Below are 54,321 nucleotides of genomic sequence, written 5' to 3'. Positions count from 1 at the left end.
TGTGGGCGCTGGTGTCAGCGCGCTCGCCAATCCTTTCCCGGCCTCAGCCGCGGTCGTATTCGCCGCAGCGAGCTGCTGTGGCAGCCCGGCCTCAATTTCCTGCATAAGCTTGGAATTCTCTGGAACGTCGAAGAACATGGCGTAACCGGGGGTTATGTTCTGGAACCCTCCAGCGGCCTGGACGGCCTTCATGAAGCGCTCCTGACCGATTTCACGCATGGAGGCCACGTCCGGCACCTCCTCAACAAACACGTCGAACGCGCCGGTCTTGATGTCGTACTTCATCACCGGCTTACCGGTTTTCTTGTCGATCTCCGGTTTGCCGTCAGCACCGATCACGGGCTGGTTCAGCACCAAGTCCTTCATCTCGTTCTTGTCATCGAGCACCCAGAAGGCGACTTGATCGGTGAAGACCGACTGGATCAAATAGAGCAGCTTCTCCGCCCACCGCTTTTTCGCAGCTAGGGCGTTGTCGATGATGGAAGCGGTGTTGCGGGAGGTTCCAACCTGCCGGCGCTGGATCGCAATCCCGCTGTCCGCGTTGGTCTCCATCCCCATGGATTCGTCGAACACGCCAAGCGTGGCCTGAATATCCTGGTCGTCAGCAACCAATCCCGCTTGGTGTTGAGCAATGGCTTGTTCGTGCCGATTGATTTCTAGCTTCTTGCCCGCCTTGACGATCAACACCCCGTCCGGGCGGGCAGCCTCACTCCGCACCTTGTCGGCGTCGGCGGCGTCGGCCTCCATGATGACCTGGTGGGCAGTGCGCAACCACCCGAGACGGGTCTTCGTCTTGTTGAAGGAGCGCTGAGAATCTTTGGCATGGCGGACGAGGCCATAAGGGCAGCCGCTGACGCGCTCACGGAAGCAGACCGTAGGAGTGAGGCTGATGAGACCCTTAGCCGGGTTGAGCTGGTAAGTTTCCTCTTCGTCCAAGTGGGAGAGTAGCTGGTCGCCGGTGAAGTACACCACAGAGACCTTGAAACCCTGCCTTTTGGTCACATCCTCCTTGGACCGCGCCATCCCGTCCGCTTCAGTTTTACTGAAAGTGGTGACGAGCCGGTTGTCCTTGGTGACCACCTCGTAGTATTCGGCGGGCGTCCGCATGAAGTGCTCAACGATGCAAATTTCGTCGGTTTGCTGGTCGTAGTAGCAACCCGATTGAGTGAGGCGGAATGCGCCGGCCTTGTGGGCTTCGGTCAATCCAGAGACCGTCCACTGTGGCGAAGCGTTGTCGATGATGTCCGTGGCGTCGGGGAAATCCTCTTTCGCTTCATCGCGTGGCATCCAGTAGAAGCGGGAGACCTGACGCTGGTTGGTCATCCCCTTGCTCATGTCGCGGAAGTCGGGAACGACGAAGAGCGGGTTTTCCGCCTCCTCCCCAATCACACCATCGACCACATCGAAACGGTGCCACCCGAGACCACACTTGCGTGAATCATCGGCGACCGCGGACAGAATATGGGTGGAGTTGTTCTTGTCCTGGATAAACATGGCGAGCGCGGAAAGCGCTTCAGCCGTTTGCTTTTCTTGCTTGTCGTGGGACCGGGCGCGGTAGTTAACTTTGGTGCGGGTTTGGACTTCCTGACCTTGCAGGTTGTTCAGCCGCGCGAAGAGCCGGTTGATGACCATGGGCTCAACCCCGTACTCATCCCGAATTTTCTTTTCTTCTTCGTCAGTGAATTGGTACCCGTCAACGAAACGGAAATCCTCGACCATGTTTGCGTAGAACTGTTGGAAGACCGGGTGCTTAACCGCGGCCTCAAACTGGGCTATCGCCGTTTCGAGGATTTCCTGCTTCGGGTCGTTTGGTTCGTCCAGCGCCCGTTACTTCTTCGCCTTCACGACGGTGAAGCCATCGCGCTCGATGCTCTTGCCCTTGAGGGTCAGCACTTCGACAGTGTGGTTCTTCTTCACCTTCTTGGTCGGGACGAGAGAGAGACCACCCTGGCCGAGTTCGGCTTGGGCGAAGATCACATCCTCTGCGCTATCTTCTTGATTATCTTCGCCTTGGTTCACATCCTTGGCGGCTTCACTCGCCGGTGTGGCGACCTTCTTTGTTGCCTTAGGCATTGTTTTAGCTTTCGTTGTGCCGAATCATAAGGCCGAAAGTTTTTGCTTGGCAAGCAACATCATGCAGCGGCGACGCCGCGACGCGATGGGATGACTGAGGAGCGAAGCTTCGTGGTGGCGATGCCGAGACCACTGACAACGCCGTACCGCGTGGCGTCCATCAAGTGGTCATTCTCCTTTTTCGGCACGCCCTTTTCATCACGGGCGTACATGCGGAATTCATAGAGCCAGTTACTACACGTGTTGAACACCTTGAACTTCCCCGACTGCATCCGATCGAGCATGACCTGGATGCCTGCTTCCCGGCTGTTGTCCGCCTTCGTGAGGTTCAGGCCTTGCCGGTCGTATTCCTCAAGCAGGCTTTCACCATCCTTGATGTTTGCGGATTGCCCGGACGGATCACAGACCCCTGGTATCCAGTCAGCGCCCAGGGCAAAGAGGTTGACCGTGTGAGATTTGGGAGTGGCCTGCGCCTGGTAGTATTCGCCGGTGACGTACACCACGTCGTTATCGGTGTCGTGGGCGAGGAAGGCGGCGGCGGTCGGCTTGGTCCACCCAAAGTCCATCCCGAACACGCGCGGCCAGTGATCGGGAATCTTGATCGGGTCGATGACGAAGCGGCTCTCCGCAACAGGATACACCATCCCGCTGCCCAGTGATGGCTTACCCAATCGGCGGGCTTCCAGCTCATGTGCCGGCGTCCGCTTAATCAGCAGCTCTCGCTCTTCGTCGGAAAGGTGCGGGTTGTCTTCCCATCCCGCCTGGACAAACACCCGGCCGTCGGGTCGGACGAGGCCGGGCTTTGCCCCTTCGTTGATGAACAGCTGTACGACCTGGGTAACGCCGGAGAGTGGCGTCATGGTGATTAGCACAATGCCGGGCGACTTATCTCCCACGGCAGTGGTGCGGAGCATGCACTCGCTGTAAACATCCAGCGGTGGCTCTTCATCGAGGTGGACAACGTCCTTGTGCGTCCCCTGGAATTTCTTCCGACCCTGGTCGTAGCTCTTCAACCCCAGCTCAGACACACCACCCAAGCGGTAACGGACAAACACGGTATCAACTGCATCAGCAACCCCGGATCGGGATGTGACCCGTTGAATCAGGCTGGAGTGGATCAGGCCACCTTCGAGCGAGTGCCGATCGCCGATGTAGGTCTTCTGGAGAATGTCGCGGGTGGATTCAGAGGTGTCCGACGCCGCCCATGCCTGGACGGGGTGATTGAACCGCACCCCCTCCCACCAGTCCGGATAATAGCCCGTCAGATGGAAGGTGACCTCAGCTGCACCACAAAGGGTTTTGCCTACGCGGTTGCCGGCGAGGAAGAGGCGTTCGCGGCTGACGGCGCCGAGGCGGTGGAATTCGAGTTGCTTATCGTGGCCGTCGTAGAACAAGAGCCGGCGTTTGAACTCAGCCAGCCATTCCTCAGCGTTCTCCGCAATCCCGCGTGCAGAATAATCGACCTACCCCACTTTCACCTTGGCCAGTGTTTGCCCGATGGCCTTGACCATCTCATTGGACGCCTCATCGAGCTTGAAGACAGTCTCGGTTTGGACGGGACCGCCTTCCGGTCCGCTGATAGGTTGAACCGCCTTCCCTTCCAGCTGCTCGAACATCCTCTCAAGGGAGCGCTCACTCCCGTCCAGGCCCAGCGACACCCATTTTGCCACCAGTTCCTCACCGATTGTCATATCCCGCGGCGCGGCATCGGGATTAAGCGGGTCGGTCCTGCTCTTCCGCTTGATCTCGATCGCCTCCTTGAGGATCGTTCGCAGCGAACGGGAGCCAGGCGGACGACCGTCTGGATTCCCCGACTTCCCCTTCGTAAACGGCTTAGCCCCCTTCGGCGTTTCTCCTTTCTTGAACGTCAACTTCTGATAGCTTTCTGTTGAGTTCGCAATTATGCACACAGCTACTTCTGTTTCGGCAAGTGATTTGGAGCCTCCAGTGGCCAAACCAGTACCCGCCTTCACGTCTACTGAAGATTTTTTCTTTAAGACGCCGCTCTATAGTGTGCAGCAGATTGACTACAATGCCGCGATGAAGGTCTTCAGGAAGTCTTTCAGGGTTGACGGGTATTGCCCCTATTGCCGTCAGCAAAGTACGTTTGTCCACCGGCCAACAAGTCAAGATAGCCTGCCCTCCACCGATGAGAAGCCCCACTTTACAGGTCAGGTTGCGTTGGCCTGTGCACGTAGTGAACTTGCGCATATCATCGTCTTCCACTGCCGAATGGCCAGTGGATTGCTTCAGAAAGTGGGCCAGTATCCTTCCTTCGCCGATATCGCGCTGGACGAGAGTAAAAACTACTCAAAGCTTCTATCGTCGGAGGACGAGGCGGAATTTCACCGAGCCATTGGCCTTGCTGCTCACAATGTCGGAATTGGCTCCTACGTCTATTTGCGGCGCATCTTTGAACGTTTGATCGTCAACCGCTTCGAAGAATTCAAAGCAGCCGAGGGTTGGAGCGATGGTGACTTTTACGGCGTGCGGATGGATGACAAGGTCAGCTTGCTTAAGGACCACCTGCCTCCGTTCCTGGTCAGGAATGCCAGAATCTATTCAATCCTCAGCCTGGGCATACATGAGCTGCGGGAGGACCAATGTCTGGCCTTCTTCAACGTGCTCAGGCAATCGCTCGTCGTTATCCTAGAGGAGGACAAGAAAAAGAAGGAAGACCTCGAACGACAAAAGCAGTTGGAGAAGGAAATCGCAGCTTTCACGAAGCCGGACAAAGAGTTGCCCGCGCCCACCCTCGCGAGTCTGGGAGATTCCAAATATATCACGAAGAACGAGTAGAGGTTAAACGCTCCAAACCTCTTAATCCCTGCATCCGACATCGGCGATCGGTACCGGCTCATCCCAGCGGTTATCCCCCACCCAGCCGTCCACCTCGACAAAGGCGTGCCCTACCCCGCTCTTCAGGGTGCAGCTGCGGATGACCGGCTTCTCTCCAGCCTTCACCAGCTCGACAAACTTGGTCCAGGTGAACGCGGCGCAGTTACCGCTGTCGCCTTCCTTTAGGTACCGGAAATCCTTCGCCTCATAGAACTCATAAAAGGCGCGGTCATTGACCTCCCGATTTATGCGAACCAGTGCCGCCGGCGGATCTGCAAAAACTGGGCCGGCGAGCAGGAGAGCGGCGAGGATGAGGCGCATCAGGCCGCTCTTTGCACCGTTTTCAAGTGAAGCTTGACGCTATGGTGGGTCGCCATCGCGGCATCCAATGCGTACATCTTGAACCGGCCACCCTTGGGATGATTGATGCGCGGCCACATATCTCGGCTCGCATAAGTCATTACATTTATGTACGTCCAACCAGTCAGCTCCTGAATGCGAGCTGCGGTAACGTAGACCTTCCCCTCAAATTCGAGCATGTGCTCAAACTCAGGATCTCCGGGCTTTATCCGAACTGGCGTCCGGACACCGAAGGCAACCTGAGGGGCATCGAAGTCTCCACCCAATCCGGCACGGATCGTCTTCGACATATGGTAAGCAAACCACGCTTCAGTGGCGCCGGGCGGAAGCTTAGCCCTTGGATCAGCTTCCACCCGATGAGACACAACGACGCCCATTATCGCTGCATCCCGTAAATTTCAGCGAGATTCGCCCGGCGCTCCCGTACCTCAGCACGCGAACTCTTGAACTCGGTCCAGATGTCGATTTCCCACGGCCAGACATTCTTCCATCGGTGGCTGTGAATCTCATGAATGGTGAAGCAGAACGGCCAGATGCCAACCTTGCGCTTCCTAACCACATAGAGGTGCTCGTGGTCCCAACGGTTGGTGTAACTGGCTACTGCATACTTCATCCCCTTAGCTTTCTTTCTTATTGATTTTAAAGAATTTCGCGTGCTGCGGAAACTCTGTGACGAACTTGATGGCCAGATAGGTGACTGCGAAATTAGCAATCTTGAACTCCAAACCCCCTTCAACATCGGTGTGCAGGCGGAGGTATTCGGCGATGCCCTTTGCGCCATAGTGCTTGCGCCCCTGCCCGATCAGCTTGAGGGCGACACGTTTGAATTCGGCGTAGACCTGAGGATGGCTCTCCACCCAACGTGGTCCAGCGACAGACACAGGCTCCTTGGCTTTGCGAGAGCCTGTGTTGCGATGGACACGCAGATGAACATCAGTCGGACCTAAGGGTAGCTGAGGCCAGTCAAGCGCGGGTTGGAGTGGGGCCAAGACTAGCCCTCGATTTCACCGGTTGCTTTGTCGGCGACCGTTCCGTCGTCCAGTGTCACCTTGCAGCTATCCTGAATAACCTGGATGCAGTTGGTGGATATGAAGACCCCGCGAGTGGGAATAGTGATGTCCCCGGCCGCCTTGGAGTAATTCAGCTCAATGGAGTTGTAATCGTCCTTTTTGGCGTTTGCGGAAACTGCGGTCGCGTTGATTGCAGCGCCGCGATTAATCTCTTGCCCAATGCCAGACAGGGCTTCCTCGATCACCCCCCGCATACTGGCTTCTACGATCCCCACGATGTTTTTGGTGCGCTTGTCTTTTTCAAGCTTACCAAGGTAGCGATCCCGGGCAGACGATACGGCGCGATGGATGAACTCCTGTAGCGCGTTGGCTTGCGCTTCTGTCAGCTCCAGCTGCACAGTCATGAACGACTGGTTGACCATCTCCTGCTTCATCAGCGCGGCGATGTCTTCTGTGATGTCCTTAAAGCGTTCGAGGCCTACAACTTCCTCAAAGACACGCTGGGTGGCTTCCTCGGCAACTTTGTTGGTTTGGACTTGGGCAATATTTGCTACAGCCGGTTCAGCGTTAGCGATGATGGTTTTGTTTCCCACATTTTTCTCTCCCTTAGCCTGCGACCGCAACGGCGCAGATTGCACTGAAAGCCATCCAGCCAACTTGGCCGCAGGCGCCTACGAATAGAATTTGTTTTATCGTCATGGGTTGTTTCTCCTGTTGTGAGTGAATCGTCTCACAGCCAAAAGAATCTCGTCAAGAACTTTGTAAGAATATTTTCCTACATTTTTCTTGCTGTATACGACTTTCTGAATCATCGTTCTCCGACAACAGGAGAAACCAATGTGCAAGAACTCAAAACCACAGGAGAAGACGGCGGCGTAATCGCAGCCCTTATTAAGGTGCAGGAGAAGCTTGAGCCTCTTCGCGCCAACGCCAAGAGCCACCACGGCGGCTTTGCAAACCTTCACCAGGTGATGCAGACCCTCCAGCCTCACCTCACAGCCAATAGGCTCGCCGTGGTTCAAGTGCCGGCCAGCAGTGCGAGCGGATCTTGCACTGTCCTTACCCGCATCATCCACGCGGATAAGAGCGAGATCACCAGCACCATTACAATTCCGATGCAACGGGCAAACGACCCGCAGGCTTATGGCGCTGCCATGACCTATGCCCGTCGCTACGCCCTACTCTGCATGTTTGCAATGGTGACAGAGGACGACGATGCAGCTTCCGCTTCGATAAGCCTGGAAAAGCTTCTCCGTGAAATGTCGGCCACTGTAAACATCGAGGAGCTAAACAAGATCAAAGGCGAGCATTTTGACAAAGGGCTCCTCACCGACAAATTCTGGAACCGCACGTACAACGTCATCTTCGAGATGAAGTACCGCGCTCTTGAAAATATGAACCAAGAGAAAGCAGCCTAGTGGCTCGTATCAAGACCAACTTCTCCCTTCAACCAGAGACCGAGTGGGAGATGAAGCGCCTCATGCGCATGCTCAACTTCACCAAACCTTCGGAGATGCTGGAGTTCGCTGTCCACTACATGGGCGCAATCTGCCGTAAGTCGGTTGATCACTCCATCACAGATGCCTCTATCCGTCGCCAAGCTGAGGCGAAGATCGAACGTAAGCGGAAGAAGAGCGAGTGATTGGCTTCTACATCATCAGCAACGAGCATAAGCGACGGGAGGCTATGCAAGCCGTCGCTCAGTGCACGTCTGCCAAGGTGATGCAGGTTGAGATCAAGGAATACAAGAAGAGCCGAAGCACGAGCCAGAACCGGCTTTATTGGATGTGGCTTAACGTCATCGGTGACTTCAACGGCAATACTGCCGACGAGTTACACGAGGAGATGAAGGTTCGGTTCCTGGGGGTCCAGCATATCGAGGTTGCCGGCACTCACCTCATCATCCCGAAAAGCACGACCAAGCTCAACACCACGGAATTTACAAGGTTCCTCGAAGCGATCGAGGCCCTGGCCATGGAGCTGGGTGTCGCCCTCCCCATTCCTGACGACTACGACACAGCGTTGGGAATTAAACGTGCCGCGTAGCAAAGCTGCAATGGTGGAAGAATTGGAGCGGCTGGCCGCATCCAACATTGCAACGGCTGACCAGCTGGAGAGCAACGGCGCCGATCGTAGCTTCACCAAGGAGCTACGCGACCGGGCGGCTCACTGGTGGGATATGGCCGAGAGACTAAAATCAGCGAAACGTCGCAAGCGTGGTAAGGCGTAACATTCTCACTCACGTCCGCGCCTTGGGCGTCAGCTTGCCCAGGTTCAATGAGAAATACCTCGCCCGCATCCGGGATATGAGCTGCATTGAGTGCAGCCGCTGGAAACCTTCAGAGGCTTCACATCCCCTTGGCGCAATCTGGGGGTCTGGCGGACAACTCAAGGCGCCGGACGAAACCGCTATCCCTCATTGCCGTCCCTGCCACCTGAAGTACCACAAAATGGAGAGGAGCTGGGAGGAACGACTAGAGCATCACCTGCAGCTTCTGCGGAAGACCCGCCGTCTGCTTGGCCTTCCTTGGTTCGCATAACGTAGAGCGGGAGTTTCCGCATCTTCAGCGCGACGAAGGCCAGTAACTCATCTTTCAGGCTCGCGGGCACTCGCACAACAGCGGTAACTTCCCCATACTTCCCCGTACCCACCGGACGACCAGCACCTTCACGGGCTCCGCCGCGCCTTGCCAGGTAACGAGCTTGAATGTTTTGCATCCTAGAATCGTGAGCCGGTGGCCGCAGGCCGTCAAGTCGTCTTACTTGCGGCCCTTCGTATAATTGCAAGCCCATTCGGCAACTGCGCCAATGTGTCTTCGACAGTCTTGACTTGAAACTGTTCCGGCGCCCCAGCTGAGAATTCGGCACCTTTCACAGCCAGTGTAGCTTCGGCTTCGAGCTGAGAAATATCTTCGCCTGACAAGATAGCGGCCGCCTTCATTCGTTCGGCCATGAAGAAAATGAGCACTTCGTAAGCCATTTCCTTAGCGGTGGTCTCATTATCCATACAAGGCTCCTTATGACTTCTTGCCAGGCGTTAGCCCCTTGAATGAGCTTTGCCGGAGTAAACCTTCCGAGGTGATATCCCGGTATTCTATATCTGCGACGAACACCGGGTCCACCCAGGTGGCCTTGGGCTTCTTGACCTGTTTGGTGAGCTTCGATTTCGGGCTGACCACAGTATCGAGCTGTTTCCTGATTTGGCTGGAGACAGTCCGGGACCAGCCGGTACCGACCTTGCCCATGTAGACCAGGTCTTTGCCTTCCCTCTTCCCGAGGTAGAGCGCGGCGACCCCCGTGGGATCTTTGACGAACCCAATGACCGGGAATTTCCCCTTCTGTACCGACTTGATCTTGAGCCAGCCTTCGTTGCGGTCCGATCGATACGGCGCTTGGGCGTTCTTGGAGATGATGCCTTCCCATCCCAACTTGGCGGCATGCTCAAACATCTCCTGCCCGTCGCCGGTCAGATGCTCGGAGTAGAGCACTGGTAGATCAATGTCGTTCTCGCCGATCAGATCAGACAGAGCTTGCTTGCGCTCAATCTGGGGGAGCTTGCGGAGGTCCCCGTCTCGCCACAGGAGATCGAAGGCGTAATAGACGAGCCGATCCTGTTTGCCCGCGGCGAGCTCGGCCTGGAGTTCGGAGAAGTTGGTCCGGCCTTCATGGATGACGACCACTTCGCCGTCGATGATGGCCTGTCCGGGGAGGTCGAGGGCGCCGGCAATGACAGAAAAGCGTTTGGTCCAGTCCAGACCGTTGCGGGTGTAGACCTTCTTCTTCCCGGCGTTGACGTGGATCTGAATTCGGTACCCGTCGTATTTGATTTCGTGAAGCCATTGCTCACCCTTGGGAGCCTTGCTCTTCAAGGTGGCGAGCTGGGGTTTAATGAACCCCGGCATCTCTAACTTCTTACGCACAAACGCTACTCACAAAAAACACCCCGCCGCGCCCGCTTAGGGGAAAGCGGACCGACAGGGCAAGGTAACCACTCGGGAGTTACGAGTCTCTAACGCTGGAAGAAAGTCGCGGTTCCATAATGCCGTCTACGATCAGAACCGGCGTCGGTTTCAAAATTTCCGCAGAATTTCTACATCTTTCCAAAGACTTCCAAGGAACGAAGTTTCCCCACCCACCGTTGTCGAAGCATCAACAAACCCAACGGAGGATTCCAGTGAAGAAAATTCTTATCGCGACTGCCATGACCCTGATGTGCGGCTCTGCCTTTGCCCAGAACACCGGAGCGCCCGCAGCGGCTCAGTCGGACATGAACAAGCCCGGCATGAACAATTCCACGAACAGCGGCACGAACTCGGGAATGAACTCCGGCACCACCGGGGCCGGCATGCAGAAGGACGGCATGTCCAAGGATGGCATGCAGAGGGACAACATGAACCAGGGCGGCGCGTCGAAAGACGGCATGGGTCAGCAGAACAAGGGCGGGACCTCTAAGTAGGCCGCATTGCCCCAACTCTCGGCTTACCAGGCCGCGTCGCTACTCAATGGCGGCGCGGTCGTCTTTTTCAACCGATACTTTGAGGCTTGTTAAGAAAATAATTTCGGTTGCCCAAGGCCGATTCCGCATACTGATCGATCGAGACAATGATCGCCTGGACGTGCTGGTAGCACCACCCTTCCAGGCAGGCCCGATGACGCACTTCTGCGAGGGCGGTTATCCAGGGCGGGTTATCCTTGGCGTTGGGGTCGTACCATTTCAACTCTACCACCGCCGACCACCCAGGACTTTGCCCTTTACCGGACCCGGCTCAGCCTTCTTCAGCTTGTCCCGCTGCTCACACATCCCGTCGATTTTCGCGTGCATCCGCTGCAGCAGCAGTTCGGCCGAGGCCGTGGATATGCCGGCCCGCTGAAGCTGGAGGATTTCCTTGCGCTGCCGGTTTACCTGCACGCGCATACCTTCAATTTCAGCTCTGAGATGATCTAGGTCGGGCATAGTTCCGCTCTGCGAAAGGAGACCCCATCAGAACGAAACAGGAACAGCGAGTCAACGGGGAATTTTAATGGTCCCAGCCATCGCTTCCGGGAACTGCGGTCCGACAAACTGGCAGTCCTCACAGCCGCAAGTCGGGTCGTGGAACATTGCCGTGATGATGATGCTATCCCACAGGTGAAAGCCCCAGTACTGCATGTTCAAGTTCTCGGGCTTGAATCGGTCGAAGAAGTAAGAGAACACCTTGGGATAGGCACCGTGGATGACTTCCCGTCCGCTCTCCGCGTACATTTTAAAGAACTCCTCCGGTGGTTCATACCGGGCTGTTATCCAGTAACGCATCCCCCACTCCTCCGGCAGTATCACTCCCGAATGGTGGTAGTGCAGTCCGCGGATAATCTTCCAAAGCACCCGAAAGAACCTGGCGTGGTCAATCAGCTTGGCGACCCGGGTTGCGGGAAGGTGGACGCCTTTCACGACGTGTTTGAACTCATCCATCACCATGTTGACTAGGGCTACATTTTTTCCGGCATCCATCTTTCTCCGCACCCGAACGTGCTGGGCGTCGCCGGCTGCGCTTCCCTTCGTCATAGGCAGCAACGTGTGGACGAAGTATTCCTCATCCAATTGGTAGGATAAGTTGCATCCGGGGTGCGCCGGAATGGTCAGCAGGTCCAAACCCTTCGTCTCGGGGAAGAATAGCTTCGGTGGTACATGGTCAGCCGAGGTCGGACCTTGGAGCGGTTTGCCGCAGAGGTAACAAGTCTTCGCCCTCAGCTGTTTTACCTTGGCCTGCCCCACGCGATTCCCTCACGAGTTGTTTGATATGCTCCGATGATTGCCCGTATTCAGCAAGGAGCTTTTTGAGGAGTTGGGTATCGGTCACGCCGAGAGCCCCATTTGCTTGCGCCGTTCCGCCAGCGCCATAGCAGCGCGCCGCTCACTCTGTCTGCGCATCTCGTCAATACGGCGCTGGGCTGCTGCCATATCCTCCGACTTCATCACCGCGGCGCCGGTCCCGTCCTTCCAGCGGTCCTGATTCAGCCAGGTCACGAGCTGGGGTGCGTATGGCGTGTCTTCCTTCTCGACACCGACGCGGGCTTTGACCCCAGCCAGGATATCGGCCGGCGAAGATCCGCGCTTGAGCGCAGCCGTATAAGCCTTGAGTGCTGGTTGCCGAGGGTTCGGTGCAGTGCCCCTGCTCCACTTCGCTTTCCAGATTTCTTCAAACCCGTCCGGCTCCCCCTTGGGGGTTGGGGGGGTATGTTTTCTTGTATCGATATCTACCCTTGTATCGTTATGGAGGACATTTTTGTCCGGGCAGATTTGTCCGGCCAGATTTGTCCGGGCAAGAAAGATACGGCGCTGACCGTGCTGATTGCAGGCGAGATCGACAGTGACGAACCCCGCGACCACCAGCTCCTTCAGCCAGCGGCGCACAGTTCGCTCATCAGCATCATAGAGCTGGCCGAAGTACCCGTTGGAAGCCCAGCAGTACCCTTCTTTCTCGCAGAGAGCCGTCACTTCGCCGTAGAAGAGCTTTGCTTGGGCAGAGATCGGCGCGTAGCGGACGAAGGCGGGGATAACCGCGTAGAATGTAGGGCGCTCCATCAGGCGTCCACCTCGCAAATGAGCATCTTGCCCTTGAATGGAAGCCCGTACTGGTCTGCAACCCAACAGACGAATACGGACCAACTGAAGAAGCCTTCCGCTTTCGCGAAGAGGTCTAAGGCTTCTGCGTCGGCTGTGAACGAGCAGATACCCCAGCTTCCGTCGCCATACCTGGTATCTATAGGCAAATACCAGAGAGGCTGTTTATGACCATGCAGAAGTTCAGCCTTCCAACTGCCCTGCCGGCATAGGACCGAAACTGATTTATCTTGGATTTCGATATCGGAAATCCCGATGCAGCGACCGGTTCCAAGCTGATGGACCGGAAAATCATCTTCATCGATTTCAATGAATCTCAGCTCATCCCCGAGCTTGATCGGATTGTCTACTTTTCTGATCGATTGAAAGTATTTTCCGGGAACCACCTTCTCCGCGAGTCCGGTGTAAAACTTAAGGGCATCCATGCACCTGCTTTCTGTTGTTTGACGATGCACCGGCAGAAAACGTCGGGCGGCAAGGGTGCATGCTCACCGCCTTGAATGAATCATGCGGAGGGAAGTCGTATACAGCAAGCGGCTTGTTTATTTTGTCGCTGCTCGTCTCAGAGCAACGATGCCGCGGATCACGCCTAAGGCAGGCACGCTGTACATGAGGCCATTCACCAGCCAACTAATTACCAAGCCAGCGGTAGTAGAGCCGCCTAACATTCCCCAGAAAACAAATGCGGCGGCGTTACCGGGAAGCTGCCAATTCAAAAAGTAGAACCCAGTGTACGGGTCAAGGACAATGAATATCCCCGAGATGATAAGCCCGATCACGAGTGCGATGACGAAACTTGTCTTGATGGACTGAGACGCTTTGGGCATCACAACAGAACTCCAAGGAGCATCCGACATACCCTTGGTCGGGACCGAGGTCGGTTTGGTTCAACCCGCTTAGGCGGGCTTTTTCATTTGATGAATACAATTTCATCCCGCACGATTCCGCCTCACCTAAATTCATCTTCACCTTTTCACCATCGTAGCGATTCCACCCATGGAGCAGCGACGAGAGGGATCTGCGCGTGAATGGGCTCAAAGAAACGCGCCGTATCTTGATGACTTGCAATGTTGCGATGGTGAAAATTTCACGGAGGCGCTTATGCCAGACGATGCCAGGCCCTGCCCTTGCGGTAGTGGTCTCACTTCACGCTGGAGAAACGACGCACGCGGAATCCCGCTCGCGAGAGTGTGCCCCAAGTGCGAAGAGCAGAAGCTCTCAGGCTACCGGCCTGAGGTGCTGACGGACGGCAATTACGACGCCGACGAACCTATCGATGACTGACGATGTTCAGACATTGGTATCGCTGCGACGTAGGCCACCAGCACAATCAGTGGCGAACTGAAGGCCCCGAGCCCGTCAATACGCCCTGCACTCTGTGCGGGTTGCTCTACTTCCCCTGGGCAAGCGAGGACATGACGACCGCTAAATTCATGGCGGACAACGGCATAGATCCTAATGCCCCGCAAAGCCCCGATGTGTCCCGTGCGCGAAAGCCCACGGCAGACGACAATCAGCTCTCATTGTTTGGAGATTAGAATGAACCGCATCACTTTTGCGCGGATAACCGACCGCGCGAGCTACACTCACTTTGTGGAGGCGGACGGGACAATCATTGCCCTTCAGTCGATCCACATCGGACGAGAGACCAAAGTAGGCGTTGTCTTCGGCCAGGAATTCCCGACCGACGACCAGCGCCAGGCTATCGCTCACCTCGCAAACCTCGCAACGGGCATCGACCCCACAGTTGAGATTGTCTTCAGCGAAGGCACTTCGCCTTTTCCCGGTGCAATCCCGGCGAACCATCCGTTCGCTGAGTACTGCACATCGTGAACATCGAATTATGATGGCCGTCCACACGTGGGCGGCTTTTTCTTTGCCTTTGTTGCGGCGCAATCCCGTCCGAATCTTTTCGGCGGAGGCCCCAATGCGCTACAGCATCATGCTCGCTCACGAAATCAGTGTACGACTACCGGGGGGTGGGCCGGACATCACGATTAAAAAAGGCGGGAAGGTTGTGCGCCACAAGCCCACCATGGTGCCGGTCAGTATTGAAGTAGAGGCGCCAGGGCTAGAGGCCGACCACTGGCAGATACTCGCTCTCTATAAACTGGTTAAAGGCTACAGGGGCCTTTCGCTGAGTGGCGGCGCGGCGCGTGTTTTGGACAGCCCTCTCATGGCGCTGAAGTGTCTTGAACGCGAACTGACCGAGCCCCAGCCTAAGTGACCTTGAAGGCTTCAAGCGGTTTGCCGGTCTCTGCCATCTCAGCCTTTAGCCAGGATGCCAACGCCCCACGGCCTCCCCAGACGAGATTCGGATTGGTCAACGATCTGTATTTTGGCTTACCGGCAGGTTTAGGCTTCGTCTTCATCGGCCTATCTGTGAGTGAGCCGAGTTCAGATCGAAGCTCCTGCCGCCGCCGTTCCTTCCCTGTGTTGTGAATCGCGGTCAGCTCATCAAGCAGCAGATCCTGCTCAATAAGATTCATGCTTGAAAAAGCAGCAGCCCATTCCGCGTTTATAGAGCTTTGCGGTTTTGCCATGAGGTTTGCCTCAGCGTGATTGTGCTGGACAGCCGTAGCGGGTTTGAGTGAGACTCGCACCGTGCATTTCGATGCATTACGGGGCGCTCTTCTTTCGTTGCAGATTTTTGAGCCCCCGTATTTTTGCGATTATTGTTGCGGTATACAACTTTAAGACTCAGGATGATCTGGCAACGAAAGATCATCACATGAGCAATATTGGTTACAACTACTCCGAATTGGCCCGCGTCGCCCCACAGTGCGATGACCGCATCCTCCGCTTTGATGTTTACCGCAAGCGTACCGGCTTTGATGGCCAGCGCTTCGACGAGTGCATTATTAGCTTCGATGAAGAAGACCAAGCAATCGCCTTCGTTGGCAACACCGAAACCCACTATGGCGCTGACCTTTGTGTGCGGGAAGTTGACGTGCGCACCGACGATGAAGTGTGCATTCTCGCAGCGGAGTGGGATGAAGACCATTCGCGGTATATGAACTAAGGGGAGGCAAGGATGTGGAAACTTTTGCCCTCGTCTCCCGCGCTACCGTTGAGGAAATCGTAGGTTACCGCAACCAAGCCCTTTCTTTGTATGAGGAGGCTTGGGGAGCGATTGAAACTGCGGACCAGAAGATAAAAGCCGCCGCATTGATGGCCGCCCGCTGCAACCCCTCAGAGCGGCACTTCACAAGCTCCCATCACCAAGAAATCAAGGACTTCTACGCTGCGGTTTGCCTGCCCGATCGCGAGCGCTATTCCCGCGTCGCCCGCCGCCTCATCGACACTCAGGTGTGGGCTTACATGGTCGAGCGCACCGACCTCGAAAGGCTGATGGACAAGGAAGCCAAGGACCAGCTCCGGCAACAGATGGCCTACATCCCGGAGCAGGTTGACCGCCATTCCGGCGAGATCATCAACGAAGACGAAATGGCAAAGGGTCTGCCGCCGGCAACCGTTGAGAATATCCACTCCACGCTGCAAATGTTTATCGCGGAATCCAACATGATTTTCCGTCGTGGAATCGCCAATGCTTTTTCGAAGCTGGACCGGCGCTTCAAGAGCCACGACGGCTTCAAGGTGGGCGGCCGTATTATCCTCACCAATGCTTTCAGCGCATATGGAGGTTGGTCTTACACGTCGCATCACCGGGATACGCTAATTGACATTGAACGTACTTTTTCGATGCTCGACGGAAATCTGACCGGCTCCTACACCTCGGCAATCGGCGCCATTGAACAGTCCCGGCGCGGTTACCAACCCCACCAGTCTGAGACCGAAACCTCCTATTTTCGGATAAGGGGCTTCAAAAACGGCAACGCACACCTTTGGTTTTTGCGGGATGATTTGGTGGAGAAGGTCAACCGCCTCCTTGCTGAGTACTACGGCGAAGTCATCGGCGACAAACAGCCGACCGAAGAAGACCCACTGGGCGTCTTCAAACTTACGCCTGCCAAGAACTTCGGGTTCTACCCCACCCCTCCCGAGGCCTGCGACTTTGCCCTGAAGGACCTGCACATCGCATCAGGCATGCGCGTGCTGGAGCCATCTGCGGGCACGGGCCATTTGGCAGGCCGATGCCTGGCTGGTTTGGTGGACTGTGTGGAGATTCAGCCCGACTTGGCAAAGGGCTTGGACCGACTTGGAGTTTTCAAGAGGGTTTACTGCCAAGACTTCTTGACCCTCTCACCAGACAACACCGGGCTTTATGATCGCGTGGTGATGAACCCGCCCTTTGACCGCGAGCGGGATATTGACCACGTCATGCACGCGCTCAAATTCTTGAAGCCGGATGGCTTCTTGATCGCCATTATGTCCGCCGGCACAGATTTCCGCGGTACGAAGAAGGCCCAAGCATTCCGGACGATGATGCAGCAAATGCACGCGACCTATCGCGACCTCCCCGCCGGCTCGTTCTCTTCGGTTGGCACATACGTCAACACCATTGCAATGCAGGTCTGGAAAGACGGCCGCGAGCAAAGGTGGAACGGCGGACGGAAATTTGGGCAAGAAGACTAGCCGCCAGGTACAGCAGCAGGCGCGCGGCGCAGCATGAGGTCCCGGGCAAACTCGTAAACTCGATCGGCAATCGGCTCTAATGCGTCTGCCGTTGCCTTTATTTCGTGACCCTCAAGCTTTCTGCCCTTGCGGCCCGAGAACAGGGCGGGCTCCAGTACCACAAGCGAGGCGGCCGGCTGGTCTGAATCGGACGGTATCTGGAAGCTCATTCTTTGGTGCGCAATGAGATTGCGGATACCCTTGTGGGTGCTGATGGTGCCGGAGATGGGGCGCCACACGGTCTTCTCCGCCTCTGTGCATTCCTTTTCAACCATAAGGTCAATGAGCTTGAGCTTTAGTGCGAAGTTGTTCTTCACTTCCTCAAAAGTCGCCACAGCCTTGGTGTAGAGGTCTGCTCCCACCAGAACGCCGAAGAGGAAAGTCAGGTCGGATTCGATATTCGAGAAGCTGATTACCGTTCGCCCCGCCTCGCGAAAAATCTGCTCCTGCTGAACAAGCGTTGGGTGCAGGCCTCGAAAGGCTTCTCCAAGCGCAGACAGATCTTCATTTGCCATGCCAGTCCCCACTCGCAGTTTCCCTTGTAAACAGCGCAGAGCAAACTAGACTCCGGCCATGAAGCTCGCAATCGCCCTCATCTGCCTCACCATCCCGATCGTCGGGAATGCCTGGGAGCTTACCTACAGCCCACCTCGTTGGCCGGTGCTGGTTATTGGTACGGCCCTCTTCTTGGTGGCCATGGTCCTCCTGATGGTGCTGCACGAGCAGCGGAGGCCCAGGTTTTACTAAACGCCCCGCCTTCGGCGCTATCCCCACCCCCACCGCCCTGGGGGCGTTAAAGGGGTGCGCGGACAGACACGGGCTTGCGGAGAGATTGTGGGACGGGCGCCTACACCATCCCCAAATAGCCGAGGAGAATGGAATTCTCTAATTCGCAGGTACTGGCTCGCAACTGGCTCGGACCTTGTGAATTCCAATGCCCTTTAGTGCCCTTTGGTGTGTTGCCCGGTTCAGCTAAGCCCTTGAACGGACTCGCATCACGCCACCGCATGGTGGTTTTGTAAACCGAAGGTCGGGAGTTCAATCCTCTCAACCGGCACCAGCCCGCAGTGACCAGCCAACCGCCACGGCGCTATCATCTGAAGCATGCATCTGATGGTGTCCCGGCGCCCGCATCACGTCCGGTTCACGTCGACGTGTTCGACCGGGTCCGGATTTTCTCAGCGACGCGTTCGAACCGGTTTCGATCTGACACCGTCGAACTTCCGTGCGAGCCATTCCGGTTTCGCCGAACCCATGGAATGGAGAATTCAAATGTCGATGCAATCAAGATTATCTGCGGCTGCTTTGGGCACGCTCGTTGCGCTGAGCGCGCTGGCGACGGTGCCGGCTTCCGCTGGCCCCCGGATCTGCGATCAATCGGTATCGCGCCAGGCGTGTGGTGATCACATGGCGTATGTGGCAACGCTTTCGCGCAAGGCCGACTCGACGATCAATTACATGAACCGCCTCGATCCGCGCTTCAACCAATCGATGCTGGATGCCGGCGGTGGTGGCGGCGGCGGCGGTGGTGGCGGCGGCGGCGGCCGCTAAGTCACACTGGCTTGCCGATCGAACAGGACGCCGTCGGGATGACCCGGCGGCGTTCCAGTCGGCGCGTGACGCATTCGACCGGCAACCCCTTTCAATGGTCGCATTGCGCTGATTTTGCATCGCGCCCGTTAACCGAATCCGTTTACAAAGCGTAAACAAGCCGGTGACAGCCTTGGGGCGGAGGTTGCCATGCAAATCTACCCCGTGCCCGTTGCCGTCACCCAGGCCAGAGTTCAGCTGCTCGCCGAACAAGCCGCAAAAGCGCCGCCGCGGATCATCAACGACGCCGTGCTGGACGTCTTCGCCGCCAAGAACCAGGCCGAGCGCGACGCGATCGTCGACATCAAGGCCTGACCGCCGCGAGCAAGAATTTTACCGCGTCGGCATGGCCGCAGCGTCGCTTGGCTGCGCGCGGCATCAGAATAAACACACCAACGTGACCTGAAACGTGACCTGGCTCACAGCTTTTACCATCCGTTGACCTAGACTGCAGCACGTCGGGAACGAAGCAATTAGCTTCAAATTATCTCGCCGGAGGGTGAGGTCATGCGCAAGATTGATTACCTGCAACAGCAAGCCGCCCGCGCCGAACGGCTGGCGAAGGACGTGCTGGACAAACTGACGGTCGAACGCCTTCAGTCATTTGCCGCCGAATGCCGGATGCAGGCAAAGACGCTCGACGACAACCGGACCGAAGCCGCCTGAGCGGCAACGTTGGTAACTCACGCCATGCCGGCCCGTCAGCTATCGAGACGAATCTGATAGCGCTCCGCGATCGCCATCAACTGGCCCCAGGTGGCGTCGTCGATTTTGATACCATTGGCGATGCGCTCGGCCTTGGCGATTTGCTCGGGCTCACCGGCGATCAGGACCGGCAGATCGCGATCGGCAGGTTCGGCCGATTTCACCCAGGCAATCATGGCGTCGATCTCGGCGAGCATGCTGTCGCGTGTGGAAAGCCTCGCCGGATCGATCACGACGCTCAGCATGCCGTTGATGATGCCGCGCTCCGGCGGCGTCGCCGTGGTGACACTGGGCGAACCCACAATGGCCCCGGCCAGAAGTTCGCACACCAGCGCCAGGCCGGACCCCTTGTGCTCACCGAACGGTAACACCACGCCGCGCGGCTCGGTGTACATGACGGAGGGATCGGTGGTGGGCTGGCCGGCATGGTCGAGCAACGCGCCATCCAGCATCGGCTTGCCGGCATTGTGCGCGACCCTGACCTTTCCCAGCGCCACGCGGCTGGTGGCGAAATCGAGCAGGATCGGCTCGTTGGTGTCAGTGCCGGGGATGGCGACGCAGACCGGATTGGTCAGGAACCTGCCCTCCCGGCCGCGGAACGGGGCGACCCCCGGGTTACCCGAAGCGACGTTGACGAAGTGCAGCCCCACCATTCCCGCGCGGGCGGCGATCTCGCCATAGGTCCCGACGCGCCCGATATGGTGCGCATTGCGCAACCCGTTCACCGCCACGCCATGTTGCCGCGCCGCCCCGATCGCCCATTCGACCGCCTGACGGGCGACCACCTGGCCGTAGCCGGCACGGGCATCCCATACCGAGATGGTGCCGGTGTCCGACACGATCTCGGGTGTCTGGTTGACCTTCAGCGTGCCATTGTCCAGGTCGCGCACATAGGCGACCAGCATGCCGACGCCATGGCTGTCGTGACCGCGCAGGTTGGCCTCGACCAGATGCTCGGCAACGATGGTGGCCTCTGCCGGCGAACTGCCACCAAACGTGACGATGCGGTTGGCAAGCTTGAGCAGCTTCACGTGATCGATAATCATGTTTCACTCCGTTTTGTGACGCGCCGATGTTGGAAGCTCGGCTTGTCGCGTGAGGCAGGGGTTTGCGGTGGAATGGGCAATTGCAACGAACGATCAGCGGCTTCCGATCTTCTCCAGCACCGGCAGCAGGTGCTTCAAAAACTCCGCCGGGTTCTCGCTCATCGGGAAATGGCCGAGGCCCTTCATGATGCTGACCTCGCAGCCTGGAATGCTGCCGGCGACGGCAAGCGTTTCCTCCGGCGTGCAGGAATAGTCATATTCGCCCGACAGCAGGAACAGCGGGCATTTTCGCGTGTCGATCTGCGCGACCCGGCCGCGGATATCGCCGTCGAGCTTGTAGAAATAGAGATCGCCCTTGAACACGCCAGGGCCGCCCTGCATGTAATGCCAGAGCGTTTCCCAGCGTTCGCTGTCGGGCGCGTCGGGGCCCACCAGGCCGGAGACGATGGCGGCGGCGACTTCGCCGCCATGGACGTCGGGCCGGTGCAGGAAGTTCAGGTCGTAATAGGGATCGACATGTGCGCCGGCCTGCAAACCGATGATCGCGCGGAAGCGTTCGGGGTGTTCGAGTGCCAGATGCAGCGCGATGCGGCCGCCGATCGAGCATCCGATCGCGATCGGACGATCGAGTTCGAGCGCGGTCATGATCTCGAGAATCATGGTGGTGTATTGCGCCGAGGTCAGCTGGTATTCCTCGTTGTGCCAGCCCGCCGGCGGCGACGACTTGCCGTGCCAGGGCATGTCGAAGGCGATGACGCGGTGGCGGGCCGTGACGCGTTCGTCGTTCATCAGGGCGCGGTATTGCCTTCCGTCGGAGCCCGCGGTGTGCAGGCACAACAGCGGCGTGCCCTCGCCGGCCTCCTCGACATAGATGCGATGCGGCCGTCCGAACAGTTCGAGATGCATGTAGCGGCCGATGACTGGCTCGAAGGTCGCGCTCATGCCGCCGCTCCGCCGCTGCGCAGTTTCGCCAGCGCTTCCTTGAAGTAGCGAAGATTGGCCATGAAGATCTGAACGTTGCCTTCGGCCTTCAGGGCCCGCCGCTTGATCAGCGCCATCAAATCGTTGGAGCCGGGCGGCGGCCGGCTCGACCAGAATTTTTGCCACTCTTCTTCCGCCGCGCGCAGCGCAAAGGACGACGACGGCATCACGAAGGGGCCTCGCATAACGGACACCACCCTGCCCTCGAAGATCTGGATCAGCCAGGCGGTCGGGCCGACTTCCAGGAGGAAGCTGGTGGTGAGAAACCGCCCGCGCCGGACCAGCGCTTCATCCTCATTGACCCGCGCCTTGAGCGTCTCGATCATCCCCAAGCCTCTCCCAATCCCGCGACATCCGGCGCGCTGCCGCGCCCGGCCGATTGCCTCGTTTGATCAGGAAATTGGCCGCGCCGTCAATCGGTTACAGCCAGGCACATACCAGCACCAAATTGGCCGCGGAGGCCGCCAGCAGCGCGACGGTGAGCGTGACATGCACGCGTTCGCAGGAGGTTTGCAGGGTCATCTTCATGGCCCGCAACACATCCGGCGATTCTACCCTGGGAGTCTCGCCCGATATTTTCGCAGGGATTCAGGACTCGTTTACGACTCAGGGACTCCCGCCCGAAATGGCCGATTCACCCCGAACCGGGCCGCGGCTTCCCGGTCGCGGGTGCCCCCAAGGCCACGCCAAAGCCCTGCCTTACCCCCGGTGTGCGAAGGGTCGACTACCCGACCAGGATTCATGGGTTCATCGTCCGCCGCGGGGCGGCGCGCCATTTACAGGCCTGAAAGGGCCTCGACCGATGGCGTAGCCACCGTCAGCGAGGCCTGGTCACCGGTCCATGCCACGCAAACCTTCTTGCGGTGCAGGCCCCTGATGGCGCCGGTCACCTTGAGGACCGTACCCGCCGCGCAGGAAGGGGCCTGCACGTAGGCGACCTCATAGGGAGCAAGCACAAGGGGTTCGGATTTCAGGACGGTTTGGGCGACGCAAGGCGCCGAAACGGTCGATAAAGCAAGTCCTAACAGGAAAGCACGCATGTTCGTTGTCCACCAACCGGCTAAACCATAATAGCCTATCGCGCGGCCAAGTTCTGCCGCCGGCAATATTTATTTTTTGGGCTGACGGCGCCAACGCCATCGCTGCATCGCCGGGAGTTCTAGATGAGATTTCTAAACAAAAAGGCCGGCGCAAGGCCGGCCCTTCTCGTTTCAGTGCGAAACCTGCTCAGTATTTGGCGACGACCGGGCCACCCCAGCCGAAACGATAGTTCAGGCCGACCTTGACGGTGTGGTCGTCGTTGCGAAACCGGGCGCCGACGACGTCGGCCGGGCCGGCGGTGATCGTCGTGTTGCCGAAGTTGTAATACTGGTACTCGGCCTTGGCGGACCAGTTCGGCGCGAACATGTATTCCAGGCCGGCCCCGACGGTGTAGCCGTCCTTGCGGTTGCCGCTGGTGGCGAAGGGCTGCGGTACGCCGCCAATGCTGACGCCGATATTGTTGGTGTCGCGCCAGGCGTAACCGCCCTTGCCGTAGAGCAGGGCCGGACCCCAGGCATAACCGAGCCGGCCGGTGACCGAGCCGAGCTGGTCATTGGCGCTGCCGGTGACCAGCGTGCCGGCCGGGAACAGCACGCCATTGTTGTTGTTGCCGCCGCCGAGCCAGCTGTACTGGGCTTCGGCGCCGAGCACCCAGCTCGGGTGGAACTGGTAGTCGAAGCCGCCCTGAACGCCGCCCATGAAGCGGACGTCGCTGCTCTGCAGGCTGTTGTCGCCCGCAAAGGCGCCGCCGACATGGCCGCCGATGTAGAAGCCGGTCCAGTTGTAGACCACCGCGGGGGCGGTGTAGGCCGGAGCCTTGGAATAGGTGCGCGCCGGGATGTCAGCCGCCGCCGCGGGAGCGGCAAAGGCGATCAAGGTGGCTGCGCCGAGCAAGAACTTCTTCATGACTGTTCCCCGTTATTGTCGCGATCGACAACAATCAAACAACGTGGCCTCAATTAGGTTGCTTCGCGGCAATGCCGGAGCCGCGATGGTTCTTAACTGTGACGGCACGGCAACAAGTCCCTTTGGTTCCAGGGCAATTCCAGTTTATTCGCGCACCGCCCCGCTCCGCAGCTATAGGCTGCGTCTCCCGAAGTCAGGTTCAGGTTCAATGCTCGCTGAAATGTGATCGAAAGTCCCGGGAGCGAAATCCCGGGCAAAGCCGGCAAGCCTGCCGGCTGACGCTACCGCGTCATCTTCCCGAGGTCCGGAAACGGCGCATAAACCACGCCGGCGCAGGGCTCTGCGGCGTTCTCGATGACGCGGTCGAGCCGGCCGTCGACAAACAGCACGGCGCGTTCGCGCGCCTCCTGATAGGCACCACCGGAATCCCGTGCGGCGAAGCGCAGGCAGCTGACATAGCGCAGCCGGCCGCCGACGGTGCGCTGCACCGGCTCCGCCAGGACCGCGTCGCGCACGCCGACGGGATTGTTGAGCCAGGTCTTCAGGAACGCCAGGATTTCGGCGCGGTAGTTGGCGGGGTATGGCTGGTTGGCGACGCCGCGATCGTCCGTATAGGTGATGCTCCTGCTCTCGTCGCCGCCCGCACAGGCCGCGAGCGCGAGCGGCAACAGCAGGATCGCCGCGTGCTTTGCTGATATAACCAGATACAACCCGTCATTCCCCGGCTTTGACGGGCCGTTCTATCCCTTCCCACCGCGAAATGGAATTGCCGCAAAGCGTACCGGCCCGCCCGCCATTGGGGAAGCAATGACGCGCAGGCCGGGGCTGATATCCGCGAAGCGCAGCGGGGGCAATGTGAATGAAGCCGCTCCCCGCGGATCAGTTTCAGCGATGCTTGTGGAAGCGATGGTGATGACGGAAATGCTTGCGGTGATGCCGGTGATGATGGCGGTAATGGTGACGTCCCATCCGGGCGTTGGCGTCGAACACACCCGGCTGCACGTAGACGGTTCCGATCCCTGCGCCATGCGCGGTCCGGCCCGGATCGTGGGCCATCGCGGGCGCCGCCACCAGCACGGAAGCCGCAAGCAGCGCGGCAGAAATGATCTTCAGCATGGTCGTGTCCCTCTTGGGATCGTGAGGTGGCCGGTCGGATGGCCGGGCCCGTCGATCATGCCATTGAACCTAATGGCCGCGCGCTGAACCCAATCTGAAGCGCACCTGCGGACTTCGTTCATCTCGATGACATGTTCGTCATGTTCTACCGTGGCGGACGGATTCCGGCGTGTGCGCGCTTGCTTCAGGGGAAGCCGCTGAAATTATGGCGCGCTCGGCGGGAATGTACCGGCGAGGCAGGTGTTCAAATCAACAGACGCCGGTGTAGGATTGCCTATTGGAAATCGGGAGAGATGCATGAGCAAATTTGCGGCCAGGCTTTTGACGCTGGCAATACTCGCGATGGCGCTGGTCACGGCGCCCGTCGTCACCACAGCTTACGCCGCGCCCGACGAATCGCCGCCTCCGTCGTCGGACAAGGGCAAGAAGAAGAAGTCCAGCGAAGTCAAACCCGGCGTCGAGGACACGACATTCGCCACGGGTTATCGCGCAGCCTATGCCACGATCTTTGATCGCGGCGACTATGCCGCCGCGATCCCGCAGTTGAAGGCGCTCGGCCGCGACGACAGCGCCGCCGTCGCCAATTTGATCGGCTACTCCTATCGCAAGCTCGGCGACTACAAGGTCGCGCAGATCTGGTACGAGCGCGCGCTGAAGACGGATCCGAACCACGTCAAGACCTGGCAGTATTACGGCCTGTGGCAGGTCGAACAGGGCAACCGCGAATCCGCGCAGTATCACCTGAACCGGATCGCGGCCCTGAGCGGCACCGGCAGCGAGGAATATCGCTCGCTGGCCGCGGCACTCGAACAGGCGCCCGGCAGCGGGCCCGCTTACTGACCACGCAACTTCCCTGTCAGCCGGCGCAATCCCAGAGGTTGCGCCGGCTGTTTGGTGTCAGGGCGTTAACTTCGTCAGCGCCTCGACCTCGCTCCGGAACGCCTGACGCGCGCCGTCGCGCGAATAGAACATGTGGCCGCCCGGATAGACCACCAGCCTGACGCGTTCGGGCGAGGCGTAGGCCGGCAATTGGTCGAGCAGGATCTTCGAACCAAAGTACGGCGTCGCCAGATCGAACAGTCCGTGCGCCACCAGCAGTTTCAGCTTTGGATCGAGCGCCAGGACCTGCCGCAGCTGCGACAGCGACTCCGGCGGATTGATGCCGCGGCCGAAATCCCAGGCGCCGTGCACCGCGCCATTGAGCAGTTGGTAGGAGCCGTCCGGCCGCCAGTTGAGCTTGCGCCTGGTAAGATCGACCGCCGCGCTGGTCAGCGGCGCGGCCAAAGGCTCGCCCGAGGGATCGCCGAAACGATGGGAGCTCGAATCCGGATAGGGATCGAAGCCGGACACCGAGGCGTCGTAACGGCCGGTCACCCTGCCGTTACGGCGGTCGAATTCGCGGCGAAACTCGCCGACGCCAAGCCGCCCGGCCAGCCTGCGGCTCACCGCCGGGTCGATCCCGGTCAACGCAGCCACTCTGTCGGCGAGCCGCGTCGTCGCCTCGGCGTCGGCCGATCCCTTGAGCAGGTCGGCCAGGAATTCGCCTCGCGCATAGCTTTCGACGTCGGCAAGGTCGGCCCGGGTAACGCCACCTTCGCCTGCCCTGGACTCCCGCGCCACCGCCGTCATCGAGGGCAGGCTCCAGACATATTGCAGCAGGCTGGAGCCGGTGAATTCGCGGTAGTCGAACAGCGGCGACACCAGGATGAGCCCCCTCACCCCGACGCCCTGGTCGACCTGCAGATTGCGTACGATCTTCGGCCCGCGAATCCCGCCATAACTTTCACCGGCGACGAATTTCGGCGACGGCAGCCGATCGGATTTCTCCAGCCAACGGCGGATCACCAGCGCGATCGTGTCGACGTCGCCATCGACCGAATAGAACCGCTTGCGCACCTCATCGCCGGTCACGACGAAGCGGCTGTAGCCGGTGCCGACCGGATCGATAAAGACCAGATCGGTAAAGTCGAGCCAGGTCTCGGCGTTCGGCAACAGATCAGGCGCGGCGGAGGACGTCACCGCATCGGCATTGATGGCGAGCCGCCACGGTCCGGCCGCGCCGAATTGCAGCCAGGCCGAGGAGGCGCCCGGCCCGCCATTGAACAGAAAGGTGACCGGCCGGGTCCGCGCATCGGCGCCGTTGAGCTGGTAGGCCGTGAAGGCGATCTCGGCCTGAGGCTCGCGCTTGTCGTTGAACAGCGGAATGAAACCGGCGGTGGCGGTGAAGTCGAGCGTCCGCCCGGGAAGCGCGAGCGTATGTTGGGTGGTCGAATCCGGCGGCAGCCGGCCTTGCTCGGCGGCCGGCGGATTCGAAGCGTTGCCGCGCGCACCGGTGGCGCCCGGCTTCGGCTCCGACGGCGTAGCCGCCTGATGCTGAGGCTGCGGCGCATCCTGGGCGCGCGCGCCGGTCACCACCGACAATGTGAGGAACACAAGCGCGAAGCGCAGATAACGCGGCGCGTCGAGGCAAATGGCCATGTCCGTTGCTCTCCTGCCCCCGCGATCAGGATACTGATCGCAACAAAGGCAGGGCGATGACAATCACGATTCCGCTAACGCCATGAAGGCGCCCGGCGACCGAATCAATGCTGCGGCTCGCGCTCATGCCCGAGCTGCGCCTGCAGCGTGGACATCCAGAACCACAAAATCGTGCGCGTGATGACGGCGTCGATCGCCAGCAGCGCGGGTTTGACCACCGTAAAGATCTTGCTCATCGCCATCTCCGATACATCAATTGCCTGTGAATGATGGGAGGTTACGCCGGATTGGCCGGCATCATCGTGATCCAGCTCACACATTCTGCGTTGCGGCGCCCCGCTTACGCCCGGGCCAAGCTCGATTTGAATCCGCCGATGTATTAAGAGTTCGATCCCGCCGCCGCGCGGTTCGCGGTTATGTGACATGGATCACACTTTCCTGAGGGCGATCAAGCTACCCGTGTGAGATACTTCCTTCGTCCCGATGCGGCGAAGCGAAATAACGGGATTGTCGATTCTCGATGTCCGGCTTGCGTAGCGATCGGCTCACTTCACCGTTGAGCCCGGCTTCGCCTCTTGGAATGAGGTTTTGCGATGAAGAAAGCGATTGTTGTGGTTATCGCCGTGATGGGGTTCTCGGGGTCCGCGACCGCCCAGGCGCCGGTAGCAGTCGTGGAAGAGGTTCAGGGCAATGTCTCCGGCGCCGAGTTCATGGACTATATCGTGCCGGGAAAGGTCATCAGGCTCGGACAGGGTGCTTCGATCGTGGTCGGCTACATGAAATCCTGCCGCCGCGAAACCATCAGCGGCGTCGGCACGATCATCGTCGGCGAGGATGAGAGCAAGGTCCACCTCGCCGAGGTCGAAGCCGCCAGGACGAACTGCGACCCCGCGCAGGTCCACGCGACGACGCGGGCAACCAGCGACGTCGCCGCCAGCGTCGTCCGCAGCGTGGGGAAAGGCGCCGCGCCAGCCGGCCCGCCGTTGACGCTTTATGGCACCTCGCCCCTCGTCGAAGCCAAGGGGCGCGGCACGCTGGTGTTCGAACGCCTCGACCAGAAGGGCGAGCGCCAGCAGTTCGATCTCACCGGCAACCAGCTGAAGGGCAGGTTCTACGATCTCGCCGGCACCAGCAAGTCGCTCACGCCCGGCGCCACCTATGCGGCAACATTCGCATCCCGCAAGGTCGTGTTCCGGGTCGATCCCCAGGCCAAACCCGGTCCGACGCCGATCGTCGGCCGCCTGCTGCGGTTGGAATAGGTTTTGCCGGGCATCAGACCTTGAATATCGGGCGCAGGACGCGGGACGTCATTGCCTTCGCTGCCATCGTGTTGGTTTGCGCCGCGGTCTCCGTCGCGCCCGCGTTCAACATCGCCCACGGTCTGTCGATCGACATTCTCACGGCGCTGCGCTGGGAGATGTTCGGCAGCAGGCAGGATCCCGCCGCCTCGCCGGCCGTCGTGGTCGCGGTCGACGAGGAAACCTACCAGGCGCCGCCGTTCAAGGGCTCGCCGCTGCTGACATGGACCGGTGAGATCGGCCGCGTTCTCGGCGCGATCGTCGAAGGCGGCGCCAAGGTCGTCGGCTTCGACATCGTGTTCGAGAAGTCGATCGAGCAGTCCGAGATCCCGTTCGGCGGCGGCCAGTTCGGTGAAAAGGTCCGCGGTTTCGACCGCGATTTTCTTCGCGCGCTCGCGGTGGCTGCCGCTGGCGGCAAGGTGGTGCTGGGGGAAGTGCTGCGCGGCGACCAGCCGATCCGGCCCTCGCCGGGACAGCGCATCGCCGTTCGCCAGCAACAGAACGTGCGGGCGCTCAACGTCTACACCGACAGCGACGATGTCGTCCGCCGGCTGCCGCTGACGTTTACGGTGGACGGCAAGCCGGTGCCCTCGATGGCGCTGGAACTGGCGTCGCGCGCGCTCGATGCCAAGGCGGAATTGCAGGCCGACGGAACGGCTGCACTCGCCGGCTACCGGATTCCGGGCACGGTGCGCAATACGATGACGCTCAATTTCGAGGGCGGCGCGGACGACATCCCGACCTATTCGCTGGCCGACCTGACCGCCTGCGCCGCGAAAAGCGACAAGGATTTCTTTCGGCGTCAGTTCGAAGGCAAGGTCGTCGTCGTCGGTACGGTGCTAGGTTCGGAGGATCGCCAGCGGACGTCGAAGCGTTTTGCCACCGGGATCGAGGGCGCGCGCGCGCCACGTTGCGCGTTGGCGGAGCAGCCGGTCAGCGGCCGCTTTCAGCGCCGGGACATCGCCGGCGTCTATATTCATGCCACCGCCGTCAACAACCTGATCGCCCGCAATGTGGCCGTCGAACTCCGCCGCTTTCCGGTTGCCCTGATCGCCGCACTGGTCGCCGCTTTTGCGGCGATCCTGGCACGAACCCTGAAGCCGGCCGCCGCGGTGCTGGCGTTTCTCGGGGCGATGACGATCTACGTGGTCGGCGCCACGGTGGCCTTCAACCACGCGCTGGTGCTGCCGCTCAGCGAACCGCTCATTGCCGGCTTCGCCGCGCTGGCGGCCATGGTCGGCTATCGCTTCATGATCACCGACAAGGACCGCCGGCTGCTGCAGAAGAGCTTCGCGCTGTACCTCGCCCCCGACGTGATCGACCGCATGCTGGCGTCGAACAAGCCGCCGGTGCTGGGCGGCGAAACCCGCCACGTGACGGTATTTTTTTCCGACCTCGAGGGTTTTTCGCTGATCGCGGAAACGATGTCGCCGGAAGCGCTGATGGCGCTGATGAACGAGTATCTGTCCGAAATGACCGACATCATCGAAGGCCATAGCGGCTATGTCGACAAATATATCGGCGATTCGATCGTCGCGGTATTCGGCGCACCGGCCGACGATCACGACCATGCCGGCAATGCGCTGCGTGCCGCGCTGGACTGCTGCGTCCGCCTCGAAGAACTCAATCGCAGCGCGGCTGCGTTTGGCGGCAACAAGGTGGCGCAACGCATCGGGATCAATTCCGGGGACGCACTGGTCGGCAATTTCGGATCGCGGCGGCGCTTCAACTATTCGGTCATGAGCGATGCAGTAAACCTCGCCTCGCGGCTGGAGGGTGCCAATAAATTCTACGGCACCACCGTGATCGCTTCCGAGACGACGGTCGCCCTGACGGGCGAGACGTTCGCCTGGCGTGAGCTCGACACCATCCGCGTCAAGGGGCGCACCAATCAGCTGAAGATCTACCAGTTGCTGGCGCTGGCGGCGGAGTTGACGCCTGCGCAGGCCGCGGTCACGGCTGTTTACGCCAGCGGCCTCGCGCATTGGCGCGCCGGTGAGTTTGCGCTCGCCGAAAAATGCTTCGGGCAGGCCGCCGAAACGGACCGGCCCTCCCGGATGTTTCTCGAGCGGGCAAGGATCCAGGCGCAGCAAGCGCCTTCAGGTGAATGGGACCCGGTCCGGACCCTGCAGGAAAAGTAAGCGGGCTTTCGCAATCGGCACCGGACGGTACCGCCCGATCAACGCGCCCCCTTGCGTCAAAATCCGACGCCGATCATCGCGCTGCCGCCGCTGCGGCCGCCACTGACAATGCTCGGCCGGGCCACGGCCTGCTGGCGCGCGCGCGGGGCGTCCTGCGCCGGCTTTGACCGCGTTTCGCGATCCGACTGGCGGCCACCCTGCTTCCGGCGCGACTGCACGTCGTCGTCATCCTTGGGGCGCGCCGCGATGGCGGGCGGCGCTTTCGGCTTCTCGTCGGCGACGCAGGTTTCGCCCCTCAAGGTCTCGCCGGCGCGGCACTCGATCGGGCAGACCCGGGTGGTATGTCTGTTCAATTCCGCAACCAGACCCTCGGTGACGCTGGCGTTCTCGGTCGGCTGACCTCCGATCGAGAGGTAGCGGCCGAGCGCAGTCCGGGTCGGGGGATTGAGCGTGCCGTCGACCGAGCCGGTCAGGCAGCCAAGGCGGATCAGCTGGGTTTGCGCCGCACGGAGCAATTCGGGCGAATTGGGCAGCGCCGCGGCGCGCCTGGCCGCCGCGGCGTTGAACCTGTCGAGGCTGGCGACAACCAGCGGTCCAAGCCGGTCACAGCTGACGGTCCTGGAGAAGGATTTGAGGTCGTCGAGGCCCGAGCCCTCGCTGCCCTTGGCAATCAGTTCCTCGAGTTTGGTTTGTTCGCTCTTGCAGGAAGCTTCGCGGGCGGCCGCCATCTCCGCCTTCTTGCGCGCGGCCTCAGCCTCTCGGGCCTGCCTTTCGCTGGCGGCGCGCAAAGCCGCGACTTCCGCGGCTGCCTTCTCTCGCTCGGCCTGTTCGGCTTTCTGCTTGGCCTCGGCAGCCTTGCGCTCGGCTTCCGCAGCCTTGGCCTTCTGTTCGGCTTCTGCGGCTTTGGCGCGGCGTTCCTCCTCCTCGCGTTTTTTCGCCGCTGCCAGTTCCGCCGCGGCAGCCCTCGCTTTCTCGGCCGCCTCCGCCTCGCGCGCGCGGCGTTCGTCGTCTTCGCGCTTCCTGACAGCCGCCAGTTCGGCCTTGCGTTGCTCGGCCTGCCGAAGCGCTTCCTCCGCGGCCTTGCGCGCGGCGTCGCGCGCCGCACGGGCCTGGTCCTCGCGCTCCTGGGCGGCCTTCCTGAGCAGATCCATCCGTTGCTGGGCCATGATCGACAACGGTGAATCCGGATAACGCTTGATGAATCGCTGCAGCACCGCCGGGTCGGTCGAGTCCTTCAGCCTGTCCCACTCCAGCGCTTCCTTCGAGGAGGATTCGCGGGTGGAGGGAGCCGCCTGCGGCGGGAGAGCGGCAACAACGGTGTTGGCGGACGGCGCCTGACTGTCCATCTGCGCGCGCGCGAGATCCGCATAGAAGCCGGTCGGATGGGTGCCCAGAAACACCTCCCAGGCCCGGCGCGATCCGATTTTCTGCACCAGTTCGTAGTCGGCCTTGACGTCGCTGGCCGGCGCGTCCCGCGCACCCGCGGGGGCCGGCACCAGCGAGATATTACCGCCGCCGAGCGAGCCGTAAACGAACGGCTCCTGCCGGTTGGCCGTGGTCTTCAAGACCTCGTCCCTGACGCGGCCGAAGGCGAGCCGGACGTCGAGACCGGGCACGGTCAGGTTTTTCAGCACCGCTGCGGTGAAGGGGCTGTGCTGGCCATCGCCATCGTCAGCGGTCGAGCCCGCCTTCGCGGCGTAGGCGATCAGCGTGTCGGTGCTGGTCGGCTCGACCCTGCCGAGACCCGAGGTTACCGCGCGATTGGCGAGTTTGCGTTCGCGGCGCATGGCGGGGACGAAAGGATTATCCCGGCAGGCGTCCAGGATGACGAGACGCAGCCGCTTGGCGCCGTCCGCCGACGACACCAGCCGCTCCAGCAGTATAGCTTCGTCCTCCGCGTCGCGGTCGCTGGCGAGCTTCGCGTCGATCGGGATGAGGTAATTGGTTCCGGCAAGCTCGAGGCCATGACCGGCATAGTAGACCACGGCGATGTCGGCCTGATCGGCTGTCGTCTCGAATTTCCTGATCGCGCGCTTGAATTCGAGATTGCCGACGTTGATCTGGACCTCGACCGAATCGAAGCCCGCGTCCTTGAACATCCTGGCCACGGCGTTCGCATCCCGCGAGGGATTGGCCAACTGCGGAACGGTCTGGTAGCGCGAATTGCCGACGATCAACGCGACGCGCTTCTCCGCCCAAGCGGCCTCGGAAGCCATCGCAAGCATGGCCCCTCCGATCAGTGCCGCCAATGTGACGAGGCGCTTTATCATTTTCCTGTCGAGACAAGCATGGCGGGCGGCTGGCCCGAAATCCATTGATCCACCAAAGCAATATCTTCTCCCTCCTCCCCGATCAACGGTCTGCCCTTTCCTGATGTGACGAGCGTCACTTCCAGGGCTTCCGGAAACCGGCGGAGCACCCATTGGCCATCAACCCTATTCATATGACGGGTGGTTTGCAGGTAGCGGGGTCTGCGCCTGTGGCCGCAATGTTACATGGCACGAAATTCACAGCCCAACTCCCTCACCGTCGCCTTGTTGCGCTTTCGGACCGCAAATTGCTGTTCTAGATTTTGATCTACGGTCGCGTATTTTGCGTTGATTCCATCTTTTTTCCGGACTGGGGATTCGAATGTCTGCTTCTCGCATTGCAAAATTGCGCATGCGTCCCGGCAACACGATCAGGTTTTTTGCCGGTGTCGCATTTGCCATCATGCTGTCGTCGACGGCCGCGCAGGCGCAGAACTGCAACGTGACCAATATCGCGGGGCCGGCCGGAATCGGCGTCCCGCCCGGAACGACGGGACCCGGAGCCGGCATCCTCGGTCAGTTCGCCAGCTCCTTGTCCGCGCAGATTTCGGCGGCGACCAGCAACGCCAATACGGTTTTCCAGGCGGGACAGGGCAGCGCCTTCGTGTCCGCTCCCGGCAATCCTCCGCCGAATTCCCCGGGTGGCGGAATCTGGGGACGCGCCACCGGTGGCCAGGCCACCGTTTCGAGCACCTCGACCACGCAGACCCTCAACCAGTCGCCGCCCGCCACGCTCGATCAAACCACGACGGTCAACTGCAACAACCAGATCCGTGAAAACTATGCCGGCTTCCAGATCGGCGCCGACACCGCGCGGCTGAACTGGAACGGCTGGAACCTGCACCTCGGCACCACCGCCGGCTATCTGGAGTCGAACTCGACTTCCCTCAACAATGGATTTTCCAGCAACATCCAGATTCCGTTTGTCGGCACCTACGGTGTTGCCACCTACGGCCGGTTCTTCGCGGATGCGCTGCTCAAACAGGACTTCTACAATATTGCCCTGAGCAATGCCGGCGCCGGCTTCTTCTCGCAGCCGATCTCCGGCCGCGGCACGTCGTTTGCGATCAACGCCGGTTACAACTTCGCGATCGCCAACAACTGGTTCATCGAGCCCTCGGCCGGCTTCACCTATGCCAGGACCAGTTTTGATTCATTCTCGTCGGTCGGCCAGCCGGGCGTCGGACAGGGAGCCAACATCTCCGGCACCCTGAAGATCAACGACGTCACCAGCCAGATCGGTCGCGCCAGCGTGCGCGTCGGGACTTCCGTGCAGTCCGGAAACCTGGCGCTCACGCCTTTCTTCACGGCAAGCGTGTTCCGCGAATTCGGAGGCAACATCACCTCGAACTTCGCGACCTGTGCGAACTGCAATTTCTTCGGACCGGGTGTGCCGGTGCCGGGCGGGTTCTCCCCCGCCACCTTTAGCGCGGCGACCACGACGTCGAGGGTCGGAACCTATGGCCAATACTCGCTCGGCATCGCCGGGCAGGTCGTCAACACGGGCTGGCTGGGATTTGCCCGTGTCGACTACCGCAACGGCGAGACCATCGAGAGCTGGTCGGGCACCGCCGGCGTTCGCTATCAATTCAGCCCCGAATTGCTTGCATCGGTCATGCCGACCAAGACGCGGGTCAAGGCCCTGCCGCCGGCCATCGCCTATGTGAACTGGACCGGCTTCTATCTCGGTGCCCATGGCGGCGCGGGCTATGGGCGTGATGACATCGGCTTCGTCGGCTACGGCCAGACGGCTGGTACGCGTTCTGCCGGCGTCCTCGGCGGCGGCCAGATCGGCTACAATTACCAGATGGCCAACAAGTTCGTGCTCGGCGTCGAAGCCGATGCCAGCTGGGCCGATCTCAAGGGCGGCCGGACCTGCGGCACCGATACCGGACTTGACGCGAATGGCGTCCCCGGCGGCTTCAGCCCGTTCTTCCTGACCTGCAACACGCGGCTGAACTGGCTTGCATCGGCAACCGCCAGAGTGGGCTATGCCTGGGACCGCACCCTTTACTACGTGAAGGGTGGTGCCGCATTCGTCAACGAGACCGTGTCGGCGAATTGCATCGTGGGACCGTTCAACGTGCCGGGCAATGCGCGGACGTGTAACAATCAGGCCGGCGCCCTGATCAACAGCATTTCGAGCGAAAACACCCGCGTGGGCTGGACCATCGGCATCGGCGCCGAATTCGCGCTGAACGCCAATTGGTCGGCCAAGGCCGAATACGATTACATGGGCTTTGGAACGCGGACAAGTCTGGCCAGCGATGGCACCACGCAGCTGACCTCGCGCACCGACGTGCAACTCACCAAGATCGGTCTGAACTACCGTTTCAATGCCGGCCCCGTCGTCGCCAAATTCTGATCGCTTTCGAGTTCGCCCGGCGCACTCGTTGAAGGGAAGTCACATCAGGCGGTCGCGCCAAGCGGCCGCCTGCCGGTATTTGTGGCGCCGCCACCCCCTGCTCGTCTCGACAAGTCAGGTCAAGGTCGTATAGACGACCCTGAGCGCACCCGCTCCCACCGGCGCGCCGAAATGAGCCAGACAATCCCATGACCAGCCCCAAGCGATATGACCGGATCGCCTTCGTCGCGAGCCCAGGCGCGGAGGCACAGGCGGCGCTGGCGCAACTGACGGCGCTGTACGGCAATCACGCCCCCGATGACGCCGACATCGTGGTGGCGCTCGGCGGCGACGGCTTGATGCTGCAGACGCTGCACCGGCACATGCGCTCGGACAAACCGATCTACGGCATGCATCGCGGCACCGTCGGTTTTCTCATGAACGAATTCAGCACCGCCGACCTTCACGCTCGCCTCGCCGCGGCGAAGGAAACCGTGATCCATCCGCTGCTGATGCGCGCCACCGACGTGCACGGCGTGGTGCACCTGCATCACGCCATCAACGAGGTGTCGCTGTTTCGCCAGACCCATCAGGCGGCGCGCCTGCGGATCCTGATCGACGAGCACCCGCGCATGGCCGAGCTGATCGCCGACGGCATCATGGTGGCGACGCCGGCCGGATCCACCGCCTACAACCTGTCGGCGCAGGGCCCGATCCTGCCGATCAACGCGGCACTGCTGGCGCTGACCCCGATCAGCGCCTTCCGGCCGCGGCGCTGGCGCGGCGCCCTGCTCCCCAACACCGCCTATGTCGTCATCGAGGTGCTGGAGGGCGACAAGCGCCCGGTCGCCGCGGTGGCCGACCACGACGAGGCGCGCGACGTCCGCCGGGTCGAAGTGCTGTCCGACAGGACCATCTCGATGCGGATGCTGTTCGACCCCGGCCACGGCCTGGAAGAGCGCATTTTGAGCGAGCAGTTCAACTATTGAGCTCGAGGCAGATACCGGCGGGCATCGCAACCATTCGTTAACCGGCGCCGCGATATGGTTAACGCCGGGTATACCGTTGCCGGTCTGCCCTCAGGGCCGCGCCATGTTCCGCATCGACTTCAACAAGCTGCGCTTTCTCGTCTGCGACGACAATCCGCACATGCGCCGCATCCTGCGGACGCTGCTGCATTCATTCGGCGCCCGCGAAGTCTATGAGGCCGAGGACGGCGCGACCGCGCTGGAAATGTACAGCCATTACGTTCCCGACATCGTCATCACCGACTGGTCGATGCCGATTTTCGACGGCCTCGAACTGGCGCAGATGATCCGGCAGCCGGAATCCAAGGGCAACCCCTATGCCCCCATCATCATGCTGACCGGGCACTCCGAGAAACGCCGCGTCACCGTGGCGCGCGACGCCGGCGTCACCGAATTCCTCGCCAAACCGATCTCGGCCAAGGGCCTCTACCAGCGCATCCTGAACGTCGTCGCCAATCCGCGCCCATTTATCAAGACCAAGACCTATTTCGGCCCGGACCGCCGCCGCAATACCGCCAACGCCTATATCGGCCCCGAGCGCCGCGTCGGCGGCGAGGTCGAAGTGATGCAGCAGCCGTCGCTGCTCGACAAGGCGCGGTCCACCGTCTAGCGCGAGAGCCCGAGGAATTCATCATGGCGAAAAGCAAGTCCGCGACGGTGCAGATCTCGACCTTCGCCGACCACCACATCATCACCCAGCCCAATCCCCTGCGAAACGTGCTGCGGCGCGTCGCCGAACGCGACCTCGACGATCCGGTGGCGCGCGCCGAAAAGGCGCTCGCCGGCCTGTCGGGCGAGTTCAAGAGCTGGATGGTAATCGAAGCCGACCGGCTGTCGGACGCCCACGCCGCCATCCTGCGCGACGGCTTTACCGACGTCACGCGCGAAGAGCTGTTTCGCGCCGCCCACGACATCAAGGGCGACGCCGCCACGTTCGGATTTCCCTCCGCCGGCGCCGCCGCCGAAAGCCTGTGCCGTATCATCGAGCACGCGCCCGATCTCGACGAGGTGCCGTCCAACCTGATCGCACATCACATCAACGCCATCCAGGCCATCGTGCGCGAGCGCACCAGGCTCGACACCGCCGCCACCGCCGGCGAATTGAGCAAGCAGCTGCGCGGCATCGCGGACGTATTTCTCACGCATGCCAATCGCGACCGCCCCGAACATCTCGAAGCGGTGCTGGCCCCGAGCATTGTTCCGGCGGAGTGAGGTAAACGCACTTTCTCAACTCGTCGTCCCTGCGAACGCAGGGACCCATACGCCGCGCACTCTCAGTTAACGCGCGGAGTTGAGATATCTTCTGCAACAATCAACAACGGTGGCTATGGATCCCTGCGTTCGCAGGGACGACAGCGACGGGGATGCGACTACGCCGCGATCAGCTCGTGCTGCAGCGGCGCGATCGCCTCGTCGGCGACCAGTTCATCGCAGAACATGCGGGCTTCTTCCCGCGCCGACTCCGTCGCGAAGCGGCGCAGCAGGATCAACAGCGGTTCGGCGGCCTGCGGATCGGTTTCGCAATGCGTCAGCACGCGCTCGACCATGCGGCGCCGCAATCTGGCCGCGCCGCCGATGCTGTCGACGAATCCGGTCTCCTGGCAGACTTCGAGCGCCATCTGGAATGCCGCGAAGGTCGATGGCGGCAGGCCGGCGCGGCGCAACAGCGCCTGCAGGCTGGCGCCACCGCGGTCGTGCAGCAGCGCGGAAACCCGCGCCAGCGGCAGCTCGGACAATTCCGCCAGTGCGGCATCGAACAGTTCGAGATTGCCCGACAGCAGCGCGCGCAGGATCAGTCCTGCGGTCAATTGGCCGGTGGCGCGCAGATGCCGCACCAGGCCGCACATGTCGTCGCCGCGCGAACGCGCCGCGATATTGACGGTGGAACGATCGCGCGCCTCGCTTGCGATCCGCCCTGCCCGGTCGGCGCTCAGCCAGTTGCGGGCGACCACGAACCGCGCCAGCGTGTCCGACAACTTGGCGACGAGGGCCACCCGCGTCGCGGCCGGCAAATCCTCCAGCACCAGCATCGATTCCCGGATCGCGGCGAGATGGCCGTGGCGTTCGACGATGCGGTCCCAGGAGAACGCCGCAAGCTCGGCATGGGCGTTCTCGATCAGTTCGAGTGCCGCTGCGGCCGAGCCGACTTCGGCGATCGCGGCGCAAACCGAGGGCGGCAGATTGATGCGGCGGGCGACCGCGCATTGCATGGCGCAATTGCCGGTCGCGATGATGTCGACGAGATCGGCGTCGATCAGAAGCGGGGAATGTTCCAGCACCGGAAGGGCCACCGACGGCTGGTCGAGCGACAGCGCCTGCACGATGCCGGCGGGCGCCTCGGAGCTGCGCGCAAACACCTCGGCCATGGCCTGGCGCACCAGCGGGGAGGCGTCGTCGAGCAACATCAAGAGCGCGCCTTCGGCGGCGGCGCGATCCTCCTCGGACAAATCCGAAATCAGCCAGGCCCGCGCCAGCGACCGCGTTGCCTCTGCCCGCTCGCCTGCCGGAGCGGTACGTATCCAACTGATGAACTGCCGAACGATCATGACCCTGGAGGCCTACGCAACCTTTGACGACACCGTGACGCGATGCCACTGCAAGAGAAAATAAACCACGCCGCTTAACAAAGGGTTCACCATAAACGGCTGGTATTATTGACGTTTTGTTAAGGGAGCGACGGCTGCTGCGGCGGCATCGTTACCCGGACGCTGCGCAGCGCCATAAGCACGTTCACGCGCGTCTGCGACGCGTCATGGCGGAGCGCTGCAGATCCGGCGTCCATTGATCAAGGAAAAGTATAGGTCCCGGATCTGCGAAGCAGCGCCGCGCACTGCATCGCGCCCGGGCCACGAAACGGAAAAACTAGCTGAAGGTGCCGAGGCGATCACTGAAGAGATCGAGCCGACCGGGCGGCCGGACTTCCGGTTTGCGTGCCGATAGAGATTGCGCGGCGCTCGCGGAGGAAATCTCGGTCACGCTCGCGACCGACGTTGCTGACGCGACCGACGTTGCTGACGCAACGGAAGTCAGCGACGAGGAATTGCCCCACAATTCCTGCACCGCCGGCGAGAGCGGTTGCGCGCGCTCGCCGGCCTGGAACAGGGAGCGAAAGATCGGATCGGTCGGCTGCGAATGGGTCTGCGCCGATGCGAACGACAGGGTCGCCGGCGTCACGGCGCGGGAATCCGGAAAACTGGAGAGATAGGCGGCGTTATCCACCGGTGCCGTGGCCGGCGTGGCGCTGGCCAGCGTCACGCGCCGCGGCGCGTCGCCACCGGCCGACGCCATCGCGGTGCGCGTCGCCTGCGAATTGGCGGCGCTGGCATAGCGCGCGTTCAGCACCGAATAGACTTCGGAGACGCTGCGCGCGCGGCCTGTCTTGTCGTAGAAGATCGGGCGATTGGCCGCGGCGGCATTGGGAAACAACGCCGCGCCGGAGGCGTTCGGATTGTTTTCGGCGTTCGAGATCAGCTTGCCGGCGCCGTTGGCGCCCATGAAATGCGCCATATAGAGTTCGCCGTCGGTCGGGCGGCGGCCGATCTTGCCGGTGAGCTTGAAGCTGTTGGACTGGGCAAATACCGCCGCCATTGCCGAGGCGGCCTCGGGATCGTTGCGCAACTTCATGATGGCGGTGCGGGCCGCGGGATCGCTGACGGAATAGCCGCCGGAGGGATTTCGGGTGATGGCGTCGGCATATTTGCCGTAGCCGAGCTGGCTGCCGGCTTCCTTTACGGTGCCGAGCCAGGTCTGGTCGATGAACTGGTAAAGCCCGCGCGCCGACGAGGTGGTGGCGGCGGCCTTCGGATTGAAATTGGATTCCATCTTCGCGGTGGCGAGCATGTATTCGAAGCTGGTGCCGGTGGTATCGGCGGCCTGCCTGATCGCGCCGGCAATCCGGGCGCGCGAGGGCTCGACACCTGCCGTTGCCGTGGCGCTTGACGTGTCGACCGCCATCTGTAGGTGCCCCGCTCCTCGCGAAACGACCGCCCGGACCTCTCGTCACGACAGGCGGCGCTCAGGCCTCATACAACCCTGCGGCGGTTATGGTTAATGGCGGGTTAACCGGAAAGCCGCTAACCGCTCACATCGACGGCATCTTCGATGTCGTCGAATGGACTGTTGGGAGCTAACGATAGACCTTGGCCGGATCGAACAGCCTGTCAGCGTCCACAAACGACAATCGCGCTCCGCCGTCGTCTGATGTGACCGCGCGGTAGAAGCACGAGCGACGGCCGGTGTGGCAGGCCGCCCCTGCCTGCTCGACCCGGATCCAGATCGCGTCCTGGTCGCAGTCCAGCCGCATCTCGACCACGCGCTGGGTGTGACCGGAGCTTTCGCCCTTTCGCCACAGCGATTGGCGTGAGCGGCTGTAGTACCAGGCTTCGCCGCTTGAGATGGTCTTGCGCAGGGCTTCGTCGTTCATGTGCGCGACCATCAGCACCTCGCCGCTGCCAGCGTCGGTGGCGACGCAGGTGACGAGGCCTGTCGCATCGAATTTGGGCCGAAACTTCAGCCCTTCCTCGATGTCGCTGCTGTCTGCGGATGTGGACACGGGCCGCTCTCGCGATGATCTGGCGGGGTCAGCGCTGCGGCCCTCGCACCATGGACATGAAACGCGCCTGCTCCGCCGGATTGTCGCGGAACATGCCGGTATAGCGGCTGGTGAACGTCATGGCGCCATGCTTGGCGACGCCGCGCACCGACATGCAGGTATGCTCCGCTTCGATCACCACTGCAACGCCGCGGGGTTTCAGGACTTCGTCGATCGCGGCGGCAATCTGGGCCGTCAGATGCTCCTGGGTCTGCAGGCGGCGCGCGAAGATATCGGTCAGGCGCGCCAGCTTCGACAACCCCACCACCCGCTCGACCGGCGTATAGGCGATATGCGCCCTGCCATAGAACGGCATCATGTGATGCTCGCATTGCGAGGTGAATTCGATGTCGCGGATCAGCACGAAGTCGTCATAGCCCGCGGTTTCGCCGAAGGTGCGGTCGAGCACCTCCGCCGGACACTGGTGATAGCCTTGATAGAGTTCGTCATAGGCTTCCACCACCCGGCGCGGGGTATCGATCAGGCCTTCGCGGCCGGTGTTTTCGCCGATATAGCCGAGCAGGGTCTGCACCGCCGCTTCGGCTTCGGCGCGCGACGGACGCGGCTGGTCCGCGCGGACGGCCGCGGCGAGAAATTCGGCAGGATCGAGCTCGGCAGGGCGTACTTCCGGGTTTTTCACGTCGGAAGCCTTGATATCGGAAGGCTTGCCTGGGCGGAGCGATTTGATCAAAGCGTCCATGTCAACTCCGTTCGACCGGTCCTCAAGACCGGAGTGTCACCGGGCAGACGGGGCGGTTGGCCGCCGGGCGCCTGAATCCCACTATATTAGCACCACCGCCGCCGAACAGGTTTCGATTCGGACACCGGGGACGCATCGGCCGGGCTGTATTTCCGCCGTCTGCGTCCATATATAAGACCCCAGCGTGCTGACGCCAAGGGTAGTCAAGGGCGGTCGTCGCACGGGAAGCCGGGGCCTAGATCTATGCTGAACGACATTTACAACAAGCGGATCATCGAACTCGCGGGCAATATTCCCCGGATCGGCCGCCTTCCCGACCCCGACGCCAGCGCCACGGCGCATTCCAGGCTGTGCGGCTCCACCGTCAAGATCGACCTCAAGATGGACGGACCTGTCGTCACCGACTTTGCCCATGACGTGAAGGCCTGCGCGCTCGGCCAGGCCTCATCCTCGATCATGGCGCGCCACGTGGTGGGCTCGACCGCGGGCGAACTGCGCGAATTGCGCGAGACCGTGCGAAAGATGCTGAAGGAAAACGGCGGGCCCCCGCAAGGCAAGTGGGCCGATATGGCCCTGCTCGAGCCGGTGCGCGAGTACAAGGCGCGCCACGCCTCGACCATGCTGACCTTCGATGCCGTGGTCGACGCGATCGGCCAGATCGAGGCCAAGGCAAAACAGCCGGCTTCGGCCTGAGCGGACCCGGAAGAAGTCGGTCAAGTCCCGCCAACGGACCAGCCGGGCGGCGCCCCGCGCCTTCTCTGGCACGCTATCTGGGCGTCTTCGGCGCAGCCTTTGCGATCGCATCGACCAGGTCGACGAGGGAGTGGCGGATCTTGCCGTGCGCGATGCCCCCGAACGCGGTCAACAGTTTAAGCGTGTTGCGGTCAGGGATGAGCTTGACCGGAGCGGGACGCGTACTCTCGCCGGGGGAGGTGACGGCGTTGGCGTCGAATAGCGCGCCAACCGGAATGCCGAAGATCTTGGCTATCTGAGGAAGCCGCCCGGCGCCGACCCGGTTCATGCCTTTCTCATATTTCTGTATCTGCTGGAACGAGACGCCGAGCCGGCGACCGAGGTCGCTTTGCGACATGCCCACGATCAGCCGATGGGCGCGGATCGATTCTCCGATCTGGATATCTGCGGAATTCGGCCGCCGGGTTTTTCTCTTCATTACGATTGCACTACCTTGGGAGGATGATTCACCAAGTGCAATTCTAGATATGTTACTCCCCAGTACGTTCTGCTGTTTTGTAGATAGAACAGCGCGCCTGAAACCTCGACAATTTCCGGGCCGCGCCTGTTTCATCGTGGATTCCGGGACAAATCCCATGGTTCGATCGCCGGATACGCCGCGGCCTCCGGGACAGCGAAGCTCGGTCGGTTCAACGCTGGCGTAGAACGGCGGCACGTTTTGCCCTCTTCCGCAACGCGGGCCGGATAGTTCTACTTCATACTACGTCAGGTAGTAGGGAGTCTGAATTATGCAGAATAACGTGCGGACCATCGTCCCCAGCCACAATCAAATCCGCACGGAGGTCGTGACGACATACGAGCAGTTGATGCATGCCTATGCCATCCGCGCCATCTGCTTCATGGAAGAGCACGGCGTCCCGGCGCGGCACGAGTTCGACGGCAACGACTACCAGGCCACCCACATGATCGTCTACGCCGGCGACGAACCCGTCGGCACCCTGCGCATTCGATGGTTCAAGGACTTCGCCAAACTTGAGCGCACGGCCTTTCGCGAGGCCTATCGCAATACCCATGTCCTGAAAGCATTTGCGTATTTCGTGTTCGACCACGTCGCCCGCAAGGGATACGACAAGGTCATCACCCATGCGCAGCCCAAATATGCGCGGCTGTGGCGAATCATCCTCGGATTCAAGAATGCAGAAGGCAAAGCACCGGTCTACTTCGACGGTCACCCGGAGCCGTACCTCGAACTCGTCAAAGAACTCACTCCTCCACTCAACGCAATCTCGGCGAGCACGGACACGGCCGTCCTGTTCCGGACCGAGGGCTTCTGGGATGCCCCGTCGGAGTACGAGGCGGTTGCCTAGACAGACTTGATGTTTGCGAGGCTATCGGGCGAGCCCGCCCCTTCGTTGCTGGCCCGCTACGACCAGCCCTCATAGAACCCGTAAAATGCGAGCATCACCGTGGACTTCTCCCGGACCTACATGAAGCAGGTGGTCGCGATCCACCAAGCGATGTTCGAAAAACTCCTTTTCGACGAGAAAGCGGGAGTGAACCTGGAACTGTCAGAACTGTTCCAAGACGCCGGCAGGACCTATCTACAAATCTCAGAACGGATCAACGCGACGTATTTGTCTCATCATTACCTTCAAGATTGAACATCTTCCTGAATCCGGCGTCGTACGCACTCGGCGGATTGTTCAATCTGAACTCGTCGCCGAACCAGGGATTGTTGTTACCGAAGACCTCGCTCAGCCAGTCGAAGACGAGTCGAACCGGCCGGGCGTTCAAGCGATCGTTGAGTACGATCAGGTAAAGAGGAACCGAAATCCTCAAGTCGATTTCCAGCGGCACGAAGCACGGCTCCACCAGCGTGTAGCTGCCCAGCATTCCAATTCCCTGCCCCGCCTTGACCAGCATGCCGTAAGCGAAGGAATTGTCGCAATAGTGCGCGATGCGTCCGCGCGCCACGGCCTGCTGCCACCCGTCCCACAGCCCGGTTCTGGCAAGGTAGTATTCCGACTGCAGGAAGACATGCTGTTCCAGGTTGTTGCGCGTCGGCAGGCCGTGCTTCCGGATGTAGTCCTTGGCGACGACGGGAATGAAATGAAGCTGCCCGAGCTTGCGACACCGACTGTCCGACGACTCGGCCGGGCTGATCCCGATCATCATGTCGGTCTGGTTTTCCCGTAGGCTCATGATGTTGATCGGGTTCTTCAGATGCAGTTGGATTTTTGGATATTGCGCTGAGAACTGATCGAGAGCCGGTGCCGCAAACAGCGCATTCAGCCCGTCCGTGATGCTGACGCTCACGGTGCCTTCCGCCTCGCTGGTTTCTGCCTTCAGATCGCTGGTGATCGAATAAAGCGTGTGGTCCAGCCGGCACAGGGCCTGGGCAAGCGCTTCTCCTTTTCGGGTCAACTTGACCCCACGGGCTGTAGCGATGAAAAGCTGAGAGCCAACTATATCCTGCAGGCGCTTGACCTGACGGCTCACCCTCGGCTGGCTGGTGTTGGTGAGCTCGGCGGCGCGGTTGAACGATTTGGTCTTGGCCACCGCGAGGAAGACGCGCAGTTCGCCCCAGAACTGGCCGCTCAGGAGATTCTCGTCGTCGAGCGGGCTCCTGTTGAACGCCTGCTGTTCCTCGTCGAATGCATCCATGGTTTTCAGCCAAGTTGAGAGGGCGACCTCCTGCAGCTTAACCGTGTTCGCGGGCCGGAGTCCACGACTGGGGGAACTTCCGCGAAGGGGGATGTCATCCGCGACTTCGCGGCCGACCGAAAGCGAGACAGCGGCGTGCTGGATAATGTGGAGCCAATTATCGGGGCTCGCCGGGGGCGAGACCCTGTGGCGGATGCCGCTGCCGGGCCTGACGTCCCGCCGCTACTGCGCCGGGACCGGGGCCACGACGCCGCCGGTCGGCACCGCCGCTTCCGCCGTCTTGGTTGACCTGGACGGCGCGGCCGGAACCTGCGGCTTCTCGGCGCTGACCGTTTCGCTCGCAAAACGATCCTGCACCGGCTTAACCGCCACCTCGGCCACCGGCGTTGCGCGTGGGTCCGGAAGCAGAACCTCGGCAACCGCGTCGGTCGTGACGAGATTGGTCAGCCGCAATTCGTCGCGGGATAATTCGTGCAGTTCTTCCCACGGCGGCACGCTCAGCGACAGCAACAGCAGGTCGCCGGTGCCGCCCATATCGAAGGTATATTTGGCGAGACGGCCGATATCGCGTTCCACGATCATCAGATCCTGCGCGGTATAACTCGCGGCCCTGGCGTCGTCGGCGCGGTCGCCCATCCAGATCTGATGCACCCTGATATGCGCGGCGTCAGGCACGTAGCGCGTCTTGCCCGCCAGCAGCAGGAACACGCACATGGATTCGCAATAGGCTTCCGGCATGACGATGCCGCGCTCGCCCTGCCCGGTTCGGGTCCGGATGCTGGTGCCGACCGTCGTCAGCGCACCGAGCGCGCGCCAGCGTCGTCCGAGCGCGATGGAATCGTTGACCGACCCGCCGCTGGAATCCAGCACGATGGTGGCGCCGGCGAGCTGGCGCCCGCGCGCAAACTCGTCGAAATCCTTCGGGCTGGTCGCGGTGACGATGCCGACCGCGCTGACCCAGCCGCGGCAATTCGGCTCGCAGGCAACCCAGCTGAACTTCATCGGCTGTTTGCGTTCTTCGAGGCTGGTTCCGGCATGTGCCCGGCCGCCATTGCCGGCCATGATGGCAGGCAGTGCGATACACAGGGCGGCGGCGGCGAGCGCCCAGCCGCCTATTCGGAGCGACTTCACGAGCCTCAATTTGGTTCCTTCCCCCAAAGCCCACTGTCGGACGGTGGTAACGGCCCCACTTTAACGCCCAATGATTCCGTCACATCGGCGTTGTGAAAAAGTTAACCGCGCGTCACATAAGCGTCTATTAACATTTGCTGCGCCGCCACGGATCAGGTGCGGTATTTTGCCTGGTGTGACTCAATTGCAATCCGTAGGTATCCAGGCCCGGTTCCCTGCATGGGAACCGGGCAAAACATCGCTCATCGATAAGCCAATCGCCCATGAAGCATTCAGCGGATTGTTCGGACTGTGCGGCAAGGGTGCAGCGCCTGCCGCGCCAGTTCGGCCGGGCGCTGATCTGGATTTACCGGCATACATTCTCGCTGCTGGTCGGATTCAACTGCCGCCATCTGCCGACCTGTTCGGTCTATGGCGACGAGGCGATCGAGCGTTTCGGGCTGTGGGCCGGCGGCTGGATGACGCTGGCGCGGATGCTGCGCTGCCAACCCTGGGGAACCTCGGGCATTGATAACGTGCCGGCGACGGCGCCGCCGGGCGCGCGCTGGTACCTGCCGTGGCGATATGGACGCTGGCGCGGCGTCAACGCACCTTAAGAAGCCCTTCGGCTAGCGCGAGAACCATCGGAAACCGCGCGGCTGCTCGCCGACGTCGGCCGGCGGCCGCGGCGCTCGCCGGGCGCGTGGCGGCGCCGGCGGCGGCTCGGCCGATGGCGCGGCGTCGGCGCTGCCTGTATCGCCCGAAGGCAGCTTGACCGACAGCAGCAGGTTGGTTTCATGGGTGCGCCAGCGATAGCCGATGCCGAAATCGATCGGCTGGCTGCGCCTGAACAGCTCGGCATAGGCCGGCTGCTCCCGGCCGGGGAATTCGCCGATCGGACCGAGATAGCGGCCGAACGGAAAAAACCGCCATTGCTTCCGATTGTAAAAGGCGAGCGGCACGCCGGAATCGTCCTGAATGATCGTGGCGCTGTTGGCGATGATGAAGTCGCGAACGGTGGTGAAGTTGCCGGAATGCAGTAGATAGGACGCGCTCTTGAGCAGGCTGTTGCCGGGCGCCAGCGTGGCGCAGAATTTCAGAAAGCCCGAGACCCTGACGCCGCTGTTGGAAAGGTCGGTCGAGAAATAATACAGCGTCTTCTCGGCGCCATCGCTGCCGGCGAACAGGATGCGGACGCCCCGCGTCGCGTTGGGGCCCGGATTCTCGTTGGCGAAATACGCCGCCCCCTTGTCGTCGAGCGCGATCGGACTGACATCGCGAATGGTTTTTCCCGACCGCGCCAGGAAGACATAGAGGATCGGCAAGGTGCCGTTGAGCTTGCCGGCCTGCAAATCGGTCTTCATCTGCTTGGTGATGAAGAAGCTGAAGCTCAGGATCGAGCCGAGCGAGCGCTCGACGCTGTGGAGCGCGGCCCCGACGCCGCCCGGCGGCAACCGCGTCAGGTCAGGCACCGAGCCGACCGGCTCCAGCGCGCTCAGCACATAGGTCGAAGCCTTGGAATAGAACACGTCGGCGTAGAGGAAGTCCGGGCCGCTGAACATGTAGAACATGGTCGGCCGCGGCGCCGCCAGATTGGTCTCGGTCCAGCTGCGGATTTTCGAAAGCTGGCGCTGCTCGAGCTGCCCGAACGCGTTATCGAAGAATTTGGCGTGCCGTTGCCACGAAGGGTCCTTCGTCAACGGCGTCAGCGGCGAGTCCGCTGAAGGCGCCATGCCCGCGAGGAAACGCGCGGTGTCATCGGCGGTGACGGTATCGGCGGCGCGCGCCGGCAGCGCTGCGGCGAGCAACATGACGGCAGCCAGCGCCGCCATTTTCACGGGCTGCAGCATCGCTATTCGCGATTCGGGGACGCGGCGCCTCGACCGGCCCGCTTGCGAAAAACAGCGTAAATCACCAGGCCCGAAATCATGATCAAGACACCCAGGAACGATTGCACCGGCCGTTCCGTCAAGAGATAGTACATCATGAAGCCGGTCACGAGCAGGAAAACCAAGGGGGTGACCGGGTATCCCCAGGCCCGGTAGGGCCGCGGCAAATCGGGCCGGGTGATGCGCAGCTTGATGACGCCGAGCACGGTGAAGAACGAGCAGAACAGCAGGCTGAACTGGATGAAGTCGAGCACCTTCTCGAAGCTGCGGGTGAACAGCATCAGGCTGGCGATCGCGAGTTGCAACAGGATGGCGTAGGCCGGCGCGCCCCGGGGCGATTTGCGCGCGAACACCCGAAGCGACGGAATGTCCTCGCCCATGGTCATCATCACGCGCGGGCCGATCCACATCATCGCGCTGATCGAGGATATCAGCCCGAAGCAGATCATGGCGCCGACGATACGGCCGCCGAACTCGCCGAAGATGTGGGTGCCGGAGATGCGGGCGACATCGAGTTGCCCGGCCAGTTCGCCAGATGGCGCGGTGTAGAGGAACACCGCGTTCAGCGCGACGTACAGCACGAGCACGATCAACGTTCCCGCAAGCATCGCCCGCGGCAGGTTCCGCTCGGGGTCGCGCATCTCACCGATGATGTAGGTCGCGGCGTTCCAGCCCGAGAACGAATACATCACGAACACGAGCCCGATCGCGAACGGCGCGCTGGCGATATAGCCGAAGTCGGACACCGAGGGGGTGAACGTGACCGGCTGCGGCGTACCGATGGCAAATCCCGCCACCAGGAACGCCACGATCAGCAGCACTTTCAGGATGGTCGCGATCAGTTGAAAGGTGCTGGAGTGCCTGAGCCCGGCGAGTTGCACCAGCGACACCAGCCAGACCACGCCGAGGGCGAGCGCCAGCGGCGGGGCGTCCGGCAGGACCGATTTGCCGTATTCGCCGAACGCCATCGCGGCCAGCGCCACGGGGGCCGCGAAACCGATCGTCGCCGACACCCAGCCCGCGACAAATCCAAAGGCCGGGTGGTACGCCCGGGTCAGGAAATTGTATTCACCGCTCGAGCGCGGAAACATCGCGCCGAGTTCGCTGTAGGCGAACACCCCGCACAGCGCGACGACACCGCCGACCACCCAAAGCAGCAGGATCGAAAAGCCCGACGGGATGTCCTTGACCTGAAAGCCGAGGCTGGTGAATACCCCGACGCCGACCATGTCGGCCACCACGATGGCGGTCGCCACAAGGACCGAAACGCTCGAACCGCCAGCGGGTACTCGACCGGTCAATGCCGCGCTTCCCGTCTCTGATGCCGCCATCTCGGTCCACGCCCTCAGCCCAGCCGCCCCTGATTTGTCATCGTGCAGGCTGCCCCCCGTCAATTCAAGCAGTGTTAACAATGATTTAAATCACGGGCTGGATTTGGTATCAAGATACCTACGGAAGGCTTCACGATGCTTCCGCAGCCCGCGACATTGCGCAAAGAAGATGGCGGCCCCACAATCGCGACACGATTTCGTGTTCTTTGGGGCATCCGGGGATGGGGAGATTTCCCGGAAGCTTAACGTCACCTCAACGCGAGCTGGCATACGTCAAAGACAGGCGGATATTGGGGCAAGTGGGTGGATGGTCGGGGCGGATCTGAAGCAGCATGATCGCGCAGGCCGAGTGATTTCACATAGCGTGATTTCACCTGATGCGTCGCAGTATCTGCAGATCCCCGCTCGACATCATCGCGCCGGTTCGTATCGATGGCGCTGGATCGCCCTCCTTCTTGCCTTTGTGCCGCTGTCATTCGTACTGGTCCAGTGCGGCAAGGCGCCGAGCGCCGGCATGCTCGCCGCCAACGCCCATGCCTCGGCGGCGGATACTTTCGAAGACCGGTTTCCGGCGCCGACGTTTCGGGATCGCTTCCCGGAGACCAGCGAGAACCTGGCGTCGCGGCAACCGTCCGGCGCACCGCGCGAACGCAGCGTACAGGCGGCGCCCGCGCCGTATCGCGTGGCGTCGCTGGCGCCCACGGTGCCGTTTGAGCGTCCGGCCCGGGAAGAGCAAACCATGCTGGTCGGCCTGAAATCCTCGGCCTTTCCCTATCTCGGCAACCATCCGCGCACCGACGAGCCGTTCCTGAACATTTCCAAGGGCGAGCGGCGCGGCCATCGCAGCTATGGCGGCCGGGTCTACTGGCAGGACGAAACCTACAACGACAACCGCGTGCTGATGCATGTGCCGGAGAAATTCGACGCCAAAAAGCCCGGCGTCATCGTGGTGTTCTTCCACGGCAACGGCGCGACGCTGGAACGCGACGTGCGCGACCGCCAGTTGGTGCCGCAGCAGATTTCGGACTCCGGTGTCAATGCCGTCCTGCTGGCGCCGCAGCTCGCCGTCGACGCCGCCGATTCCAGCGCCGGCAAGTTCTGGCAGCCCGGCGGCCTCAAGCGCTTTGTCGCGGAGTCGGCCGATCACCTCGCCCGGCTCTACGGCGACCCCCGTGCCGCCAGGACCTTCGCCAATATGCCGGTCATCATCGTCGGCTACAGCGGTGGCTTCATGCCGGCGGCCTGGAGCCTCGAGGTCGGCGGCCTCGGCAATCGCGTGCGCGGCGTGTTCCTGCTCGATGCGGTGTATGGCGAGCTCGACAAATTTGCATCCTGGATCGTCAACAACCGCACCGGCTTCTTTGTCAGCGCCTATACCCGTTCCACCCGGCGGCACGAACAGGCTCTGATCGCGATGTTGAAGGAAAAGGACATCGCGATATCGGAGAATATGGATGGACCGCTGCGGCCCGGCAGCGTGGTGTTCCTCGAGACGCCCGAGGGCGTGACACACCGCGATTACGTCACCCGCGCCTGGACCGACCACCCGGTCAAGGACGTGCTGGTCAAGATGGCGGCAACCCCCGCACTGACGCGGGTGGCGGCAGGCGCGCCATCATCAGCAGGGCGCTGATCGGCGCGAGACTTTCGTCCCGCGCCGTCGGATCGCCTAGCGCGCCGCCGGTTCCGGCGGCTTGGCAGGCTTGGGAAGCTTCTCTGCGAAGCTGTTGAAGCATTTCAGCCGGCCGTCCTCTTCCTTGAAGGCCGTGCAATCGGTGACGGCTTTGGGAGCAGGCACCCTGGCCTTCGGCTTCGGCGGGAAGATGGCATCGAAGCAATTCAGCCGCTCCTTGGTTTCATCGTCGATTTCGAGACAAGCCAGCATTCTCACCGCGACCGATTGCGGCTTTGCCTTCGGCTCCTTCGGTGCGTCCTTCGGCTTGATCTGGACCAGCGGCTTGCCGCCGACTGTCGGCGGCGGCTTGTCTTGCGCAAAGGCTGCGGGCGAACAAAGCACCAGAACCAGCGCGAAAACTTTTCTCATGTCACTTCACCCCTTTTGCCCTGATGACATAGGCAATACCCAGGTTCGATGTCCAGACTGGTATCGGTAAAATATCCCGCAGCAAATTATCCTTTGGCAAAATTCCTTGGAATTTCCCTCAGGATTTTCGTTGGGATTGAGGCTTATTGGCGAACATTGTTCTCACTTGTTCACAAAGAAAAAATCCTCGCGCCCGGGCAACGAGCCGTAGGTGTACGGCTCCTGCCGCCCGGCCGTGGCCTCCATCACGTCGTCGCGGACCAGGCGAAACAGCTTGTTGATCTCCACCCCCGGGGTTGCGATCCGCTGCACCACCGCGACCGCGAAGGGTGAATTTTCACCCTCGCCATCGAGCGCAGTCTGGCCATGCTTGGCGGCATAAACCACCAGCGAGGCGCCGTGCACTTTCAGCTCGCCAAGGCCCTTGCCGAGCGACCTCGTTCTTGTACTCCTCGTGCTATCGGCCGATTGGCTGACCGCAACAGGCGCCGGCGATGCGGACGCTATGGCACTCGCAAACGGGTTGTCGCGGCAGGCATCGAGCACGACGAGCTTCAGCTTCTTCGCCCCGTCGATCGCCGCCATCACCTGATCCAGCGGCATGGCTTCGAACAGCACGTCGCGGTCCGAGGCGAGTTTGGCGTCCACCGGGATCAGGTAATTGACGCCGTTCACCTCGATGCCGTGACCCGCATAATACACCACCGCCCAGTCCGCTTTGTCGGCCGCGGCGGCGAAGGTACGCAGCGCCTCGATCATCTTGTCGCGCGAGACGTCGACCGCCATCGTCACGTCGTCAAAGCCGACGGCGCGCAATGCCGCCGCCATTTTTTGCGCGTCGCGGCGCGGATTTTCGAGGACGGCAACCGACTTGTACGCGGAGTTGCCGATGATAAGCGCCGCGCGGCGGCCCTGCTTCGCCGCGGTCGCCTTCGCCACGGCGGGCGCGACCACGGGTGCTGCGACCGCAAGCGTCGGCACCGAAGTCGCGGACGATGCCCTGCTGGGTACGGGCAGGATCTTCGGCTGCGGCGCACCCGACGTCAGCGCTGCGAGCCGCGCTTCCGCAGTCTCCCGGGCTGATTTGGAGATATCGCCGCGTCCGGAATTTTCGCTGACCGACAGCGCGGTGCGGAACTCGGACTTGGCGCGCTCGAAATCGCCCATGCGCTCGAACGTCAGGCCAAGGCCTGCGTAAGCCGGCGCAAAATCGGACTCGAAACGGATGGCCTGGTTGAAATTGGACAGCGCGCTGTCGTAGTCGCCCATGTAGCGCAGCGTCTCGCCGCGCAGCGTCAGGCCGAGGGCGACGCCGGGGCCGCCGGCATAGAGCTCGATGGCGCGATTCTGATCCTGCAGCGCCCGTTCCAGATTGCCGGTGAGCCGCCAGGCGTCGCCGCGATTGGCGTGGTATTTGGCATTCTTCGGAGCGAGCTTGATCGCGACGCTGAAATCGGCCGCCGACTTCTCGTACTCGCCCATCGATTTCAGGATCAGCGCGCGGTTGTTGTAGGCCGACGCCCGGTAGGGGTCGTTGTTGATCAGCGCGATCGACCGGTTGATGTCGGCGATGGCCGCGCCGAAGTCGCCCTTGTCGCGATACATATTGGCGCGCTGGTTGTAGACCGCGGGATCGCGCGGCAGGATCGCGGCGGCCTCGTTCAGCACGGCGATGCCGCGGTCGAAATCGCCTTTGCAGTTCTGCCAGTAAAAAGAGAGCCACAGATGCAGGTCGTAATAGGCCGAATTCTTTTTCGACGGCGAGACGTCCCTCGCCCGATTCAGATCCTCGATCGCGAGGTCGCATTTATTCTGGTTCAGAAGGGCTTGGGCGCGATAGGACAGCGCCAGCGCCAGTTGCGCAGGCGACCGACTGGTATCGATCGCAAGGGTGCAGGCCGCGACCCGGTCGTCCAGTTCGCTGACGCTCTTGATCGTACCGACCTTGCAGCCGGTGGAGCGCTGTTTGGCCGTGACCTGATCGGCCGCCGCCAGGGTGATGCCGCCAAACGCAAGAAATGCCAACGCGGCACGCGCCGCGATCTTCCAGTTCCCCACGATCGCCCCTTCCCAATTCCCGGAGCGACAAAAGCATGAAGGAGGGGCCTTGTCACGATACCGGCTCGTGGAACTCGCCGCTTACTTTCTCTTCGCATCTAGTGGCCTGGTCAGCACCAGCGTCACCAGCGCCAGCATGACAAAGCCCGCCGCCACATAGCCGGAACCGCAGAGCCAGCCACCGGCATAAAGCACGCCGCCAATCGCAGAACCGACCGCCTGTCCAACGTACAGCACCGAGGTATTGAGCGACACCGACGCCGAGGCCAGCGTCGGCGCGGCGCTGACAAGCCGCACCTGCTGCATCGAGTTGGTGGAGGCGAAGCCCAGGCCCCAGATCGCGACCGAGCAGGCCATCAGCGGATAGATGCCGGCGCTGAGCGCCCATCCGGTCATCCCCGTCAGTATCAGGGCGGCGAACAGCAGCGAAGACTTGTAGGCCCCCCAGGAATCGACGATGCGGGTGGCGACCGCGATTCCGATGAAGCCGAACACGCCGTAGAGCAGGAACACCAGCCCGATGTCGTCCGCATCGGCCTGCGTCAAGCTGGTCAGCAACGGCCCCATGAAGGTGAAGACCACGAACTGACCGGACATTTGCAGCATCGTGATCAGCAGCAACAACATGATCAACCGGTTACGTCCGACATCGACCCATGTCTTCAGATCCACCGGTGTGCCGGTCAGTCCGCCCGGCAGGCGCCACGCCAGCAGCAGGAAACTGATGCAGCCGACCGCGCCGATACCGCCATACACCGCCCGCCAGCCATAGCGGCTGGCGATCAGGGCGATCAGCGGCAG

At 61.4% G+C, this 54,321-nt stretch carries 65 protein-coding genes (1 of these 65 only partly in view); 25 read left to right on the top strand and 40 right to left on the bottom strand.

Going from position 1 to position 54,321, the window contains the following annotated elements:
* The 4 genes from Q8N40_RS23980 to Q8N40_RS23965 all read right to left on the bottom strand — a co-directional run.
* On the bottom strand, positions 1–1,719 hold the 5' portion of the coding sequence (locus Q8N40_RS23980) for a hypothetical protein (protein WP_305713564.1). 42 nt of this gene lie to the left of the window's left edge; the window shows 1,719 of its 1,761 coding nt (coding positions 1–1,719); it begins with the start codon at positions 1,717–1,719; its stop codon lies off the left edge, out of view.
* Positions 1,720–1,827: 108 nt separating this feature from the next.
* Positions 1,828–2,073, bottom strand: coding sequence for a hypothetical protein (locus Q8N40_RS23975; protein WP_305713563.1), 246 nt, complete (start codon positions 2,071–2,073; stop codon positions 1,828–1,830).
* Positions 2,074–2,132: 59 nt separating this feature from the next.
* Positions 2,133–3,467 carry a terminase large subunit domain-containing protein gene (locus Q8N40_RS23970; protein WP_305713562.1) on the bottom strand — a complete coding sequence of 445 codons (1,335 nt, stop codon included), beginning with the start codon at positions 3,465–3,467 and terminating at the stop codon, positions 2,133–2,135.
* A 69-nt stretch (positions 3,468–3,536) separates the two neighbouring features.
* Positions 3,537–3,944 (bottom strand): DUF5681 domain-containing protein, encoded by a 408-nt coding sequence (locus Q8N40_RS23965; RefSeq protein WP_305713561.1) that lies wholly within the window; start codon positions 3,942–3,944, stop codon positions 3,537–3,539.
* Positions 3,945–4,020: 76 nt separating this feature from the next.
* Between Q8N40_RS23965 and Q8N40_RS23960 the strand changes: the two genes are divergently transcribed.
* Positions 4,021–4,872: a hypothetical protein gene (locus Q8N40_RS23960; protein WP_305713560.1), complete on the top strand. Its 852-nt coding sequence runs from the start codon at positions 4,021–4,023 to the stop codon at positions 4,870–4,872.
* 21 nt (positions 4,873–4,893) lie between these two features.
* Here Q8N40_RS23960 and Q8N40_RS23955 read toward each other — a convergent pair whose 3' ends face one another.
* From Q8N40_RS23955 to Q8N40_RS23935, 5 genes are all read right to left on the bottom strand, one after another.
* Positions 4,894–5,232 (bottom strand): hypothetical protein, encoded by a 339-nt coding sequence (locus tag Q8N40_RS23955; protein WP_305713559.1) that lies wholly within the window; start codon positions 5,230–5,232, stop codon positions 4,894–4,896.
* A complete protein-coding gene (locus Q8N40_RS23950) occupies positions 5,232–5,561 on the bottom strand; it encodes a hypothetical protein (protein ID WP_305713558.1) in 330 nt (109 codons plus the stop codon). The genes Q8N40_RS23955 and Q8N40_RS23950 overlap by 1 nt, the downstream gene beginning before the upstream one ends.
* Before the next feature lie 86 nt (positions 5,562–5,647).
* Complete coding sequence (locus Q8N40_RS23945) at positions 5,648–5,884, bottom strand: hypothetical protein (protein WP_305713557.1); 237 nt, start codon at positions 5,882–5,884, stop codon at positions 5,648–5,650.
* A 4-nt stretch (positions 5,885–5,888) separates the two neighbouring features.
* The gene (locus tag Q8N40_RS23940) at positions 5,889–6,260 is read right to left on the bottom strand and encodes a hypothetical protein (protein WP_305713556.1); all 372 of its coding nucleotides are present in this window, start codon (positions 6,258–6,260) and stop codon (positions 5,889–5,891) included.
* A gap of 2 nt (positions 6,261–6,262) precedes the next feature.
* Positions 6,263–6,874, bottom strand: a complete 612-nt coding sequence (locus Q8N40_RS23935) for a hypothetical protein (protein ID WP_305713555.1) — start codon at positions 6,872–6,874, stop codon at positions 6,263–6,265.
* Positions 6,875–7,120: 246 nt separating this feature from the next.
* Here Q8N40_RS23935 and Q8N40_RS23930 point away from each other — a divergent pair, with 246 nt between their 5' ends.
* The 4 genes from Q8N40_RS23930 to Q8N40_RS23915 are packed head-to-tail and all read left to right on the top strand — an operon-like array spanning position 7,121 to position 8,511.
* The gene (locus tag Q8N40_RS23930) at positions 7,121–7,699 is read left to right on the top strand and encodes an ERF family protein (protein ID WP_305713554.1); all 579 of its coding nucleotides are present in this window, start codon (positions 7,121–7,123) and stop codon (positions 7,697–7,699) included.
* A gap of 50 nt (positions 7,700–7,749) precedes the next feature.
* The gene (locus Q8N40_RS23925; RefSeq protein WP_305713553.1) at positions 7,750–7,923 is read left to right on the top strand and encodes a hypothetical protein; all 174 of its coding nucleotides are present in this window, start codon (positions 7,750–7,752) and stop codon (positions 7,921–7,923) included.
* Positions 7,920–8,327, top strand: coding sequence for a recombination protein NinB (locus Q8N40_RS23920; protein WP_305713552.1), 408 nt, complete (start codon positions 7,920–7,922; stop codon positions 8,325–8,327). The genes Q8N40_RS23925 and Q8N40_RS23920 overlap by 4 nt, the downstream gene beginning before the upstream one ends.
* Entirely contained in the window at positions 8,317–8,511 is a 195-nt protein-coding gene (locus Q8N40_RS23915) for a hypothetical protein (protein ID WP_305713551.1), read from the top strand. Before Q8N40_RS23920 ends, Q8N40_RS23915 begins: the two co-directional genes overlap by 11 nt.
* Before the next feature lie 519 nt (positions 8,512–9,030).
* On the opposite strand, the gene Q8N40_RS23910 is transcribed toward Q8N40_RS23915, so the two are convergent.
* Together Q8N40_RS23910 and ligD are read right to left on the bottom strand one after the other, a co-directional pair.
* The gene (locus tag Q8N40_RS23910) at positions 9,031–9,288 is read right to left on the bottom strand and encodes a hypothetical protein (protein ID WP_305713550.1); all 258 of its coding nucleotides are present in this window, start codon (positions 9,286–9,288) and stop codon (positions 9,031–9,033) included.
* 10 nt (positions 9,289–9,298) lie between these two features.
* Positions 9,299–10,183, bottom strand: coding sequence for a non-homologous end-joining DNA ligase (gene ligD / locus Q8N40_RS23905; protein WP_305713549.1), 885 nt, complete (start codon positions 10,181–10,183; stop codon positions 9,299–9,301).
* Positions 10,184–10,455: 272 nt separating this feature from the next.
* On the opposite strand from ligD, the gene Q8N40_RS23900 reads away from it, so the two are divergent.
* Positions 10,456–10,737 carry a hypothetical protein gene (locus Q8N40_RS23900; RefSeq protein WP_305713548.1) on the top strand — a complete coding sequence of 94 codons (282 nt, stop codon included), beginning with the start codon at positions 10,456–10,458 and terminating at the stop codon, positions 10,735–10,737.
* Positions 10,738–11,001: 264 nt separating this feature from the next.
* Here the strand turns inward: Q8N40_RS23900 and Q8N40_RS23890 are convergent, their stop codons facing one another.
* The 5 genes from Q8N40_RS23890 to Q8N40_RS23870 all read right to left on the bottom strand — a co-directional run bounded on the left by Q8N40_RS23890 (position 11,002) and on the right by Q8N40_RS23870 (position 13,709).
* On the bottom strand, positions 11,002–11,235 hold the full coding sequence (locus tag Q8N40_RS23890) for a hypothetical protein (protein ID WP_305713546.1): 234 nt from the start codon (positions 11,233–11,235) through the stop codon (positions 11,002–11,004).
* Between the two features lie 51 nt (positions 11,236–11,286).
* Entirely contained in the window at positions 11,287–12,033 is a 747-nt protein-coding gene (locus Q8N40_RS23885) for a hypothetical protein (RefSeq protein ID WP_305713545.1), read from the bottom strand.
* A gap of 81 nt (positions 12,034–12,114) precedes the next feature.
* A complete protein-coding gene (locus Q8N40_RS23880) occupies positions 12,115–12,843 on the bottom strand; it encodes a helix-turn-helix domain-containing protein (protein ID WP_305713544.1) in 729 nt (242 codons plus the stop codon).
* A complete protein-coding gene (locus Q8N40_RS23875; protein ID WP_305713543.1) occupies positions 12,843–13,307 on the bottom strand; it encodes a hypothetical protein in 465 nt (154 codons plus the stop codon). Before Q8N40_RS23875 ends, Q8N40_RS23880 begins: the two co-directional genes overlap by 1 nt.
* A 117-nt stretch (positions 13,308–13,424) precedes the next feature.
* Complete coding sequence (locus Q8N40_RS23870; protein ID WP_305713542.1) at positions 13,425–13,709, bottom strand: hypothetical protein; 285 nt, start codon at positions 13,707–13,709, stop codon at positions 13,425–13,427.
* A gap of 712 nt (positions 13,710–14,421) precedes the next feature.
* Between Q8N40_RS23870 and Q8N40_RS23865 the strand changes: the two genes are divergently transcribed.
* Both Q8N40_RS23865 and Q8N40_RS23860 read left to right on the top strand, forming a co-directional pair.
* Positions 14,422–14,715 (top strand): hypothetical protein, encoded by a 294-nt coding sequence (locus tag Q8N40_RS23865; protein WP_305713541.1) that lies wholly within the window; start codon positions 14,422–14,424, stop codon positions 14,713–14,715.
* Positions 14,716–14,809: 94 nt separating this feature from the next.
* On the top strand, positions 14,810–15,109 hold the full coding sequence (locus tag Q8N40_RS23860; RefSeq protein ID WP_305713540.1) for a hypothetical protein: 300 nt from the start codon (positions 14,810–14,812) through the stop codon (positions 15,107–15,109).
* Here Q8N40_RS23860 and Q8N40_RS23855 read toward each other — a convergent pair.
* Complete coding sequence (locus tag Q8N40_RS23855) at positions 15,102–15,425, bottom strand: H-NS family nucleoid-associated regulatory protein (protein ID WP_305713539.1); 324 nt, start codon at positions 15,423–15,425, stop codon at positions 15,102–15,104. The genes Q8N40_RS23860 and Q8N40_RS23855 overlap by 8 nt on opposite strands.
* A 188-nt stretch (positions 15,426–15,613) precedes the next feature.
* On the opposite strand from Q8N40_RS23855, the gene Q8N40_RS23850 reads away from it, so the two are divergent.
* Positions 15,614–15,904 carry a hypothetical protein gene (locus Q8N40_RS23850; protein ID WP_305713538.1) on the top strand — a complete coding sequence of 97 codons (291 nt, stop codon included), beginning with the start codon at positions 15,614–15,616 and terminating at the stop codon, positions 15,902–15,904.
* Between the two features lie 14 nt (positions 15,905–15,918).
* The gene (locus tag Q8N40_RS23845; RefSeq protein ID WP_305713537.1) at positions 15,919–17,418 is read left to right on the top strand and encodes a DUF4942 domain-containing protein; all 1,500 of its coding nucleotides are present in this window, start codon (positions 15,919–15,921) and stop codon (positions 17,416–17,418) included.
* Here Q8N40_RS23845 and Q8N40_RS23840 read toward each other — a convergent pair.
* Entirely contained in the window at positions 17,415–17,972 is a 558-nt protein-coding gene (locus tag Q8N40_RS23840; RefSeq protein WP_305713536.1) for a hypothetical protein, read from the bottom strand. The genes Q8N40_RS23845 and Q8N40_RS23840 overlap by 4 nt on opposite strands.
* A gap of 58 nt (positions 17,973–18,030) precedes the next feature.
* Here Q8N40_RS23840 and Q8N40_RS23835 point away from each other — a divergent pair, with 58 nt between their 5' ends.
* The 4 genes from Q8N40_RS23835 to Q8N40_RS23820 all read left to right on the top strand — a co-directional run bounded on the left by Q8N40_RS23835 (position 18,031) and on the right by Q8N40_RS23820 (position 19,713).
* On the top strand, positions 18,031–18,204 hold the full coding sequence (locus Q8N40_RS23835; RefSeq protein ID WP_305713535.1) for a hypothetical protein: 174 nt from the start codon (positions 18,031–18,033) through the stop codon (positions 18,202–18,204).
* Between the two features lie 357 nt (positions 18,205–18,561).
* Positions 18,562–19,008, top strand: coding sequence for a hypothetical protein (locus Q8N40_RS23830; protein ID WP_305713534.1), 447 nt, complete (start codon positions 18,562–18,564; stop codon positions 19,006–19,008).
* Between the two features lie 189 nt (positions 19,009–19,197).
* Positions 19,198–19,362 carry a hypothetical protein gene (locus Q8N40_RS23825; RefSeq protein WP_305713533.1) on the top strand — a complete coding sequence of 55 codons (165 nt, stop codon included), beginning with the start codon at positions 19,198–19,200 and terminating at the stop codon, positions 19,360–19,362.
* 192 nt (positions 19,363–19,554) lie between these two features.
* Positions 19,555–19,713: a hypothetical protein gene (locus Q8N40_RS23820; RefSeq protein ID WP_305320559.1), complete on the top strand. Its 159-nt coding sequence runs from the start codon at positions 19,555–19,557 to the stop codon at positions 19,711–19,713.
* Positions 19,714–19,748: 35 nt separating this feature from the next.
* Here the strand turns inward: Q8N40_RS23820 and Q8N40_RS23815 are convergent, their stop codons facing one another.
* From Q8N40_RS23815 to Q8N40_RS23785, 7 genes are all read right to left on the bottom strand, one after another.
* Positions 19,749–20,798 carry a malate/lactate/ureidoglycolate dehydrogenase gene (locus Q8N40_RS23815; RefSeq protein ID WP_305713532.1) on the bottom strand — a complete coding sequence of 350 codons (1,050 nt, stop codon included), beginning with the start codon at positions 20,796–20,798 and terminating at the stop codon, positions 19,749–19,751.
* Between the two features lie 93 nt (positions 20,799–20,891).
* Positions 20,892–21,740, bottom strand: coding sequence for an alpha/beta fold hydrolase (locus Q8N40_RS23810; RefSeq protein ID WP_305320561.1), 849 nt, complete (start codon positions 21,738–21,740; stop codon positions 20,892–20,894).
* Complete coding sequence (locus tag Q8N40_RS23805) at positions 21,737–22,105, bottom strand: hypothetical protein (RefSeq protein ID WP_305713531.1); 369 nt, start codon at positions 22,103–22,105, stop codon at positions 21,737–21,739. Before Q8N40_RS23805 ends, Q8N40_RS23810 begins: the two co-directional genes overlap by 4 nt.
* 450 nt (positions 22,106–22,555) lie before the next feature.
* Positions 22,556–22,735, bottom strand: a complete 180-nt coding sequence (locus Q8N40_RS23800) for a hypothetical protein (protein ID WP_305320563.1) — start codon at positions 22,733–22,735, stop codon at positions 22,556–22,558.
* 271 nt (positions 22,736–23,006) lie between these two features.
* Positions 23,007–23,726 (bottom strand): outer membrane protein, encoded by a 720-nt coding sequence (locus Q8N40_RS23795; protein ID WP_305320564.1) that lies wholly within the window; start codon positions 23,724–23,726, stop codon positions 23,007–23,009.
* A 281-nt stretch (positions 23,727–24,007) separates the two neighbouring features.
* On the bottom strand, positions 24,008–24,430 hold the full coding sequence (locus Q8N40_RS23790) for a hypothetical protein (RefSeq protein ID WP_305713593.1): 423 nt from the start codon (positions 24,428–24,430) through the stop codon (positions 24,008–24,010).
* Positions 24,431–24,611: 181 nt separating this feature from the next.
* Entirely contained in the window at positions 24,612–24,842 is a 231-nt protein-coding gene (locus tag Q8N40_RS23785) for a His-rich protein BRANT (RefSeq protein WP_305713530.1), read from the bottom strand.
* Between the two features lie 297 nt (positions 24,843–25,139).
* On the opposite strand from Q8N40_RS23785, the gene Q8N40_RS23780 reads away from it, so the two are divergent.
* Positions 25,140–25,682, top strand: coding sequence for a lipopolysaccharide assembly protein LapB (locus tag Q8N40_RS23780; RefSeq protein WP_305713529.1), 543 nt, complete (start codon positions 25,140–25,142; stop codon positions 25,680–25,682).
* A gap of 57 nt (positions 25,683–25,739) precedes the next feature.
* Here Q8N40_RS23780 and Q8N40_RS23775 read toward each other — a convergent pair whose 3' ends face one another.
* Together Q8N40_RS23775 and Q8N40_RS23770 are read right to left on the bottom strand one after the other, a co-directional pair.
* Positions 25,740–27,320 carry a S10 family peptidase gene (locus Q8N40_RS23775; RefSeq protein WP_305713528.1) on the bottom strand — a complete coding sequence of 527 codons (1,581 nt, stop codon included), beginning with the start codon at positions 27,318–27,320 and terminating at the stop codon, positions 25,740–25,742.
* A 104-nt stretch (positions 27,321–27,424) separates the two neighbouring features.
* On the bottom strand, positions 27,425–27,556 hold the full coding sequence (locus tag Q8N40_RS23770) for a hypothetical protein (protein WP_305713527.1): 132 nt from the start codon (positions 27,554–27,556) through the stop codon (positions 27,425–27,427).
* Positions 27,557–27,913: 357 nt separating this feature from the next.
* Between Q8N40_RS23770 and Q8N40_RS23765 the strand changes: the two genes are divergently transcribed.
* Both Q8N40_RS23765 and Q8N40_RS23760 read left to right on the top strand, forming a co-directional pair.
* Positions 27,914–28,579, top strand: coding sequence for a hypothetical protein (locus tag Q8N40_RS23765; protein ID WP_305320568.1), 666 nt, complete (start codon positions 27,914–27,916; stop codon positions 28,577–28,579).
* 20 nt (positions 28,580–28,599) lie between these two features.
* Positions 28,600–30,759, top strand: a complete 2,160-nt coding sequence (locus Q8N40_RS23760) for an adenylate/guanylate cyclase domain-containing protein (protein ID WP_305320569.1) — start codon at positions 28,600–28,602, stop codon at positions 30,757–30,759.
* A 56-nt stretch (positions 30,760–30,815) separates the two neighbouring features.
* On the opposite strand, the gene Q8N40_RS23755 is transcribed toward Q8N40_RS23760, so the two are convergent.
* The gene (locus Q8N40_RS23755; protein WP_305713526.1) at positions 30,816–32,984 is read right to left on the bottom strand and encodes a caspase family protein; all 2,169 of its coding nucleotides are present in this window, start codon (positions 32,982–32,984) and stop codon (positions 30,816–30,818) included.
* A 406-nt stretch (positions 32,985–33,390) separates the two neighbouring features.
* Here Q8N40_RS23755 and Q8N40_RS23750 point away from each other — a divergent pair, with 406 nt between their 5' ends.
* The 4 genes from Q8N40_RS23750 to Q8N40_RS23735 all read left to right on the top strand — a co-directional run bounded on the left by Q8N40_RS23750 (position 33,391) and on the right by Q8N40_RS23735 (position 37,652).
* On the top strand, positions 33,391–35,433 hold the full coding sequence (locus Q8N40_RS23750; protein WP_305320571.1) for an autotransporter domain-containing protein: 2,043 nt from the start codon (positions 33,391–33,393) through the stop codon (positions 35,431–35,433).
* A gap of 188 nt (positions 35,434–35,621) precedes the next feature.
* Positions 35,622–36,401 (top strand): NAD kinase, encoded by a 780-nt coding sequence (locus tag Q8N40_RS23745; protein ID WP_305320572.1) that lies wholly within the window; start codon positions 35,622–35,624, stop codon positions 36,399–36,401.
* A 103-nt stretch (positions 36,402–36,504) separates the two neighbouring features.
* Positions 36,505–37,050, top strand: a complete 546-nt coding sequence (locus Q8N40_RS23740; RefSeq protein ID WP_305320573.1) for a response regulator — start codon at positions 36,505–36,507, stop codon at positions 37,048–37,050.
* A 23-nt stretch (positions 37,051–37,073) separates the two neighbouring features.
* Positions 37,074–37,652, top strand: coding sequence for an Hpt domain-containing protein (locus Q8N40_RS23735; protein WP_305713525.1), 579 nt, complete (start codon positions 37,074–37,076; stop codon positions 37,650–37,652).
* A 158-nt stretch (positions 37,653–37,810) separates the two neighbouring features.
* Here the strand turns inward: Q8N40_RS23735 and Q8N40_RS23730 are convergent, their stop codons facing one another.
* The 4 genes from Q8N40_RS23730 to folE form a co-directional block, all read right to left on the bottom strand.
* Positions 37,811–38,986 (bottom strand): DUF2336 domain-containing protein, encoded by a 1,176-nt coding sequence (locus Q8N40_RS23730; RefSeq protein WP_305321129.1) that lies wholly within the window; start codon positions 38,984–38,986, stop codon positions 37,811–37,813.
* 316 nt (positions 38,987–39,302) lie between these two features.
* Positions 39,303–40,394: a transglycosylase SLT domain-containing protein gene (locus tag Q8N40_RS23725; RefSeq protein WP_305713524.1), complete on the bottom strand. Its 1,092-nt coding sequence runs from the start codon at positions 40,392–40,394 to the stop codon at positions 39,303–39,305.
* Between the two features lie 172 nt (positions 40,395–40,566).
* A complete protein-coding gene (gene hisI, locus Q8N40_RS23720; protein WP_305321127.1) occupies positions 40,567–40,992 on the bottom strand; it encodes a phosphoribosyl-AMP cyclohydrolase in 426 nt (141 codons plus the stop codon).
* A gap of 28 nt (positions 40,993–41,020) precedes the next feature.
* The gene (gene folE, locus Q8N40_RS23715; protein ID WP_305321126.1) at positions 41,021–41,731 is read right to left on the bottom strand and encodes a GTP cyclohydrolase I FolE; all 711 of its coding nucleotides are present in this window, start codon (positions 41,729–41,731) and stop codon (positions 41,021–41,023) included.
* A 243-nt stretch (positions 41,732–41,974) separates the two neighbouring features.
* Here folE and Q8N40_RS23710 point away from each other — a divergent pair, with 243 nt between their 5' ends.
* Positions 41,975–42,424 (top strand): iron-sulfur cluster assembly scaffold protein, encoded by a 450-nt coding sequence (locus tag Q8N40_RS23710; RefSeq protein WP_305321125.1) that lies wholly within the window; start codon positions 41,975–41,977, stop codon positions 42,422–42,424.
* A gap of 73 nt (positions 42,425–42,497) precedes the next feature.
* On the opposite strand, the gene Q8N40_RS23705 is transcribed toward Q8N40_RS23710, so the two are convergent.
* Positions 42,498–43,139, bottom strand: coding sequence for a helix-turn-helix domain-containing protein (locus Q8N40_RS23705; RefSeq protein WP_305321124.1), 642 nt, complete (start codon positions 43,137–43,139; stop codon positions 42,498–42,500).
* Positions 43,140–43,212: 73 nt separating this feature from the next.
* On the opposite strand from Q8N40_RS23705, the gene Q8N40_RS23700 reads away from it, so the two are divergent.
* Positions 43,213–43,791, top strand: coding sequence for a GNAT family N-acetyltransferase (locus Q8N40_RS23700; RefSeq protein ID WP_305713523.1), 579 nt, complete (start codon positions 43,213–43,215; stop codon positions 43,789–43,791).
* Between the two features lie 253 nt (positions 43,792–44,044).
* Here the strand turns inward: Q8N40_RS23700 and Q8N40_RS23695 are convergent, their stop codons facing one another.
* Both Q8N40_RS23695 and Q8N40_RS23690 read right to left on the bottom strand, forming a co-directional pair.
* Positions 44,045–45,088, bottom strand: coding sequence for a LysR family transcriptional regulator (locus Q8N40_RS23695; protein ID WP_305713522.1), 1,044 nt, complete (start codon positions 45,086–45,088; stop codon positions 44,045–44,047).
* A gap of 222 nt (positions 45,089–45,310) precedes the next feature.
* Positions 45,311–46,228 carry a hypothetical protein gene (locus Q8N40_RS23690; protein WP_305713521.1) on the bottom strand — a complete coding sequence of 306 codons (918 nt, stop codon included), beginning with the start codon at positions 46,226–46,228 and terminating at the stop codon, positions 45,311–45,313.
* A gap of 254 nt (positions 46,229–46,482) precedes the next feature.
* On the opposite strand from Q8N40_RS23690, the gene yidD reads away from it, so the two are divergent.
* A complete protein-coding gene (gene yidD, locus Q8N40_RS23685; RefSeq protein WP_305713520.1) occupies positions 46,483–46,815 on the top strand; it encodes a membrane protein insertion efficiency factor YidD in 333 nt (110 codons plus the stop codon).
* 12 nt (positions 46,816–46,827) lie between these two features.
* Here the strand turns inward: yidD and Q8N40_RS23680 are convergent, their stop codons facing one another.
* Positions 46,828–48,048 carry a hypothetical protein gene (locus Q8N40_RS23680; protein WP_305713519.1) on the bottom strand — a complete coding sequence of 407 codons (1,221 nt, stop codon included), beginning with the start codon at positions 48,046–48,048 and terminating at the stop codon, positions 46,828–46,830.
* A 2-nt stretch (positions 48,049–48,050) separates the two neighbouring features.
* The gene (locus tag Q8N40_RS23675; protein ID WP_305320679.1) at positions 48,051–49,418 is read right to left on the bottom strand and encodes an APC family permease; all 1,368 of its coding nucleotides are present in this window, start codon (positions 49,416–49,418) and stop codon (positions 48,051–48,053) included.
* Positions 49,419–49,860: 442 nt separating this feature from the next.
* On the opposite strand from Q8N40_RS23675, the gene Q8N40_RS23670 reads away from it, so the two are divergent.
* Positions 49,861–51,051, top strand: a complete 1,191-nt coding sequence (locus Q8N40_RS23670) for an alpha/beta hydrolase (RefSeq protein WP_371135799.1) — start codon at positions 49,861–49,863, stop codon at positions 51,049–51,051.
* A 36-nt stretch (positions 51,052–51,087) separates the two neighbouring features.
* Here the strand turns inward: Q8N40_RS23670 and Q8N40_RS23665 are convergent, their stop codons facing one another.
* The 3 genes from Q8N40_RS23665 to Q8N40_RS23655 form a co-directional block, all read right to left on the bottom strand.
* A complete protein-coding gene (locus Q8N40_RS23665; RefSeq protein WP_305713518.1) occupies positions 51,088–51,462 on the bottom strand; it encodes a hypothetical protein in 375 nt (124 codons plus the stop codon).
* A 162-nt stretch (positions 51,463–51,624) separates the two neighbouring features.
* Positions 51,625–53,520, bottom strand: a complete 1,896-nt coding sequence (locus Q8N40_RS23660) for a caspase family protein (RefSeq protein ID WP_305713517.1) — start codon at positions 53,518–53,520, stop codon at positions 51,625–51,627.
* 81 nt (positions 53,521–53,601) lie between these two features.
* On the bottom strand, positions 53,602–54,321 hold a 720-nt coding region (locus Q8N40_RS23655), incomplete at its 5' end, for an MFS transporter (protein WP_305713516.1).

It is taken from the genome of Bradyrhizobium sp., from assembly GCF_030693485.1.
Taxonomy (GTDB): Bacteria; Pseudomonadota; Alphaproteobacteria; order Rhizobiales; family Xanthobacteraceae; genus Bradyrhizobium.
This window is presented reverse-complemented; position numbering and strand designations above follow the sequence as displayed.

Excerpts from the sequence above, each read along its gene's own strand:
- Q8N40_RS23910 (WP_305713550.1), bottom strand. The coding sequence starts at position 9,288 with ATGGATAATGAGACCACCGCTAAGGAAATGGCTTACGAAGTGCTCATT.
- Q8N40_RS23785 (WP_305713530.1), bottom strand. The coding sequence starts at position 24,842 with ATGCTGAAGATCATTTCTGCCGCGCTGCTTGCGGCTTCCGTGCTGGTG.
- Q8N40_RS23850 (WP_305713538.1), top strand. The coding sequence starts at position 15,614 with ATGAGCAATATTGGTTACAACTACTCCGAATTGGCCCGCGTCGCCCCA.
- Q8N40_RS23675 (WP_305320679.1), bottom strand. The coding sequence starts at position 49,418 with ATGGCGGCATCAGAGACGGGAAGCGCGGCATTGACCGGTCGAGTACCC.
- Q8N40_RS23945 (WP_305713557.1), bottom strand. The coding sequence starts at position 5,884 with ATGAAGTATGCAGTAGCCAGTTACACCAACCGTTGGGACCACGAGCAC.
- Q8N40_RS23795 (WP_305320564.1), bottom strand. The coding sequence starts at position 23,726 with ATGAAGAAGTTCTTGCTCGGCGCAGCCACCTTGATCGCCTTTGCCGCT.
- Q8N40_RS23725 (WP_305713524.1), bottom strand. The coding sequence starts at position 40,394 with ATGGCGGTCGACACGTCAAGCGCCACGGCAACGGCAGGTGTCGAGCCC.
- yidD (WP_305713520.1), top strand. The coding sequence starts at position 46,483 with ATGAAGCATTCAGCGGATTGTTCGGACTGTGCGGCAAGGGTGCAGCGC.
- Q8N40_RS23755 (WP_305713526.1), bottom strand. The coding sequence starts at position 32,984 with ATGCTTGCGATGGCTTCCGAGGCCGCTTGGGCGGAGAAGCGCGTCGCG.
- Q8N40_RS23770 (WP_305713527.1), bottom strand. The coding sequence starts at position 27,556 with ATGAGCAAGATCTTTACGGTGGTCAAACCCGCGCTGCTGGCGATCGAC.
- Q8N40_RS23750 (WP_305320571.1), top strand. The coding sequence starts at position 33,391 with ATGTCTGCTTCTCGCATTGCAAAATTGCGCATGCGTCCCGGCAACACG.
- Q8N40_RS23870 (WP_305713542.1), bottom strand. The coding sequence starts at position 13,709 with ATGCCCAAAGCGTCTCAGTCCATCAAGACAAGTTTCGTCATCGCACTC.
- Q8N40_RS23865 (WP_305713541.1), top strand. The coding sequence starts at position 14,422 with ATGAACCGCATCACTTTTGCGCGGATAACCGACCGCGCGAGCTACACT.
- Q8N40_RS23700 (WP_305713523.1), top strand. The coding sequence starts at position 43,213 with ATGCAGAATAACGTGCGGACCATCGTCCCCAGCCACAATCAAATCCGC.
- Q8N40_RS23880 (WP_305713544.1), bottom strand. The coding sequence starts at position 12,843 with ATGGAGCGCCCTACATTCTACGCGGTTATCCCCGCCTTCGTCCGCTAC.
- Q8N40_RS23840 (WP_305713536.1), bottom strand. The coding sequence starts at position 17,972 with ATGGCAAATGAAGATCTGTCTGCGCTTGGAGAAGCCTTTCGAGGCCTG.
- Q8N40_RS23695 (WP_305713522.1), bottom strand. The coding sequence starts at position 45,088 with ATGGATGCATTCGACGAGGAACAGCAGGCGTTCAACAGGAGCCCGCTC.
- Q8N40_RS23875 (WP_305713543.1), bottom strand. The coding sequence starts at position 13,307 with ATGGATGCCCTTAAGTTTTACACCGGACTCGCGGAGAAGGTGGTTCCC.
- Q8N40_RS23925 (WP_305713553.1), top strand. The coding sequence starts at position 7,750 with ATGAAGCGCCTCATGCGCATGCTCAACTTCACCAAACCTTCGGAGATG.
- Q8N40_RS23815 (WP_305713532.1), bottom strand. The coding sequence starts at position 20,798 with ATGATTATCGATCACGTGAAGCTGCTCAAGCTTGCCAACCGCATCGTC.
- Q8N40_RS23805 (WP_305713531.1), bottom strand. The coding sequence starts at position 22,105 with ATGATCGAGACGCTCAAGGCGCGGGTCAATGAGGATGAAGCGCTGGTC.
- Q8N40_RS23780 (WP_305713529.1), top strand. The coding sequence starts at position 25,140 with ATGAGCAAATTTGCGGCCAGGCTTTTGACGCTGGCAATACTCGCGATG.
- Q8N40_RS23665 (WP_305713518.1), bottom strand. The coding sequence starts at position 51,462 with ATGAGAAAAGTTTTCGCGCTGGTTCTGGTGCTTTGTTCGCCCGCAGCC.
- ligD (WP_305713549.1), bottom strand. The coding sequence starts at position 10,183 with ATGCCGGGGTTCATTAAACCCCAGCTCGCCACCTTGAAGAGCAAGGCT.
- Q8N40_RS23775 (WP_305713528.1), bottom strand. The coding sequence starts at position 27,320 with ATGGCCATTTGCCTCGACGCGCCGCGTTATCTGCGCTTCGCGCTTGTG.
- Q8N40_RS23950 (WP_305713558.1), bottom strand. The coding sequence starts at position 5,561 with ATGTCGAAGACGATCCGTGCCGGATTGGGTGGAGACTTCGATGCCCCT.
- Q8N40_RS23855 (WP_305713539.1), bottom strand. The coding sequence starts at position 15,425 with ATGGCAAAACCGCAAAGCTCTATAAACGCGGAATGGGCTGCTGCTTTT.
- Q8N40_RS23830 (WP_305713534.1), top strand. The coding sequence starts at position 18,562 with ATGCATCTGATGGTGTCCCGGCGCCCGCATCACGTCCGGTTCACGTCG.
- Q8N40_RS23740 (WP_305320573.1), top strand. The coding sequence starts at position 36,505 with ATGTTCCGCATCGACTTCAACAAGCTGCGCTTTCTCGTCTGCGACGAC.
- Q8N40_RS23890 (WP_305713546.1), bottom strand. The coding sequence starts at position 11,235 with ATGCCCGACCTAGATCATCTCAGAGCTGAAATTGAAGGTATGCGCGTG.
- Q8N40_RS23735 (WP_305713525.1), top strand. The coding sequence starts at position 37,074 with ATGGCGAAAAGCAAGTCCGCGACGGTGCAGATCTCGACCTTCGCCGAC.
- Q8N40_RS23975 (WP_305713563.1), bottom strand. The coding sequence starts at position 2,073 with ATGCCTAAGGCAACAAAGAAGGTCGCCACACCGGCGAGTGAAGCCGCC.
- Q8N40_RS23860 (WP_305713540.1), top strand. The coding sequence starts at position 14,810 with ATGCGCTACAGCATCATGCTCGCTCACGAAATCAGTGTACGACTACCG.
- Q8N40_RS23710 (WP_305321125.1), top strand. The coding sequence starts at position 41,975 with ATGCTGAACGACATTTACAACAAGCGGATCATCGAACTCGCGGGCAAT.
- Q8N40_RS23745 (WP_305320572.1), top strand. The coding sequence starts at position 35,622 with ATGACCAGCCCCAAGCGATATGACCGGATCGCCTTCGTCGCGAGCCCA.
- Q8N40_RS23730 (WP_305321129.1), bottom strand. The coding sequence starts at position 38,986 with ATGATCGTTCGGCAGTTCATCAGTTGGATACGTACCGCTCCGGCAGGC.
- Q8N40_RS23820 (WP_305320559.1), top strand. The coding sequence starts at position 19,555 with ATGCGCAAGATTGATTACCTGCAACAGCAAGCCGCCCGCGCCGAACGG.
- Q8N40_RS23825 (WP_305713533.1), top strand. The coding sequence starts at position 19,198 with ATGCAAATCTACCCCGTGCCCGTTGCCGTCACCCAGGCCAGAGTTCAG.
- Q8N40_RS23810 (WP_305320561.1), bottom strand. The coding sequence starts at position 21,740 with ATGAGCGCGACCTTCGAGCCAGTCATCGGCCGCTACATGCATCTCGAA.
- Q8N40_RS23955 (WP_305713559.1), bottom strand. The coding sequence starts at position 5,232 with ATGCGCCTCATCCTCGCCGCTCTCCTGCTCGCCGGCCCAGTTTTTGCA.
- Q8N40_RS23835 (WP_305713535.1), top strand. The coding sequence starts at position 18,031 with ATGAAGCTCGCAATCGCCCTCATCTGCCTCACCATCCCGATCGTCGGG.
- Q8N40_RS23680 (WP_305713519.1), bottom strand. The coding sequence starts at position 48,048 with ATGCTGCAGCCCGTGAAAATGGCGGCGCTGGCTGCCGTCATGTTGCTC.
- Q8N40_RS23765 (WP_305320568.1), top strand. The coding sequence starts at position 27,914 with ATGAAGAAAGCGATTGTTGTGGTTATCGCCGTGATGGGGTTCTCGGGG.
- folE (WP_305321126.1), bottom strand. The coding sequence starts at position 41,731 with ATGGACGCTTTGATCAAATCGCTCCGCCCAGGCAAGCCTTCCGATATC.